This is a genomic window from Microbacterium sp. NPDC057944, assembly GCF_042887445.1.
Taxonomy (GTDB): Bacteria; Actinomycetota; Actinomycetes; order Actinomycetales; family Microbacteriaceae; genus Microbacterium; species Microbacterium natoriense.
Genome location: NZ_JBHVPJ010000002.1, coordinates 1,540,180 through 1,594,959 on the forward strand (window position 1 = coordinate 1,540,180; position 54,780 = coordinate 1,594,959).

General features: G+C 69.8%; 57 protein-coding genes and 3 tRNA genes (2 of these 60 cut by a window edge). 22 read left to right on the forward strand and 38 right to left on the reverse strand.

Annotated features, from left to right (window positions below; genetic code table 11):
- On the reverse strand, nt 1-1,021 hold the 5' portion of the coding sequence (locus tag ACFVRO_RS16655; protein ID WP_386954303.1) for an APC family permease. The gene continues 518 nt to the left of window position 1, outside the view; 1,021 of the gene's 1,539 nt are visible here — the first part of the coding sequence; its start codon is at nt 1,019-1,021; the stop codon falls past the left edge of the window.
- 98 nt (nt 1,022-1,119) lie between these two features.
- Nucleotides 1,120-1,485, reverse strand: a complete 366-nt coding sequence (locus ACFVRO_RS16660) for a winged helix-turn-helix transcriptional regulator (protein ID WP_386954306.1) — start codon at nt 1,483-1,485, stop codon at nt 1,120-1,122.
- Between the two features lie 94 nt (nt 1,486-1,579).
- Here ACFVRO_RS16660 and ACFVRO_RS16665 point away from each other — a divergent pair, with 94 nt between their 5' ends.
- Both ACFVRO_RS16665 and ACFVRO_RS16670 read left to right on the forward strand, forming a co-directional pair.
- Complete coding sequence (locus tag ACFVRO_RS16665; RefSeq protein WP_386954308.1) at nt 1,580-2,425, forward strand: SDR family oxidoreductase; 846 nt, start codon at nt 1,580-1,582, stop codon at nt 2,423-2,425.
- A gap of 255 nt (nt 2,426-2,680) precedes the next feature.
- On the forward strand, nt 2,681-4,216 hold the full coding sequence (locus tag ACFVRO_RS16670; RefSeq protein WP_386954310.1) for an APC family permease: 1,536 nt from the start codon (nt 2,681-2,683) through the stop codon (nt 4,214-4,216).
- A gap of 15 nt (nt 4,217-4,231) precedes the next feature.
- Here ACFVRO_RS16670 and ACFVRO_RS16675 read toward each other — a convergent pair whose 3' ends face one another.
- From ACFVRO_RS16675 to ACFVRO_RS16730, 12 genes are all read right to left on the reverse strand, one after another.
- A complete protein-coding gene (locus ACFVRO_RS16675) occupies nt 4,232-4,573 on the reverse strand; it encodes a hypothetical protein (RefSeq protein ID WP_386954313.1) in 342 nt (113 codons plus the stop codon).
- The gene (locus ACFVRO_RS16680; protein ID WP_386954314.1) at nt 4,570-5,196 is read right to left on the reverse strand and encodes an Asp23/Gls24 family envelope stress response protein; all 627 of its coding nucleotides are present in this window, start codon (nt 5,194-5,196) and stop codon (nt 4,570-4,572) included. The genes ACFVRO_RS16675 and ACFVRO_RS16680 overlap by 4 nt, the downstream gene beginning before the upstream one ends.
- Nucleotides 5,193-5,759 carry a sigma-70 family RNA polymerase sigma factor gene (locus ACFVRO_RS16685; protein WP_341940059.1) on the reverse strand — a complete coding sequence of 189 codons (567 nt, stop codon included), beginning with the start codon at nt 5,757-5,759 and terminating at the stop codon, nt 5,193-5,195. Before ACFVRO_RS16685 ends, ACFVRO_RS16680 begins: the two co-directional genes overlap by 4 nt.
- A 111-nt stretch (nt 5,760-5,870) precedes the next feature.
- Complete coding sequence (locus tag ACFVRO_RS16690) at nt 5,871-6,137, reverse strand: GlsB/YeaQ/YmgE family stress response membrane protein (protein WP_105672665.1); 267 nt, start codon at nt 6,135-6,137, stop codon at nt 5,871-5,873.
- A 54-nt stretch (nt 6,138-6,191) separates the two neighbouring features.
- Nucleotides 6,192-6,365: a CsbD family protein gene (locus tag ACFVRO_RS16695; protein ID WP_386954316.1), complete on the reverse strand. Its 174-nt coding sequence runs from the start codon at nt 6,363-6,365 to the stop codon at nt 6,192-6,194.
- Between the two features lie 61 nt (nt 6,366-6,426).
- A complete protein-coding gene (locus tag ACFVRO_RS16700; protein WP_386954318.1) occupies nt 6,427-6,648 on the reverse strand; it encodes a hypothetical protein in 222 nt (73 codons plus the stop codon).
- A gap of 27 nt (nt 6,649-6,675) precedes the next feature.
- Entirely contained in the window at nt 6,676-7,290 is a 615-nt protein-coding gene (locus tag ACFVRO_RS16705; RefSeq protein ID WP_386954321.1) for a hypothetical protein, read from the reverse strand.
- A complete protein-coding gene (locus tag ACFVRO_RS16710; RefSeq protein WP_386954324.1) occupies nt 7,287-7,853 on the reverse strand; it encodes a hypothetical protein in 567 nt (188 codons plus the stop codon). Before ACFVRO_RS16710 ends, ACFVRO_RS16705 begins: the two co-directional genes overlap by 4 nt.
- Nucleotides 7,850-8,197, reverse strand: coding sequence for a hypothetical protein (locus tag ACFVRO_RS16715; RefSeq protein ID WP_386954326.1), 348 nt, complete (start codon nt 8,195-8,197; stop codon nt 7,850-7,852). Before ACFVRO_RS16715 ends, ACFVRO_RS16710 begins: the two co-directional genes overlap by 4 nt.
- Nucleotides 8,194-8,385 (reverse strand): DUF2273 domain-containing protein, encoded by a 192-nt coding sequence (locus ACFVRO_RS16720; protein ID WP_105672659.1) that lies wholly within the window; start codon nt 8,383-8,385, stop codon nt 8,194-8,196. Before ACFVRO_RS16720 ends, ACFVRO_RS16715 begins: the two co-directional genes overlap by 4 nt.
- The gene (locus ACFVRO_RS16725) at nt 8,382-8,828 is read right to left on the reverse strand and encodes an Asp23/Gls24 family envelope stress response protein (RefSeq protein ID WP_386954328.1); all 447 of its coding nucleotides are present in this window, start codon (nt 8,826-8,828) and stop codon (nt 8,382-8,384) included. Before ACFVRO_RS16725 ends, ACFVRO_RS16720 begins: the two co-directional genes overlap by 4 nt.
- Nucleotides 8,829-9,042: 214 nt before the next feature.
- On the reverse strand, nt 9,043-9,813 hold the full coding sequence (locus tag ACFVRO_RS16730; RefSeq protein ID WP_386954329.1) for a helix-turn-helix domain-containing protein: 771 nt from the start codon (nt 9,811-9,813) through the stop codon (nt 9,043-9,045).
- A gap of 155 nt (nt 9,814-9,968) precedes the next feature.
- Here ACFVRO_RS16730 and ACFVRO_RS16735 point away from each other — a divergent pair, with 155 nt between their 5' ends.
- The 6 genes from ACFVRO_RS16735 (at nt 9,969) to ACFVRO_RS16760 (ending at nt 16,646) form a co-directional block, all read left to right on the forward strand.
- A complete protein-coding gene (locus ACFVRO_RS16735; protein ID WP_386954332.1) occupies nt 9,969-10,979 on the forward strand; it encodes an ABC transporter substrate-binding protein in 1,011 nt (336 codons plus the stop codon).
- Nucleotides 10,980-10,982: 3 nt separating this feature from the next.
- Nucleotides 10,983-12,734 (forward strand): SIP domain-containing protein, encoded by a 1,752-nt coding sequence (locus ACFVRO_RS16740; protein WP_386954335.1) that lies wholly within the window; start codon nt 10,983-10,985, stop codon nt 12,732-12,734.
- Nucleotides 12,731-13,774, forward strand: coding sequence for an iron chelate uptake ABC transporter family permease subunit (locus ACFVRO_RS16745; protein ID WP_344012020.1), 1,044 nt, complete (start codon nt 12,731-12,733; stop codon nt 13,772-13,774). The genes ACFVRO_RS16740 and ACFVRO_RS16745 overlap by 4 nt, the downstream gene beginning before the upstream one ends.
- Nucleotides 13,771-14,796, forward strand: coding sequence for a FecCD family ABC transporter permease (locus tag ACFVRO_RS16750; protein WP_386954338.1), 1,026 nt, complete (start codon nt 13,771-13,773; stop codon nt 14,794-14,796). The genes ACFVRO_RS16745 and ACFVRO_RS16750 overlap by 4 nt, the downstream gene beginning before the upstream one ends.
- Nucleotides 14,793-15,617, forward strand: a complete 825-nt coding sequence (locus tag ACFVRO_RS16755) for an ABC transporter ATP-binding protein (RefSeq protein ID WP_386954340.1) — start codon at nt 14,793-14,795, stop codon at nt 15,615-15,617. The genes ACFVRO_RS16750 and ACFVRO_RS16755 overlap by 4 nt, the downstream gene beginning before the upstream one ends.
- A gap of 162 nt (nt 15,618-15,779) precedes the next feature.
- Nucleotides 15,780-16,646, forward strand: coding sequence for a M23 family metallopeptidase (locus ACFVRO_RS16760; protein ID WP_386954343.1), 867 nt, complete (start codon nt 15,780-15,782; stop codon nt 16,644-16,646).
- A 195-nt stretch (nt 16,647-16,841) separates the two neighbouring features.
- On the opposite strand, the gene ACFVRO_RS16765 is transcribed toward ACFVRO_RS16760, so the two are convergent.
- The 9 genes from ACFVRO_RS16765 to ACFVRO_RS16805 all read right to left on the reverse strand — a co-directional run bounded on the left by ACFVRO_RS16765 (nt 16,842) and on the right by ACFVRO_RS16805 (nt 23,204).
- A tRNA-Met gene (locus tag ACFVRO_RS16765) sits at nt 16,842-16,915 on the reverse strand.
- A 34-nt stretch (nt 16,916-16,949) separates the two neighbouring features.
- Nucleotides 16,950-17,021, reverse strand: a tRNA-Thr gene (locus tag ACFVRO_RS16770).
- Nucleotides 17,022-17,089: 68 nt separating this feature from the next.
- Nucleotides 17,090-18,109: a M23 family metallopeptidase gene (locus ACFVRO_RS16775; RefSeq protein ID WP_386954346.1), complete on the reverse strand. Its 1,020-nt coding sequence runs from the start codon at nt 18,107-18,109 to the stop codon at nt 17,090-17,092.
- Between the two features lie 287 nt (nt 18,110-18,396).
- Complete coding sequence (locus ACFVRO_RS16780) at nt 18,397-19,188, reverse strand: inositol monophosphatase family protein (RefSeq protein ID WP_386954348.1); 792 nt, start codon at nt 19,186-19,188, stop codon at nt 18,397-18,399.
- Complete coding sequence (locus tag ACFVRO_RS16785; protein ID WP_386954351.1) at nt 19,185-20,189, reverse strand: hypothetical protein; 1,005 nt, start codon at nt 20,187-20,189, stop codon at nt 19,185-19,187. The genes ACFVRO_RS16780 and ACFVRO_RS16785 overlap by 4 nt, the downstream gene beginning before the upstream one ends.
- A gap of 104 nt (nt 20,190-20,293) precedes the next feature.
- Entirely contained in the window at nt 20,294-21,091 is a 798-nt protein-coding gene (locus ACFVRO_RS16790) for an enoyl-CoA hydratase/isomerase family protein (RefSeq protein ID WP_223586990.1), read from the reverse strand.
- Between the two features lie 46 nt (nt 21,092-21,137).
- Nucleotides 21,138-21,629, reverse strand: a complete 492-nt coding sequence (locus ACFVRO_RS16795) for an FBP domain-containing protein (protein ID WP_386954353.1) — start codon at nt 21,627-21,629, stop codon at nt 21,138-21,140.
- A gap of 22 nt (nt 21,630-21,651) precedes the next feature.
- Nucleotides 21,652-22,077 carry a hypothetical protein gene (locus tag ACFVRO_RS16800; protein ID WP_386954355.1) on the reverse strand — a complete coding sequence of 142 codons (426 nt, stop codon included), beginning with the start codon at nt 22,075-22,077 and terminating at the stop codon, nt 21,652-21,654.
- Between the two features lie 59 nt (nt 22,078-22,136).
- Nucleotides 22,137-23,204: a LacI family DNA-binding transcriptional regulator gene (locus ACFVRO_RS16805; protein WP_386954358.1), complete on the reverse strand. Its 1,068-nt coding sequence runs from the start codon at nt 23,202-23,204 to the stop codon at nt 22,137-22,139.
- Between the two features lie 160 nt (nt 23,205-23,364).
- Between ACFVRO_RS16805 and ACFVRO_RS16810 the strand changes: the two genes are divergently transcribed.
- From ACFVRO_RS16810 to ACFVRO_RS16830, 5 genes are all read left to right on the forward strand, one after another.
- The gene (locus tag ACFVRO_RS16810; RefSeq protein WP_386954360.1) at nt 23,365-24,654 is read left to right on the forward strand and encodes an extracellular solute-binding protein; all 1,290 of its coding nucleotides are present in this window, start codon (nt 23,365-23,367) and stop codon (nt 24,652-24,654) included.
- A 73-nt stretch (nt 24,655-24,727) separates the two neighbouring features.
- Nucleotides 24,728-25,696 (forward strand): carbohydrate ABC transporter permease, encoded by a 969-nt coding sequence (locus ACFVRO_RS16815; RefSeq protein ID WP_386954362.1) that lies wholly within the window; start codon nt 24,728-24,730, stop codon nt 25,694-25,696.
- A 155-nt stretch (nt 25,697-25,851) separates the two neighbouring features.
- Nucleotides 25,852-26,643 (forward strand): carbohydrate ABC transporter permease, encoded by a 792-nt coding sequence (locus ACFVRO_RS16820; RefSeq protein WP_386954503.1) that lies wholly within the window; start codon nt 25,852-25,854, stop codon nt 26,641-26,643.
- The gene (locus ACFVRO_RS16825) at nt 26,640-28,100 is read left to right on the forward strand and encodes a glycoside hydrolase family 32 protein (RefSeq protein WP_386954364.1); all 1,461 of its coding nucleotides are present in this window, start codon (nt 26,640-26,642) and stop codon (nt 28,098-28,100) included. The genes ACFVRO_RS16820 and ACFVRO_RS16825 overlap by 4 nt, the downstream gene beginning before the upstream one ends.
- Entirely contained in the window at nt 28,097-28,996 is a 900-nt protein-coding gene (locus tag ACFVRO_RS16830; protein WP_386954365.1) for a carbohydrate kinase, read from the forward strand. The genes ACFVRO_RS16825 and ACFVRO_RS16830 overlap by 4 nt, the downstream gene beginning before the upstream one ends.
- Here ACFVRO_RS16830 and ACFVRO_RS16835 read toward each other — a convergent pair.
- The 4 genes from ACFVRO_RS16835 to ACFVRO_RS16850 form a co-directional block, all read right to left on the reverse strand.
- Complete coding sequence (locus ACFVRO_RS16835; protein WP_105672650.1) at nt 28,986-29,423, reverse strand: hypothetical protein; 438 nt, start codon at nt 29,421-29,423, stop codon at nt 28,986-28,988. The two genes, ACFVRO_RS16830 and ACFVRO_RS16835, sit on opposite strands and share 11 nt — an antisense overlap.
- 40 nt (nt 29,424-29,463) lie before the next feature.
- The gene (locus ACFVRO_RS16840) at nt 29,464-30,288 is read right to left on the reverse strand and encodes a nucleotidyl transferase AbiEii/AbiGii toxin family protein (RefSeq protein ID WP_386954368.1); all 825 of its coding nucleotides are present in this window, start codon (nt 30,286-30,288) and stop codon (nt 29,464-29,466) included.
- Nucleotides 30,285-30,923, reverse strand: a complete 639-nt coding sequence (locus ACFVRO_RS16845) for a hypothetical protein (protein ID WP_386954370.1) — start codon at nt 30,921-30,923, stop codon at nt 30,285-30,287. The genes ACFVRO_RS16840 and ACFVRO_RS16845 overlap by 4 nt, the downstream gene beginning before the upstream one ends.
- 102 nt (nt 30,924-31,025) lie before the next feature.
- Nucleotides 31,026-31,478: a hypothetical protein gene (locus ACFVRO_RS16850; RefSeq protein WP_341940071.1), complete on the reverse strand. Its 453-nt coding sequence runs from the start codon at nt 31,476-31,478 to the stop codon at nt 31,026-31,028.
- Between the two features lie 134 nt (nt 31,479-31,612).
- On the opposite strand from ACFVRO_RS16850, the gene ACFVRO_RS16855 reads away from it, so the two are divergent.
- Nucleotides 31,613-32,215: an HD domain-containing protein gene (locus ACFVRO_RS16855; protein WP_386954372.1), complete on the forward strand. Its 603-nt coding sequence runs from the start codon at nt 31,613-31,615 to the stop codon at nt 32,213-32,215.
- 135 nt (nt 32,216-32,350) lie between these two features.
- Entirely contained in the window at nt 32,351-32,614 is a 264-nt protein-coding gene (locus tag ACFVRO_RS16860; protein WP_386954374.1) for a hypothetical protein, read from the forward strand.
- A gap of 27 nt (nt 32,615-32,641) precedes the next feature.
- Here the strand turns inward: ACFVRO_RS16860 and ACFVRO_RS16865 are convergent, their stop codons facing one another.
- From ACFVRO_RS16865 to amiA, 7 genes are all read right to left on the reverse strand, one after another.
- A complete protein-coding gene (locus ACFVRO_RS16865; RefSeq protein ID WP_386954377.1) occupies nt 32,642-34,273 on the reverse strand; it encodes an ATP-binding cassette domain-containing protein in 1,632 nt (543 codons plus the stop codon).
- Nucleotides 34,270-35,907 (reverse strand): ATP-binding cassette domain-containing protein, encoded by a 1,638-nt coding sequence (locus ACFVRO_RS16870; protein ID WP_386954379.1) that lies wholly within the window; start codon nt 35,905-35,907, stop codon nt 34,270-34,272. The genes ACFVRO_RS16865 and ACFVRO_RS16870 overlap by 4 nt, the downstream gene beginning before the upstream one ends.
- Nucleotides 35,904-36,917, reverse strand: coding sequence for a hypothetical protein (locus ACFVRO_RS16875; protein ID WP_386954382.1), 1,014 nt, complete (start codon nt 36,915-36,917; stop codon nt 35,904-35,906). The genes ACFVRO_RS16870 and ACFVRO_RS16875 overlap by 4 nt, the downstream gene beginning before the upstream one ends.
- Before the next feature lie 16 nt (nt 36,918-36,933).
- On the reverse strand, nt 36,934-38,334 hold the full coding sequence (locus ACFVRO_RS16880; RefSeq protein WP_386954384.1) for a YcaO-like family protein: 1,401 nt from the start codon (nt 38,332-38,334) through the stop codon (nt 36,934-36,936).
- Nucleotides 38,331-39,308: a CocE/NonD family hydrolase gene (locus ACFVRO_RS16885; RefSeq protein WP_386954387.1), complete on the reverse strand. Its 978-nt coding sequence runs from the start codon at nt 39,306-39,308 to the stop codon at nt 38,331-38,333. The genes ACFVRO_RS16880 and ACFVRO_RS16885 overlap by 4 nt, the downstream gene beginning before the upstream one ends.
- A complete protein-coding gene (locus tag ACFVRO_RS16890) occupies nt 39,305-40,105 on the reverse strand; it encodes a hypothetical protein (protein WP_386954390.1) in 801 nt (266 codons plus the stop codon). Before ACFVRO_RS16890 ends, ACFVRO_RS16885 begins: the two co-directional genes overlap by 4 nt.
- A gap of 85 nt (nt 40,106-40,190) precedes the next feature.
- Entirely contained in the window at nt 40,191-40,289 is a 99-nt protein-coding gene (amiA, locus tag ACFVRO_RS16895) for a streptamidine family RiPP (RefSeq protein ID WP_254408313.1), read from the reverse strand.
- Nucleotides 40,290-40,405: 116 nt separating this feature from the next.
- Here amiA and ACFVRO_RS16900 point away from each other — a divergent pair, with 116 nt between their 5' ends.
- From ACFVRO_RS16900 to ACFVRO_RS16920, 5 genes are read left to right on the forward strand one after another with little or no spacing between them, the layout of a single operon-like run.
- Entirely contained in the window at nt 40,406-41,611 is a 1,206-nt protein-coding gene (locus ACFVRO_RS16900; RefSeq protein WP_386954392.1) for a hypothetical protein, read from the forward strand.
- Entirely contained in the window at nt 41,608-43,317 is a 1,710-nt protein-coding gene (locus ACFVRO_RS16905) for a prolyl oligopeptidase family serine peptidase (RefSeq protein WP_386954394.1), read from the forward strand. Before ACFVRO_RS16900 ends, ACFVRO_RS16905 begins: the two co-directional genes overlap by 4 nt.
- The gene (locus tag ACFVRO_RS16910) at nt 43,314-44,444 is read left to right on the forward strand and encodes a FecCD family ABC transporter permease (protein ID WP_386954397.1); all 1,131 of its coding nucleotides are present in this window, start codon (nt 43,314-43,316) and stop codon (nt 44,442-44,444) included. The genes ACFVRO_RS16905 and ACFVRO_RS16910 overlap by 4 nt, the downstream gene beginning before the upstream one ends.
- Nucleotides 44,441-45,220, forward strand: coding sequence for an ABC transporter ATP-binding protein (locus ACFVRO_RS16915; protein ID WP_386954399.1), 780 nt, complete (start codon nt 44,441-44,443; stop codon nt 45,218-45,220). The genes ACFVRO_RS16910 and ACFVRO_RS16915 overlap by 4 nt, the downstream gene beginning before the upstream one ends.
- A 37-nt stretch (nt 45,221-45,257) precedes the next feature.
- Nucleotides 45,258-46,286 carry an ABC transporter substrate-binding protein gene (locus tag ACFVRO_RS16920; RefSeq protein ID WP_386954402.1) on the forward strand — a complete coding sequence of 343 codons (1,029 nt, stop codon included), beginning with the start codon at nt 45,258-45,260 and terminating at the stop codon, nt 46,284-46,286.
- Nucleotides 46,287-46,365: 79 nt separating this feature from the next.
- Here the strand turns inward: ACFVRO_RS16920 and ACFVRO_RS16925 are convergent, their stop codons facing one another.
- A complete protein-coding gene (locus ACFVRO_RS16925) occupies nt 46,366-47,976 on the reverse strand; it encodes a hypothetical protein (protein WP_386954405.1) in 1,611 nt (536 codons plus the stop codon).
- 348 nt (nt 47,977-48,324) lie between these two features.
- Between ACFVRO_RS16925 and ACFVRO_RS16930 the strand changes: the two genes are divergently transcribed.
- Nucleotides 48,325-49,125 (forward strand): M23 family metallopeptidase, encoded by an 801-nt coding sequence (locus ACFVRO_RS16930; RefSeq protein WP_386954408.1) that lies wholly within the window; start codon nt 48,325-48,327, stop codon nt 49,123-49,125.
- Between the two features lie 283 nt (nt 49,126-49,408).
- Here ACFVRO_RS16930 and ACFVRO_RS16935 read toward each other — a convergent pair.
- Nucleotides 49,409-49,493 (reverse strand) — tRNA-Tyr (locus tag ACFVRO_RS16935).
- Between the two features lie 119 nt (nt 49,494-49,612).
- Entirely contained in the window at nt 49,613-50,530 is a 918-nt protein-coding gene (locus ACFVRO_RS16940) for a PfkB family carbohydrate kinase (RefSeq protein WP_386954411.1), read from the reverse strand.
- A gap of 83 nt (nt 50,531-50,613) precedes the next feature.
- On the opposite strand from ACFVRO_RS16940, the gene ACFVRO_RS16945 reads away from it, so the two are divergent.
- Nucleotides 50,614-51,210 (forward strand): hypothetical protein, encoded by a 597-nt coding sequence (locus ACFVRO_RS16945; RefSeq protein ID WP_386954413.1) that lies wholly within the window; start codon nt 50,614-50,616, stop codon nt 51,208-51,210.
- Nucleotides 51,211-51,414: 204 nt separating this feature from the next.
- Here ACFVRO_RS16945 and rpoC read toward each other — a convergent pair whose 3' ends face one another.
- A protein-coding gene (gene rpoC / locus ACFVRO_RS16950; protein WP_105672636.1) for a DNA-directed RNA polymerase subunit beta' crosses the window boundary here: on the reverse strand, nt 51,415-54,780 show its 3' portion. It continues 510 nt past the right edge of the window; only the last 3,366 of its 3,876 coding nucleotides appear in the window; its start codon lies off the right edge, out of view — the gene reads right to left on this strand; its stop codon occupies nt 51,415-51,417.

The following is a 54,780-nucleotide window of genomic DNA, read 5'->3' on the forward strand; positions in this document are numbered from 1 at the left end:
TCGCCGGCAGCGCACGGTACACGCCCATCGCGAGGGTGCCGCGGGCGGTCGGGAGGATCGTCGTCTGCGTGGACGAGATGGCCGAGATGATGACCGCGACGACCAGCACCCAGCCGAACGGGCCCAGCAGGCCGTCCTTGATGCCGAGGAAGAAGTCGTCGGCGTTCGCCTCGTTGCCCAGGCCCGTGCCCGTCTCGCCGAGTCCCGCGTACATCATGGCGGCGATCGTCACGGCGACGTAGGTGAAGAGCAGGATGACGCAGGTGAGCACAGCGGCGCGACCGGGGATCCGCTTGGGGTCCTTGGTCTCCTCGTTCAGAGCGAGGCAGGTGTCCCACCCCCAGTAGATGAACAGCGCGAGCAGGATCGCCTCGGTGAAGCCCGACCACGAGGTGAAGGCGAACGGGTTCATCCACTCCCACGAGAAGTCGATGGCGTCGGGGGCGTTGCCGCTGACGATCTGCCAGAAGACGGCGACGATGAAGACGACGAGAGCGAGGTACTGGATGCCGAGCAGGACGTTCTGGATGCGCTCGCCGATCTCGACCCCGCGCCAGCTGACCCAGGTCATCGCGGCGATGAAGAGCACCGCGACGACGATCACGCGCCAGTCGTTGTTCTCCAGGTCGACGCCGATCAATGACCAGAAGTAGACCGACGCGATCTGCGCGAGGTTGGCGAGCACCACCATGCCGGCCACGGCGACGCCCCAGCCCCCCATCCAGCCCACCCACGGGCCGAAGGCCTTGGTGCCCCACGTGAAGGTGGTGCCGCAGTCGGGCACGGCGTTGTTGAGCTCGCGGTACGCGAAGGCGATGAGCAGCATCGGCACGAAGGCGAGCACGAAGGCGATGGGCGCCTGCGCGCCGACGGCGATGACCACCCAGCCGAGCGAGGCGACCAGCGAGTACACGGGTGCCGTGGATGCCAGGCCGATGACGGTCGATCCCCAGAGCCCCAGTGTCCCCGCTGCCAGTCCCTTGCCGTCGGGTCGTTCCAGATGGATTGGCGTCGTTGACATGTTCAGATAGTAGGGCACCTACTGTTTTCGGGTCAACCACCTACAGATACCAATGGAATCCGTCTTCACGGTGGTGCCAAACAACAGAATCCGAAGGTTCAGTCCCGTCCGAGCATCCCATCGGAGTGCTCAGCCACCCAGGCGACCAGAGGGAGCATCCTCTCCATCAGGTCACGCCCCAGCGGAGTGAGGCTGTACTCGACGTGCGGAGGGACCGCCGGCAGGGACTCCCGGTGCACGATGCCGTCCTCGGCGAGGGTGCGCAGAGTGGAGGCCAGCATCTTCTCGCTGATGCCGCCGACCTCTCGACGCAGCTCACCCCAGCGACGCGTCCCGTCGGAGAGGCAGGAGAGCACCAGCACGCCCCACTTGCTCATGACGTGGTCGAGGACGACCCGCGTGCTGCAACCGGGGTCGAAGAGCATGGGAGACGATCCCTTTATCTGCGCAAAACTCCCCGTCATGTAGGTACCTTACTTCAAAGTGGGTACCCACACTCTGGAATGTAAGGCCTTCCCGAGCGGGTTGTGGCTGGTGTCACCTACGAAAGGACACCCCATGACCATCCTCGTCACCGGAGCCACCGGGAACCTCGGCCGCCTGATCATCGAGAGCCTGATCGAGCGCGGTGCGTCCGCCGATCAGATCGTCGCCGGAGCGCGCGACGTCGCGAAGGCCGCCGACCTCGGCGTGCGCGCCGTGCACCTCGACTACACCGACCCCGCCTCCGTCTCCGCCGCCCTCGACGGCGTCGACTCGGTGGTCCTGGTCTCGAGCTCCGAAGTGGGTCAGCGCTTCGCGCAGCACAAGGCCGTGATCGACGCCGCCGCCGCTGCGGGGGTGACGAAGTTCGTCTACACGAGCGCCCCGAAGGCCACCACGACCGATCTGATCCTGGCGCCCGAGCACAAGGCCACGGAGGAGGCGATCGCCGCGTCCGGTCTTCCGTCGGTGATCCTGCGCAACAACTGGTACACCGAGAACTACGTGCGCGACCTCGCCACCGCGGCGGAGAGCGGCGTGCTCGCCGCCGGCGTCGGCGACGGCCGGGTGGCATCGGCCAGCCGCAAGGACTTCGCGGATGCCGCGGCCGTCGTCCTCCTCGAGGACGGCCACCTCGGCCAGGTCTACGAGCTCGGCGGCGACGTCGCGTGGAACTACGACGAGCTGGCCGCGGCGTTCGCCGAGATCACCGGCCGCGATGTCTCGTACGTGCGTCTCGGCGCCGACGAGCAGGTCGCCGCACTCCGCGCCGCCGGTCTCGACGAGGGCACCGCAGGGTTCGTGGCCGCGCTCGACGCCGGCATCCGCGACGGCGCCCTCGCCGACACCGACGGCACGCTCGCGCGCCTCATCGGCCGTCCGACGACGCCGCTCGTCGACGGACTGCGCGCCGCGGCCTGACGCCGCGAGCACGGGTGGGCGGTGCGGTCGCGATCTCCCTCGCGATGAGCGCACCGCCCGCCCGCAGGCGATCGTCGTCGGCCTGCGGCGATCCACGGAGAGCTCTGCCGAGGGGACGGGTGCGATGAGAAAGTTGCCGTCATCCGAGCGGAAGTGTGCTAAATATCTACAACAGGATCTTTAACTCGCACCCTGCCCATCGGAATCGATCCGCGAGATCGAGCCACTCGTTCAATGATGATCGGAAGGCCGCAGATGAACACCCGACCCACGACCTCGTCGGCTCTCGCTGACGGCGAGCACCTCAAAGTCCTCGGATACGACGACACCTTCGACCGGTCGATGAGCCTCTGGGCCAACTTCGCCCTCGGATTCACCTACCTGTCCCCGCTCGTGGGCGTGTACTCGCTCTTCGCCCTCGCATTGAGCGTCGGTGGCCCGCCCTCGGTGTGGTGGATCTTCATCGTCGGCGCTGGCCAGCTCCTGGTGTCCCTCGTCTTCGGCGAGGTCGTCTCGCAGTATCCGATCCACGGCGGCATCTACCCCTGGGCGCGTCGACTGTGGGGACGCCGGTACGCCTGGATGGCCGCGTGGGTCTACATCTGGGCGATGATCGTCACCGTGACGGCGGTCGCCGAGTTCGGCTCCGGGTTCACCGCGAGCCTGTTCGGCCTGGAGCCGACCCCCACGACGACGCTGCTGCTCACGCTCGCGCTGCTGCTTCTCGCTCTGCTCATCAACTTCTCCGGAACCAAGTGGCTGGGACGCGTCGCCCGCATCGGGCTCGCCGCCGAACTCGCCGGCGTCATCGGAGTGGGCCTGTACCTCCTGCTGTTCCAGCGCAAGCAGGAGTTCAGCGTCTTCTTCGACACGATGGGAGTCGAAGGCGACGGCAGCTACGCGACCGCGTTCTTCGGAGCCGCGCTCGCCGGGCTGTTCCTGTTCTACGGGTTCGAAGCCTGCGGCGACGTCGCGGAGGAGGTGTCCCAGCCCGCCCGTCGCATCCCGCGGGCGATGGTGCTGACGATCCTCGTCGGGGGCGTCTCCGCCCTGTTCTCGTTCGTCGGCTATGTGCTCGCGGCTCCCGATCTGCAGGCCATCGTCGCCGGCGAGAACGCCGATCCGATCCCCGGCATCCTCGAATCCGCACTCGGAACCGTCGGTGCCAAGATCTTCCTCGTCATCGCCGTCACCGCCTTCATCTCCTGCGTGCTCAGCCTCCAGGCCGCCGCCAGCCGTCTCCTGTTCTCGTTCGCACGCGACGGGATGCTGCCCGGCCATCGCTGGCTGTCGAAGATCTCGCCCCGGAACAAGGTGCCCACCAACGCGCTGATCGTCGCCTGCACGATTCCGGCGATCATCGCGGTGCTCGTGTGGATCAATCCGGACCTGCTGGTGGCCGTCACCGCGTTCGCCGTGCTCGGCATCTACGTCGCGTTCCAGATGGTCGTGCTCGGCGCCCTGCGCCAGCGTCTGCGCGGATGGCGACCGGCCGGTCCCTTCTCGCTCGGCGCCTGGGGAATCGTCGTCAATGCCCTCGCCCTCGCCTACGGCGTGTTCGCGATGGTGCTCCTCGCGCTCCCCGGCTCCTCCGGCGATGTCATCACCGACTGGATCGTCCTGATCGGGCTCGGCGTCGTCGTGGTCACGGGAATCGCGTACCTCCTCATCGCTCGCCCCGACGGGAAGTCCAACGCCCCCGAGGGCGACGCGATCACCGTCGCCGAGGAGATCCGACGCCGTACCGGCGCGATCCCCCTCCCTCAGACCTCTCAGCGCAGGCCGCGCTGACGGCGGGAGCCGCGGCTACTCGTGCACGTGCACGACGGTGAGCCGGATGCCCGACGCCTCCAGCCCCTCCGCCTCGAGCATCGCCGCGACCGACCCGTGCACCGCGCGTACGGTGTCTGCGGCGCTCGCGGCGACCTCGACCGCGATCGAGACCTCGACGCCCACCCGGTCTCCGTCTCGGTCCACGACGACGAGCGGCTCGTCTCCGTCGCGCAACCCCAGGGCCTCCGCCGCGCGGCCGACGAGGTTGGACGCGAGGGATCCGGAGCGGTACACGCTCTGCACGCCCGGAACCCGACGCACGGCGGCCTCGATCTCGCCCGCGAGGGAGATGCGCTGCTCCTGCTCCTGCGTCATCGACCTGCCCCCTCTTCCCAGGATGCGACGTCTTGGATGTCGCGCACCGTGATGTCGATCCCCACCACGTTGAGCTCGGTGTGCCGTCGCAGCCGGTCTGCGACCTCGGCGCGCAGCCTCTCGACGAGGTTCGGGATGGGTTCCCCGTAGGGAACGCTGGCGTCGATGTCGATGCGGATCGGGGCACCGGGCTGCTCGGCGTCGCCGTCGAGCCGGCACCGGCCGACGAGCACGCCCGGGACGCTGCCCTCCGCCGCGCGCACGAGTCCGCGGACCGCGCCCTCGGTGATTCCGAGGTCGGCGCCGCCGACCTCGGACGCGATCGGGACGCGTCGTCCGGAGCGGGCGTCCAGGACGATCCCGCTGAGGATGCGGTCCACCCAGCTGTCATCCACCTCCTGCTCCTCCGCCGCGTCGGCGGCGATGAGCTGTCCGGTCAAGGAGCGCAGGCGAACCAGCGCATCGAGGGCGAGCTGGCATCCCGCGGATCCGTCGATGGACGGGTTCGCCGGAGTCCGATCGGCATCGAGGTAGTCGGTGAGCTCGTCGATCGTGTGACCGTCGAGATCCGCCGGTTCCAGCCCGAGTCGACGCAGTTCAGGCGCGTCGTGTTCGTCGCTCATCGCCACTCCTCCATCCGTACGATGATGTACTTCCGGGCGCGGGCCAGCAGGCCGCGCGCCGTGGTGACGGGAATGTCGAGCTCCTCGGCGATCTCGTCATAGGAATATCCGCCGATCTCGCGGAGCACCCAGCACTCGCGCTGTCCGTCGGGCAGTTCGCGCAGTGCGGCGGCGAGCGCCTCGACCTCCGCGCGTGTCTCGGCGATGCGCGGAGGCGATGCGTGCGACGGCGCCGGGTGCTCGACGTCGTCGATGTCGAGCACCGGCCGCTGGGCGCGCAGGCGGTCGACCGCCTTGCGGCTGACGATCCGCATGAGCCAGCTCTTCACCTTCGCGGGCTCGTCCAGCTCAGGGAGCCGCTGCCACGCCGTCACGAACGCGTCCTGCACGATGTCGTCCACGTCGGCGGAGGCGTTCAGCATCCGCTGGGTGTACGCCCTCATCATCGGCGTGTACCTGCGCACGAGAACGGCGAACGCCGCGACGTCTCCGTCCATCGCACGTCCGGCGACGATGCCGTCGTCGGCGCGCTCAAGGGCGCTGCCCGAACGCCTGTCGTCCATTCCCCGCCCTTCCCCCACCTGACCGTCGGCCGGTACGGGCCGGTGTCGCCACCGCCCCGGACCCAGCATCTCCCTGCGACGGGCATGCCTCGCCGAACTCTGTCCGCTTCCTCACGCCTTCGCGCGGCGTCCGACGAGCAATCCGTAGATCAGCAACACGATGAGCGAGCCGCCGATCGCGAGCACCCACGTGGAGAGCGAGAAGAACGAGTCGAGGCTCACGTTGAAGAGGAGCCCGCCCAGCCAGCCGCCGAGCATCGCGCCGACGATGCCGAGCAGGAGCGTGACGAACCAGCCGCCCGCCTGCTTTCCGGGCATGAGGAGTTTCGCGATCGCTCCGGCGATCAGTCCGAGGAGGAGGAATCCGAAGAAGCCCATGGTGTGTCCTTTCGATGAGATGGAGGCGGGGCCGTGTGGGCCCCGCCCGGTCCGCTACTTCTTGAACGCGTCCTTCACGCCCTCCGCGGCGTCCCTGATCTCGCCTTTGGCCTGCTCGGCCTTGCCCTCGGCGACGAGCTTGTCGTCGTTCATGACGTGCCCGACGGTCTCCTTGGCCTTGCCCGCGACCTTCTCGGCTGCGGCCTTGATCTTGTCCTGAGCGCTCATGGCGTCTCCCTTCCGTGAACGGCCCCGGATCTCGGGGCCGAGTCCTTGTCTGCCCTGCGCCTCAGCGCACGGCCTTCTGCAGCTTCCGCTGCGCGTCCTGGATCGACCGGCGCGCCTTCTTGGCCATCCGGGCGCGTGACTTCCGCGCGTCGGGGTTCGTCCACAGCCGCTCCAGCTGATGCCGGATGTCCTCGTAGTCCTTGCCCCGTGCCTTCGCCGTCTCCGCGCCCACGACGTAGGCCGCGATGGCGATGATCGCCACGATGATGATGTTCTTGCGCATGTCGTCCCTTCCTCGTCGTCGTCGTACTCAGCGCACGCGTGTGCGCCGCTTCAGCCCGTCGCGCCAGCTCCGATCGGACAGGTGCAGCAGGATCGGCCCGCGGGTGCCCAGCAGCGCGTCCCAGTCATCGACCGCGGACTCGGCGGCGGTCACGACCCTCCGGAGAGAGGCGCCACGCTGGACCGTCACCGCGAGCTCGATCGTCCGCGCCCGCCGGACGAGGTACGCGTTGGTGCGCGCGGCGAGGACGTCGGGCCGTTCACCCAGAGTCCCGGCGAGCACCGCCTCCGCGACGTTGCGATCGACGACGGTGCTCCCGTCGGCGGCCTCGGCGCGCAGGATGTTCCTCGTCCTGCCTCCGCCCCGTGTGAAGACGAAGACGATCAGCAGGATCGTCAGCAGCAGCGCGAAGCCCAGCGCGACCGGCAGCATCCCCGGAACGGACCCCGCCCCTGGTACGTCGACGCTCCACGAGCCGAACCGCGCCGAGAGGTCGTCGACGATCGCCGACGCTCGCTCCTGCCACGGGCTCAGCCAGGGAGCCCCGATGCCGACCGCGAGCGCAGCCGCTCCCGCGACGAGGAGGATCAGCCCGAACACGAGCAGCAGCGCACGGTTGAGCGCCCTGTTGGTGGAGGTCATGCGACCACTCCCCTCTCCGAGATATAGACCTTCGGCATCACGGCGAATCCCAGGTCGGACACGGTGTCGACCGCCGTCTGCGCGACAGCGGATTCGTCGATGCGGATGCCGCTGGTCGGCGTCACCCGCACCGTCACGCGACGACGGGCGAGCGTGACCGAGACCTGTCTGCGGTCGATGCCGCACCGGGCCGCGACGGCATCCGCCACCGCGTCCGCGAGCACCCCGTCGTCGACGAGGAGGGCGACCCGCTCTGTCGTGCGCGCCCTGCGCGCCCGACGCCCCGGAAGGACGGCGAGCAGCAGCAGGATCAGCGCGACGACGACGGCCACCGCTCCCGAGACGATGAGCGACACCCGGCCCGCATCGGGCGATGTCAGCTCTGCGATGCGAGCGGATGCCGCATCGCCGAACCGCGGATCGAGCAGACTCCAGACGCCTCCGACGAGCAGGGCGAGCAGCAGCACGACCGCGACGGATGCTGCAACCACCGCGGCGACGGACCGCGAAGAGTGCGTCTCCCGGCGCAGCACGCGCCGATACGCTGCCTGTTCGGTGGTCATGCGACCCTCGTCTCTGCGATCTTCCTGACACCCGAGTAGCGGATGTCGACGGTTCCCACGGTTCGCCCGGCCAGCTCCTGCATCCCGCTGATGAGTCCGTGGCGGAGTGCGGCCCCGCTGTCGACGACGGAGTCGCGCCGTGACCCCTGCAGGGCGACGGGAACCGTCACCGACACCCGGAGAGAACCCCGGTCGTCGGCCAGCGCGACCGAGACGTCGCGACGCGGAACGCGTGCGAGGTCTCGCGCCAGGCCGACGGCCAGGTGCTCGAGGGCACGGGCGCTGACTGTCGTCCGCCCCGGAGCGCCCCCCGGCGCCGGTGCGGTGCGATCGTCGATCATCATGATGATGAACGCCGTCCCCTGAACGCATCGGCGAGCGCTCGTACATCGAGCCGCCCGTCAACGATCCGGCCGATGATCGCGCCGACGAGCATCGCCACGGCCACCAGGACGAACGCCCAGAACCCGAGGACGACCCAGGTCAGCGCGAGCGCTGCCCCTGCGGCGGCGCCGATCACCGAAGTGCTCACTGGACTCGCGCCTCCTGCGGCTGCTCGGCGCCGTCGTCGTCGGAGGGGATGTGGACGTCGTTGACGGTGACGTTGACCTCGGCGACCTCCATGCCCACAAGCTCGACCATGGCGTGCACGATCGCCGCGCGGACGTCATCGGCCACCTTCTGCAGCGAGACGGGGTACTCGGCGACGATCGTGACGTCGACCGCGACCTGCGTCTCCCCGACCTCGACGCTGATGCCCTGCGCGAGATCCGTCGTGTTCAGCGCGTCGCGGATGGCCCCAACCATGCGCGCGGCGCCTCCGCCGAGCGCGTACACGCCGCTGACATCGCGTGCGGCGATGCCCGCGATCTTCGCGACCACGCCGTCCTCGATCGTCGTCTTCCCGGACGCCGACGCCTGCGGCGCCGAAACGACCTGAGCCTTGGGCTGGGTGCCACCAGTCACATTCGCCATCATGAGCTCCTTCTCCGTGTGTCCGCGGCCGTTCCCGGCTGCGGGTCGCAATCGTGCGACACCACTAGGACGGATGCCGGAGTCGAAACGTCACAGATTCGTCGGAAAAAGATCTTCGCGGGGACATGACGGCAGGGCCCGACCGGCATCCGATCGCCGCGATGCCGACGGAGTCCGGGGCGTGAGGCGACCGCATCCACCTCGCCGAGGACGCTCAGGCGCTGCGCGTGTCGCGCCCTTCGGCCTGCCCGAACGTCGATGCGCCGATGATCTCGGCGAGGTCGTCGGGCCTGACCTCGCGAGAGAGCGCCTTGGCGAGCCCCGATCGCGTGCCGTATCCGGTCGCCCGCGCGGCTCTGGTCATCGACTCCCCGCCGCGGAGGCGCGAGATGGCCATGTTCAACCGGGCACGCGACCGCCACCGCTGGAAGGAGAGGCCCGTCTCGTCCTGGAAAACGCGCTGGACGTGCCGCGCGCTCACGCCGTATCGCTCAGCCAGCCCGGCCAGCGTCTCCCCCGGGCGCACAGCGTCCCTGGCGATCCGTGCGATGACCGGATGAGACGGCGGCGCCAGGACGAAGTACGACGTGCCCAGCGCGGCGAGCGCCCGGTCGAGGGCTGCGCGGAACGGGGCGACCTGAGCGCTCGACTGCGGCGCGACTCCGAGGACCATCGTCATGATCGCGGTGATCTCGGGGACCACGCCCAGGCGGAGCATCCGGGCAGGAGGCGCGCTCTCCGGGGAGAGGAACGGGCCGAGCACCAGGCTCCCCTGTTCGTACCGCGCCGAGTGCGGCACCTCGGCGGCGAGCCAGACCGATTCGTGAGCGTGAAGGGTCATCGCGATGTCGTCGACGACGACATGGGCGACACCCGTGGCGACGTGGATGAGGTGCGGGACGTCGTGCGCATGAGTGCCGTGGCCGAGGAACCGGACCGCGTTCTCCGGGACGAGGTGCTGAAGACGGAGAGCCGAATCATCCATGCATCCCTCTCCTCGTCGCTCTCGATCACCGTTCGTGTCGTCTTGGTCGCGTCCCCATGTCGCCTGGGGATCATTTGCTGTCGCGATCCAGCTTAGCCTTGCCTTACCTACCCTTCTGCGGCGCTCATCGCGCCGCCCCGACTTCTGAGGTGTGCATGCGTTCGCGTCTTCTCTCGTCTTCGATCCTGGCCGCCGTGGTGGCCGCCGGGCTCGCCCTGTCCGGCTGCGCCGCACCCGCCTCACCCGAGAGCTCGCCGTCGGCGAGCGCCGAGGCGACGACCCGCGTCGTGGCGACGGATCAGGGCGACGTGACCATTCCTGCGGCCCCGAAGAAGGTCGTGCTCCTCAACTACGCACTGGCGGGGTACCTGTACGACCTCGACGTGCCTGTCGCCGCCATGACCCCCGAGGCGACCAACTCCGACCCGGTGTTCTCGGACTTCTGGGCGGACGACGCGGAGAAGGCGGGAACCGAGTTCCTGCCCTGGAGCGCGGAAGGGTTCGACCTCCAGGCGATCCTCGCTCTGGAGCCGGATCTGATCATCGCCGGCGGGCTGGGCTTCCCGCTGATGCAGGCGACCAAGGCGTACGACCAGCTCACCGCGATCGCGCCGACCGTCATCGTCTCCGGCTCGCTGACCGAATGGCAGCAGCAGTTCTCCTTCCTCGCGAAGGACGTCTTCGACCAGCCCGACGTGTACGACGAGGCGCTCGCCGCCTACGACGAGAAGGTCAGCGCGGTCAAGGGCGAGATCTCCGTGCCCTCGGGCGAGTCTGTCTTCCTGAGCTTCACGGCCGACCAGCGCCCGTTCGTGCTCATCGAGGACCGCGGACTGCCCAAGATGTTCTCCGATCTCGGCTTCCGTCCCGCTCCGCTGTTCGCGAGCGGCCAGTTCCAGCCGTACACCGCCGGCGGCGACTCCTTCGAGATCTCGACCGAGCAGGCCGGACAGCTCCTCACACAGGACTCGCTGTTCGTGTTCGGGTTCAACGCCGAGACGATCGACCTGGCGACGCTGCGTGCGAACCCCGTCTACTCCGCGCTCCCCGCCTTCCAGGAGGAGCAGGCGTACCAGTTCCCGTACTGGTCGCAGCGCGCCGACTACGACGAGTCGATGGCGCTCCTGGACCTCGTGCAGAAGCAGTTCGCGAAGAAGGGCCAGTAGCCCGTGAGTCACCGCCGGTTCACCCCGCACCCTCTCGTCCTGCGCCGCGTGACGGTCCTCCGCGCCGTCGACGTCACCCCGAGGATGAGGCGGGTAACCCTGGGCGGTGACGAGCTGGGGGCGTTCACGCGGGACGGCTTCTCGCTCCCCGCCTTCGCCAGCCCCGTGTTCGACGACCACGTCAAGGTGATGTTCGCCTCCGAGGGGCCGATCGAGGCCGTTCTTCCCGTGCAGCTCGCGCACGGAATCGACTGGCCTCCGTCGGAGACGCGACTCGGTCGCGACTACACCCCGCGCCGGGTGGCCGAAGGGGAGCTCGACCTGGACTTCGTCCTTCACGCCGATGGTGGGGAGCAGAGCGGTCCTGCGGAGGAGTGGGCTCGGCGCGCGACGGAGGGCGATGAGCTCTGGATCGTCGGACCCAAGTCATCCACGATCCTCCCGGCCGAGGCGGACCGGATCGTCCTCATCGGCGATGAGACGGCCCTCCCCGCGATCGGGCGCTTCTTCGAGGAGCGGCCGATCGCGGGGCCCGTGCACGCCGTCATCACCATCGCCGATCCGTCGGCCCGGCAGGATCTGTCCTCCCGCCCGGAAGACGACGTCCGCTGGATCGTCGCCGCCCCGGGCGACGGCGCCGCTCTCGAAGACGCCGTCCGCACGCTCGATCCCGCCGTGTTCAGCGGCACGCCCTACGTGTGGGCGGCGGCCGAATCTCGCGCCCTGCTCCCGGTGCGGCGTCTGCTCACCGCGCACGGGGTTCCGCGCTCGCACACCGATGTCACCGGCTACTGGCATGCCCGCTCGGTCGAGGAGACGACGGCCCCGGACGATGCGCGCGCGGCCGCCGTCCCGCCTCCTCTTCCGTCTCCGGTCGGGTGGTTCGCCGTGCGTGCCGCGCTCCAGACGGGGGTCTTCGACTCGATCGACGACGCCGGTTCGACTGCGGCCGACCTCGAACAACGCCTCGGGTTCGGTGCGGGCACCGCCGCGCCGCTCCTCTCCGTCCTCGCCGACCACGGGCTCCTCCTGCGTGACGACGACCGGTTCCGGATCACCGAAGCGGGCGCGGAGCTCGTGGCGGACGAGCACGAACGCGAACGCTTCGACGGCCTCGAAGCCGATCAGGTCCTCGCCCTCGCCGATCTCGCCCCGGCGCTGCGCACCGGGAGCACCGCGTGGGAGCACCGGAACGGACGGACGTTCGCCACCGACGCCGAGAGCGACGGCGAGGTCGGCGCGGAGCTCGCCGAGCACGCCGAGGGCCTCGCCTATCTGATGCCGGCCCTCCTCGCGGTGCAGCCGTGGGACGAGGGGGCGCTCCTCTCCCCGCAGGGCCCCGGCGCCGATGTCGTCCGCGACGCGCTCGTGCCGGGGAGCGTGGCGGGGCGGTGGACGATCACTGACGTCGCCGGCCCCTCCGTCGTGGCCATCCACGCCCACGCCCTCGCGCACCGCACCGACGCCGAGGCACATCGCTACCTCGCCGCCCTCGCGGAGACCGCGGAGGCCGTGCTCCTCCTCGAGGCGACGAACGTCGACGCGCTCAATCCCTCCGTCTCGGAGGACGAGCTCGTCCGCGTCGGCGTGACCGGAACGGGTCTCCGCTCGGCGGATCGCCTCGGCGAGATCGCCGCGTCCGCGGGCTGGGAGCGCACAGACGTCCAGGAGCTCGGCTGGGGCGTGTCCTGCCTCACCCTCCGACCGCGCACGATGGCGGTCCTCCCCGAGTCGGGTGAGCACGCCGCACCGTGATCTCCCGCTCCTCCGCGCCCGTCTCCGGGGCGACGTCCGCATCGCGAGCGGTCCGCAACGCCGTCGGCTTGACCGCCGCGCTCGTCATCCTCGTGCTCGCCTGTCTGGCGAGTGTCGCGGTCGGCTCGGCGCTGCTCTCTCCCGACACGGTCCTGCGAGCGCTCACCGCGCCGGACGGCTCGATCTCTCAGATCACGATCACCGACGTCCGGGTCCCCCGGACGCTGCTGGGCATCGGCGTCGGGATCGCTCTCGGTCTCGCCGGCGCGCTCATGCAGGCGCTCACCCGCAACCCTCTCGCCGACCCCGGCCTGCTGGGAGTGAACGCCGGGGCGGCCTTCGCGGTCTCCCTCGGCGTCGCCACGATGGGCGTCGTGCGCATGGCGGACTACGTGTGGTGGGCGTTCGGCGGCGCGGCGATCGCCGCCGTGCTCGTCTACGCGATCGCGGCACGGGGGCGCACCGGACCCACACCCGTGCGCTTGACGCTCGTGGGGACCGCGCTCAGCGCTGTCTTCCTCGGGGCGTCGACCCTGCTCACCCTGATCGATCCTCGGACGTTCGACCGCATGCGCTTCTGGGGGGTCGGATCCCTCGCCGACCGCCCAGCGGGGACGCTCGACGTGCTCCTGCCGTTCCTCGTGGTCGGCGCCGTGCTGGCCATGTTCTCCGGTCGAGCGCTCAACGCCCTCGCTCTCGGCGACGAGGTCGCCCGCTCGGTGGGCGTGCGGGTGGGGATCACACGCACCGTCGGATTCGTCGCGATCGTGCTGCTCTGCGGCGCAGCGACCGCGGCGGCGGGCCCGATCGCGTTCATCGGCCTCATGATCCCCCACGCGGTGCGCCGTCTCACCGGACCCGACCAGCGCTGGATCCTCGCCTATGCTCTCGTCCTCGCCCCCGCGCTCGTCCTGCTCGCCGACACCGTCGGACGCCTGGTGGTCTGGCCCGCCGAGCTTCCGCTCGGGATCATGACCGCCCTCATCGGGGGTCCTGTCCTCATCGCCCTCGTCCGCTCGTCCCGGAAGGCCGTCTGGTGACCCCGACCGCTCTCGTGTTTCGGGCAGGGCGGATGACCCTGCGGATCCGGCGCCGGTCGCTCGTCGTCGGCACGGTGCTGCTCGTCACCGCCGCCGCGACCGTCGTCCTCGCCCTAACCATCGGCGCCGGCGGCATCCCCCTCCCCTCGCTCCTGCACGCCCTCGCGCCCGATGCCGCACCTGCCGAACGCCTCGTGTTCGAGTGGCGAGGAGCCCGAGCCGTCGCCGCCGTGCTCTTCGGCGGCGCGCTCGCGATCGGCGGCGCCGTCTTCCAGACCCTCACCCGGAACCCGCTGGGCAGCCCCGATGTGATCGGGCTGGGCGCCGGATCGTACGCGGGGGTGATCGCTGTGGTCATGGTCGGCGGGTCGGGATTCCTGTCCACCGCGCTCGGCGCCTTCGCCGGAGGTCTCGTCGCCGCCGCCCTCGTCTACGGCCTCGCGTACCGAAAGGGGACCCACGGGTTCCGCCTCGTCGTGGTCGGGATCGCGGTCGGCGCGATCCTCCGCGCCCTGACCTCCTGGTTCACGGTGAAGGCCGACCTCGACGCCGCCCTCCGCGCGGCGATCTGGGATGCCGGCTCTCTGTACGGCATGACCTGGCCGAACCTGGCCGCCGCGGCGGCGGCGCTGCTCATCGTGACCCTGGCGGTTCCGCTCGCCGCTCGGCGTCTCCCGCTCCTCGACCTGGGCGACGACGCCGCCACCGCGCTCGGGCTCCGTGTGGAGCCGACCAAGGCGTTCCTGGTCGTGCTCGGCGTCGCGGCGACGGCGATCGTGACGGCGGTCGCGGGACCGATCTCGTTCATCGCTCTCGCCGCACCCCAGATCGCGCGCCGACTCACGAGCGGAGGGACGAGTCTGACCGCGTCCGCTCTCGTCGGAGCGGCGCTGCTCGGCGGCGCCGACCTGGTGGCGCAGCACCTGATCCCCGGCGTGACGCTCCCGGTCGGCGGGGTCACGGTGGTGATCGGCGGCACGTATCTGATCTGGCTCCTGATCCGCGAAGGACGAAAGACATGACCCCGACAGACACCCCGCCCGCCGCGCTCGTGGCCGAGGCTCTCACCGCGGGGTACGGCCGCACCCCGATCCTGCGCGACCTGGACGTGCGGATCCCGGCCGGATCGTTCACCGCGATCATCGGGCCGAACGCCTGCGGCAAGTCGACCCTGCTCCGGGCTCTGTCCCGACTCCTCCCCGCGCGCTCCGGACGCGTCCTCCTGGACGGGACCGACCTCCACGACCTCAGCGCCCGCGCCCTCGCGAGGCGCCTCTCCCTCCTTCCGCAGTCGCCGCTGACGCCCGAGGGGATCACCGTCGCCGACCTCGTCGGACGCGGTCGCTACGCCCACCAGGGCGTGCTGAGCCAGTGGTCACGCGACGATCAACGGGCGATCGACGCGGCCCTCGCCGCGGCCGGAGTCGCCGACCTCGCCGATCGTCCCGTGGACGAGCTCTCGGGCGGGCAGCGTCAGCGTGCGTGGATCGCGCTCACGCTCGCGCAGGAGACCGAGGTGCTGCTCCTGGACGAACCGACGACGTTCCTCGACATCGCCCACCAGATCGATGTGCTGGAGCTCGCCCTCGGCCTGCAACGCGAAGGTCGAACCGTCGTCGCAGTGCTCCACGAGATCGCGATGGCAGCGCGCTATGCGACGCACCTCATCGCGATGCGAGACGGACGCATCGTCGCCGAGGGCGCCCCGCACGCCGTGGTCACGGAAGAACTGCTCCGCGACGTGTTCGACCTCGAGGCGCGGGTCATCCCCGACCCCGACACAGGCGCCCCGGTCGTCCTCCCCCGGGCGGTCAGACGCCCAGAGCATCCGCCCCGTAGCTAAGACCAGGGTCTGACGGCTCACACTGCAGCCATCTCAGCTCAGATGCGAACTGGCCCGAATCCGAACGTGAGGAACCTTTTCAAGCTACCGGTTCGCGTGGCGAGCGTCTGTAGGTAGAAGAGGGGACAGCGCAACAGGCGAGTTCTTCAATACGGTGTGTGCATGAGTCCACCTCAAGAACCGCATCCCCTAGGCGCGAGCTTCGTGCAACGCCCCGTCTCGCGACGAACGCTACTCGCAGCCACTGGCATCGCCGCAGGCGTCGCGCTCGTCGGGCACGGCGTCCTGACCGGCGAATCCGCTTCCGCAACAGTCCCGGCCGCGAACGGGTACATCTATCCCACCGACCCCTTCAAGGCATCAACCGAAGCCGCGGGACAGTTCAACGCGCCGCGAGAGGGAACCCGGCGTCATATGGGTCTAGACACTTGGGGCTATCGCGGCATGCCCATCCTGGCAATCGCCGGTGGATATGTAACCGGAGGCGACTGGGAATCCACACCTGGCGATCCGCATGGATGGGGGCACTATGTTGTCGTGGACCACGGCAACGGCGTCGTCAGTCGCTACGCCCACTTCGAGGGCGCTCCTGCCGTTTCGCGGAACACGACTGTCACTCAGGGACAGACGCTCGGCTACATGGGCAATAGCCAACGAGGGCCACGCAACTCTGCGATGGGCGTGCACCTGCACTTCGAAGTCCTCGTGAACGGTGCCTTCGTCAGTCCCCTCGCCTTCCTGGCAGGAAACTCCTCCCCACCCGTCACCAACCCGAACCCTGAGCCCGGCTACGACCCGATTGGAATCGCTGACATGACCTTCCTCTGCATCACCCCCATCAACGGCGTGAACGCCGACGCCGGCATCTACCGCTGGATCATTGACCCCGCCGCAGGTGTCAAGCGCAACATAGACGGTGCAGAGTACGACTACCTGAAGGCCGTTGGCTACCGCGAGGTGGCCGGACTGCAGCCGCCTGTGACGGCGTCCCGCTACCAGCAGATCCATCCGGTTGCCACGACGCCCTAGCATCGCTGGAACGAAGTAAGACCCCACCCGGGCCCGAAGGCTAGGTGGGGTCTTATCGTTCCCGTGAGAGTCGGTAGAGGTCGCGGAGGAGCATCACGCGGTGCTCGGCATCCGAATCTGCGGAGTTTCTTCGGAGCGGGTGAACCCAGAATGCAAAAAGCCCCGGACGTATCCGGGGCTGATCTGGTGTTTCTGTAGCAGGAGCGGGGCTTGAACCCGCGACCTCACGATTATGAGTCGTGCGCTCTGACCAGCTGAGCTACCCTGCCGCACTGCATCCGCATCGCAGATACGAACACCGTGAGCCCCGAGTCAGGATTGAACTGACGACCCCTTCCTTACCATGGAAGTGCTCTGCCACTGAGCTATCGGGGCGTGCTGCCCCTCGCGGGGCAACCACACGAGAATACCATCACAGTGGCGTTCTCATGAAATCGAGGCGGTCAGTCCAGCGTGTACCGGCCCGCGTTCGCCTTGAGCCAGGGAAGCGGGTCGATCGTCTTGCCGTTGACGATGATCTCGAAGTGCAGATGGGCGCCGAAGGAGTGGCCGGTGTTGCCTGTCAGCCCCACGATGTCGCCGACCTTGACGGTCTGTCCGGCCTTGACCTTCAGCGAGCCGTACTGCATGTGCGAGTAGTGGCTCGTGATGACCTGACCGTCGATGACGTGGTCGATGTAGACGGTCACGCCGTAGCCGCCGCCCTGCTCCGTCGCGATGCGCACGGTGCCGTCGGCGATCGCCTGGATCGGAGCGCCCTCGCCCGGCACGAAGTCGATGCCCTCGTGCATGCGGCCCCAGCGGGGTCCGTAGCCCGAGCTCATGCCGACGCCGACGAGGAACGGCCACTGGATGGCCGCCTCGGGGTCGTTGGTGAAGACGGTGTCGGAGAACTTGATGCCCTGCTCGGACGCGAGGTCGACGAGAGAGACGGTCGAGAAGTCCTCGGCGCTGGCGAGCGTCTCGTTCTGCACGTCCGACGAGGTCACGAAGGCCTGGATCGGGGTGTCGGACTTCTCCGCGCCCGCGGAGGCCGCGACGAGTGAGGTCGAGGCGACGCCGTTCGAGCCGACGGCGGCCACCGCCTCAGCCGGCAGCGTCATCGAGACGGCGAGCAGTCCTGCAAGGCTCATCACGCCGACGGTCGCACCGACGGCCAGGAACTTGCGGGCGCTCGGACGGCGACGGGCCACGTGCTCGACGGTCGGAGCGTCCGCGACAGCAGGCTCCTCGTCGACCGGAGCGGATGCCGCGGCGTCTGCGGCATCGCCGGAGACGGAGCGGAACGTGCGGGCAGCCTGCACGAACGGGTCGGCGGAGGTCTGCTCCCCCGCCGTCGGCGTCTCGAGGACGGGCTCGGCAGCGGATTCTGCTGCGACAGGCTCGGCGGGTGCGGCTGCGATGTCGGGAGTCTTGTCGGCGGTGAGAGCGGCGACCATGGCGACCGCTTCGGCGACGGTCACGCTCCGGCGAACGGTGCGGCGCGTCATCGGCGCCGATGACACCGGTGCGCTGCCTTCGGAGACAGCTGCCGTCGCTCCTGCCGCGGGGGCCTCGGAGGCCGCAGTGCGGATGCGGCTGGAGCGGCGCGTGGGCGCAGGGGCAGCCTGGGGATTCTCGAAGGGCAAAACGATTCTCTCGGGTCAGACGTCAAGCAGGGGGGATGCTTGCACCCTCATCGCCTCGGGAACGACGAAGGTAACGATCGGATAAACAGTACCCTGAGCCGCCTGAGAAAGCCATGAGTTCGTCATGAATCCTCCAGAAGCTCCAGGAGCCGGGCGTGCACATCGATGCCGCCCGCGACGATCATCGGACGCGCCGAATCCACGTCGAGACGTGTGACCGCACCGCCGGCCTCCTCGACGATCAGGGCCCCGGCAGCGAAGTCCCAGGGCTTGAGACCCCGTTCGAAGTAGCCGTCGAGACGCCCCGCGGCGACGTACGAGAGATCGAGGGCCGCCGACCCCGCACGGCGGAGGTCGCGCGCCATGGTCATCACGCGGCGCACCGTGGCCAGGTCGCCGTCGTGCGTCGAGGGGTCATAGCCGAACCCGGTCGCCAGCAGCGCCCCCGCGGGGGTCTCCGTCGTGACGGACAGGCGCCGCTCCCCCAGCCGTGCGCCGCCGCCCCGACTCGCGGTGAACAGCTCTCCGACCACGGGCGCGAAGACGGCCGCGGCGAGAGCATCCCAGTCCTGCGGGTCGGCGCTTCCGCGCACGGCGGCGATGCTCACGCAGTACGCGGGGATGCCGTAGGCGTAGTTCACGGTGCCGTCGATCGGGTCGACGACCCAGGTGATGCCGGTCACGCCGGGATCGGCATCCGACTCCTCCCCGAGGAAGCCGTCGCCGGGGCGGGCCTCGCGGAGTCGCGTGCGGATGAGCTCCTCGACCTCGCGATCCGCGTCGGTGACGATGTCGGCCAGGCTGCTCTTGGTGGCTGCGAGATGCACACCTTCGTCTCGGCGACGACGTGCGAGCTCACCGGCTTCGCGAGCGATCTCCGCGGCGAGATCGACGAGTTCGAGGTCGGCGCTCACTGCGGCGGCAGCGGCGGCGCGGGCGGGAACGCCGAGGCGTTGGGAGCCGGCGGCGACTCCGGAGCGGCCGGAGCCGGAGGAGCGGCCTGCACCGGAGGAGCCGTGGGCGCGGGAGGACCCGCGGGCGCCGGAGGACCCGCAGGGACCTGCGGCGCCGCCTGCGGAGCCGAGAAGTCCGGGATGGCGGGAAGCTGCGGAGCCGCGTACTGCGCGGCCGGAGCGGCGAGCTGCGGCTGCTGTGCGGAGGGGTGACCGGTGTAGTAGGCGTTCCAGTCGGGGGTGCCGTCGGGCAGCACGGGCAGCGGCGTGGCCCCGTCGGCATAGGTGGGCCAGGCCGGAGCCACCGGTGCGTACGCGTGTGCGACGACGGGCTTCTTCGGCGCGAACAGCGCGTTCAGCAACGGGATCAGCGTGGTGCCGACCGCGGTGAGGATCGTCAGCGCCACGAGGATGCGACCGTACAGGTCGCCGAACTCGAAGTTGTGCGTGAACGTGAGGAAGAAGACGAGCATCCCCACGAGGCCGACCAGGAACACGATCGTCGCGATGTAGATCACGCGGGTGAACGACGTGACGTAGCGGTTGGCGGCCGGAGTGAACAGTCGCACGTGCAGCAGCGCGAGCTGCAGGATGCCGACGACGAGCAGCAGTTGGAAGAAGCGCTCCCCGCCGCTGAACACCTGGCCGTCCTCAGGGAGCCAGATCTTGAACGCGCCCACGATGAGGGCCACGATCCACGTGACCATGCTCGCGAGAGCGAGCCAGTCAGGGCGGTTCGGCGCCAGTCCCGCCTCCAGGATCGCGATGCCCGCGAAGCCCGCGAGCAGCAGGATCGTGAGGAACGCGCGCCCGATCAGGCCGTCCTGATCGCCGATCAGCACCCAGACCACGCACACCAGTGCGGCGGCGATGAGCGCGCCGATGGCGATCCAGATCGATCCCCTGATCAGAAGGGACATGTTCTTCTTCGGTTCGGCCTGCACGGACTCCGGCTGCGACATGACGGTCCTCTCGACGAGCGGCGGGTGTGTTCATCCTCGCATGCGGGGTCGCGGATGCCGCGAGCATCCGTGGCCCTGTGGAAACTTCAGGTCACCGATGCGCGTCAGACGGCCTTCTTCGTCGACGCCGCCGCGAAGGCCGCGATGCGCGCCTGAGCGTCGGGCGTCTCCATCGCCGCGCCGATCGAGCGCGCCTCCTCGCTCAGCTGCTCGACGAACGTGCGCTCGGGCTGAGAGCGGACGAGGCGCTTCGCCTGGCCGTAGGCCGCGGCGGCGCCGGCGAGCCAGAACCGCGCGACCTCCTCCGCCCTGGCGCGAACCAGGTCGGCCTCGGCGGCGGCATCCGCTCCCTCGACGGCCTCGGCGACGAGACCCCACTCGACGGCCTCCTGCGACGTGAGGAGGCGATCCTGCAGCACCAGCTGCAGTGCACGCCGCTGGCCGATCGCGCGAGCGAGCTGCGCGGAGACCGAGAGGTCGGGGGTCAGCCCGATGTTGGCGTAGAGGCTGCCCAGCTTGGAGCGCGCGCCGACGACCGCGTAGTCGGAGCAGAGCAGGATGCCGAGCCCTCCACCAGCCGTGGTGCCGTGCGCTGCGGCGACGACGGGAACGGCCGATCCGGTGAGCGACCGGATGCCCGCGTTGATGACCTCGGCGAGCGCGGTGATGTCGTCGCCGGACCCCATCGTCATCGACATCTCGATCACGTCGCCGCCCGCGCAGAAGGCGGGACCGGCCGCATCCAGGAGGATCGCTCTGACGTCATCACGGCTCGTGACCTCTGCCGTCGCGTCCCGCCAGGCGTAGGCGAGTTCGGCGTTGAAGGCGTTCAGCCGCGACGGACGGTTCAGCGTGAGCCGAGCCAGACCCTCATCGACGGACAACAGGATGGCATCGCTCATGGCGTCTCCTTCGAGCACAGGACGGATGCCTCCAGGGTAATCGCGATCAGGACCGCTCCCACACCCGCGCGACGAAGGCCTCCATGCGGCGGCGGGTGCCGTCGAGGCGATAGTCGACCTGCCCCGGTGCCCGCACCTCGTTCGGCGCGAGCGGATGAGCCAGCCGGACGCTCTCGTGACAGGAGAGATCGGCGCAGATGTAGGTGCCGACCGAATCGCCCCGCTCGCCCTCGTCGCCCACACGCCGGGCGGAGAACATCGCGACCTGGTTGCCCGGCTGCATCGTGTGGCAGATGTTGCACATCCCGGAGCGTGCGCGCCCCGGCTCGGAGACGCGCAGCACGACGCCCCTGATCTGACCTTCGTGCTGGATCAGCACGTACCCGCGCTTGCCAGCGCTCGGGTCGCGCCAGGCGAAGAAGTCGAGGTAGTCCCAGTCGACGAGCACGAAATCGTGCGGCATCTCCATGACCCGCAGCTCGTCGGCATCCGCATTGACGAACGAGGAGCGGACTTCTGCCTCGGTGAGCGCTCGCATCGCACCAGTCTAGGCAGAGCGATCAGAGCCGGATGCCGTCGATCTCCGACTGCCGGAGAGCGCGCAGCAGCTCTCGCGGAGGGTGCTCGGAATCGGGCAGCGCGGAGATCTGCATGATCGCCGCGACACCGGCGACGGTCGGCCGGACGCGGCCGTCCTCTCGGCGCGCCAGACTCTGGGAGATCAGCGTCTCGAGCCTGCGGGCCTTCCGCGTGGAGGGGAAGGGACCGCCGATCGGCTCGTTCTCGAGGAACTCCTTCTCGGTGAGCGGCTCTGCGGTCGCCAGTTCGTGCTCGACCAGAGCGGAGAGCGTGAGACGCAGCGCATCGGAGAGCTCGGCCCCGCGCAGCTCACCGCGCAGGAGCTCGTCGTCGATGCTCACATCGAGGGCGGCACGGCGACGCAGCGGCGCCGCCCCGCTCTGCTGGAGCGGGGTGGTTTCGGGCACGCCGGGTAGGCGCCGGTCGTCGGCGTTCATACTTGCAAGACGCGCGAGAACGCGTTCCATTACGCGGAATCGGTCGGAGAGTCGTCGGACGGCACCGGATCCGCGCGCAGATCACGCACCGATTCGCGCGTGATGAGCGGCATGGGAACCAGCTCATGGGCGAGTTCGTGGTCGCCGATGAGCATCTCGACGCCGAGGCGCGCCATCTCCTCATAGGGGAGGCGCGCCGTGGTGAGTCCGGGACGCTGGTAGCTCGCGAGCTCCTCGTCGTCGAAGGAGATGACCGAGAGGTCGTGCGGGATGCGCAGTCCCCGCTCGGCGGCGGCCTGGTACACGCCGAACGCGACGTTGTCGTTGCCCGCGAGGATCGCCGTGATCTCAGGATGGCGATCGAGCAGCAGATGCGTCTGCTCGTAGCCGATCGTGGGGTGCCACCCGTCGACGTCGACGTGGACGGGGTGGATGCCCGCGCCGCGGAACACCTCATCCAGACCGGCGAACCGGTCGCCGATGGTGACGGTGAGTCGAGGATCCGCCACGACGTGAGGGAGATCGCCGATCACGCCGATGCGCGTGTGCCCCGCATCGACGAGGGCGCCGGCGACAGCGCGACCGGCGGCGCGCTCGTCGGGGAGGATGCTGGGGTGATCGAGGGGCGTCCTGCCGTTGACGATCACGACGGGGACGTCGTGCGACAGCCTCGGGATGTCGACCATCCGCGCGCCCATGAGGCCGACGATCACACCGTCCACGCGACGGTCGAGCATCGCATCGAGCGCTTCCGACGCGCCCTCGAAGCCGCCGCCGGTCTCGGCCATTAGGACAGTGTGCCCGTGCTGCTTGGCCGCATCGAGGACGCCGCGGATCATGCCGGACGCGTAGCGGGTGATGGTGACCTGGTCGGAGAGGAAGCCGATCGTGCGGGTCTTGCCGAGCCGAAGACTCTGCGCTGCGGGATTGGGTCGGTAGCCGAGCTCGGATGCCGCTTTGCGGACCTTCTCCGCAGCCTCGGCGGAGAGCCGAGAGCCCGGCCGGTCGTTGAGGATCATGCTGACGGCGGCCTTCGACATGCCGGACCGCTCTGCGACGTCGGCGAGCGTCGGACGCCGCTTCTCCGCACGTGCCATGCGCACCCCTCTCCCCGGACGTGCCTCCATGTTACGAGATCTTTGCTGAATTAATTCAGCAGATCTCTTGTCGACACGCCGGGCTGGTGCTAACGTCCCTCTTGCTGAATCAATTCAGCACTCCGAACCCTCTGCATCACAGCTTCGAAGGAGAACGTCAATGAAGACCCGAGCACAGAGAGCCGTCATCGCCGCGACCACGGTCGCCGCCCTCGCCGCCCTGGCCGGATGCGCATCCGGCGGCGCCGCCGGCACCGACGGTCAGTCCGGTGAGATGACGCTCTGGACGCACAATGCCGGCAACAAGCCGGAACTGGACGCCGTCCAGAAGGTCGTCGATGCCTACAACGCCAGCCAGGACAAGGTGACCATCACCGTCAAGGCCTTCCCCCAGGACGCCTACAACGACTCGATCGTGGCCGCCGCGGCATCAGGCAAGCTCCCCTGCATCGTCGACATCGACGGGCCGAACGTCCCCAACTGGGCCTGGGCGAAGTACCTCACGCCGCTCGACGACGTCGACGTCAGCGCGAACCTCCCCAGCACCGTCGGGACGTGGAACGACAAGGTCTACTCGGTCGGGACCTACGACGTCGCCCTTGCGATGCTCGCCCGCAAGTCGGTCCTGGAGAAGTACGGCATCCGCATCGCCACGCAGGAGAAGCCGTGGACCGAGGAGGAGTTCGCCGACATCCTGAAGACCCTCAAGGATGCTGGCGAGTGGGACCACCCGCTCGACCTGCAGACGGCATCCACCGGCGAATGGCTGCCCTATGCGTACTCGCCCTTCCTGCAGTCCTTCGGCGGCGACCTCATCGATCGCAGCGATTACCAGAGCGCCGACGGTGCGCTCAACGGCGATGACGCCCTCGCCTTCGCCCAGTGGTTCCAGGGTCTGATCGACGACGGCTACGTCGCGAAGAAGAGCGGGGCCGATTCGACCCTCGACTTCCAGAACGGCGAGTCCGCGATCGTCTACACGGGCAGCTGGTCGTACACCCGCACGCAGGAGCTCCTCGGTGACGATCTCGTCGTGATGCCGTCGGTCGACCTCGGCGACGGCCCCAAGATCGGCGGCGGCTCCTGGCAGTGGGGCGTCACCACCGGTTGCGCAGACCCTCAGGCCGCACAGGACTACCTGAACTTCGCCCTCGAACCCGAGAACGTCGCCCTGGTCGCGAAGGCCATCGGCACGATCCCGGCGACGGATGCCGGAGCGGCGCTGGTCCCCGGCTACGAGGAGGGCGGAGCACTCGACGTCTTCCGTCAGTACTCGAAGGAGTATGCGGTGCTGCGTCCGGAGACCCCCGCCTACCCGTTCATCTCGACGGAGTTCGCGAAGGCCATGGCCGACATCATCGCCGGCGGAGACGCGAAGTCGATCCTCGACAAGGCGACGAAGAACATCGACAACAACATCACGTCCAACGGCGGCTACACGCAGAAGTAGCAGCTCAAGGCGGGGCCGTCGTCGCGGCCCCGCCCCGCCGCATCCGCACCTGCCCCACTCAACGGAGAGCATCATGTCATCAGGACAGTCACCGCTCGTCGCACCTCTCGAAGGCGTCGCGCTCGACGAGTTCGCCCATCGTCCGTCCGCACGACGGCGCACCGCCCGCGGCCTCCGCGTCGAACGTCGCGTCGGCCTCGCGATGGTGGCTCCGGCGGTTCTGCTGCTGTTGCTGTTCATCGTCGTGCCCGCGGCCCTCGCCTTCGGACTGGCGTTCACGAACGCACGGCTCATCTCCCCCTACCCTGCGACCTTCGCCGGGATCGACAACTTCGCCCGCCTGTTCACGGATGCGAGCTTCTGGCGCGCCCTCCTCAACATCGCCTACTTCGCGATCGTCGTGGTCCCGCTCCAGGGCGGTCTCGCACTCGTGCTGGCCCTGCTGATCAACTCGAAGGTCCGCGGCACCACGTTCTTCCGCACGGTCTACTTCCTGCCCGTCGTGACCTCGATGGTCGTCGTGTCCCTGCTCTGGCTGTTCATGTACAGGCAGGACGGTCTGATCAACATCGTGATCGAGCGGGTCACCTTCGGCCTCGTGCAGGGCCCGGACTGGCTCGCCGACCCCGCCACGTCGATGCCCGCGATCATCCTGATGTCCGTGTGGCAGGGCGTGGGATTCCACATGATCATCTGGTTGTCCGGTCTGCAGACGATCTCCGCCGACCTCTACGAGGCGGCCGATCTCGACGGAACGAGCCGATGGCAGCGATTCTGGTACATCACGTGGCCCGGTCTGCGGAACACCCGCAACCTCATCCTCGTCACGATCACGATCCAGGCGCTCGCATTGTTCACGCAGATCAGCGTGATGACCCAGGGCGGCCCGCTCGACTCCACCACCACCGTCGTCTATCAGGCCGTCGAATCCGGCTACAGCCAGCAGGAGACCGGGTACGCCTCGGCGATCTCGCTCGTCTTCTTCGTGCTGGTCCTCATCGTCTCCGGCATCCAGCGCTACCTCACCCGAGAGAAGGACTGATCATGGTCGATCTCAGCACCCGGGCGGCCGTCACCGCGACTTCGGGCCCCCGCGCCCGCCGCAGAGCAGCCCTCCGCACCCACGACCGCATCGGTGTCGGCGGATGGATCGCGCGCATCGCACTCGCGATCGTGTTCGCCTTCCCGCTGCTGTTCATGTTCGTGTCGTCCCTCAAGCCCGACAACCAGATCTTCGGCGATCTGTCCTCCCTCGCCGCGTTCCTCCCCATCGGCAACATCTCGCTCGACAACTATGCGGCCGTGTTCGACCGTGTGCCGGCAGCCCGATTCCTCATCAACTCGATCGGCGTCTCAGCTGTGACCGTCATCCTGGGCATCTTCGTGAACAGCCTCGCCGCTTTCGCGCTCTCCCGCATGCGTGTGCCCGCGAAGGGCCTCATCCTCACGCTCATCATCGCCACACTCATCATCCCGTTCGAGACACTCGCCCTGCCGCTGCTGTGGTGGGTGAACCAGCTCCCGAACTTCAGCGTCGGCCCCGAGGGCTTCAGCTATCTGAAGGGCTGGCTCGACACCTACCAGGTGCAGATCATCCCCTTCGTGGCGAACGCCTTCTCGGTCTACCTCTTCTATCAGTACTTCGACTCGATCCCGAAAGAACTCGACGAGGCCGCCCGCGTGGACGGCGCCGGGTGGTTCCGGATCTACCGCACCGTCATCCTGCCCCTGTCCGGCCCGGCCATCGCGACCGTCGCCATCCTCACGTTCCTGCCGGCCTGGAACAGCTACCTGTGGCCGCTCATGTCGGTGCAGAGCGAGGAACTGCGTCCGGTGATGATCGGCGTCCAGTACTTCTTCCAGCTCAACGTCTCGTGGGGCGAGGTGATGGCGTACTGCTCGCTGATCACTCTCCCCGTCGTCGCCCTGTTCATCGCCTTCCAGCGCTCGTTCGTGAACTCCATCGCCTCTACAGGGGTCAAGGGATGAGCCCGACCACCGAGGAGAACGACATCACGACAACAGCCGCCGCCGTCCGGCGACCCCGCCTGCACTTCACGCCGGAGCGCAACTGGATGAACGATCCGAACGGACTCGTGTTCCACAACGGGCTCTACCACCTCTACTTCCAGCACAACCCGCACGGCAACGACCACGCGCACATGAGCTGGGGGCATGCGACGAGCCCCGATCTCCTCGAATGGACGGAGCAGCCCGTCGCCATCCCGCACGGGGACGACGGCGACATCTTCTCCGGATCGATCGTGGTGGATGCCGGGAACACGAGCGGCTTCGGCACTCTCGAGAATCCGCCGCTCGTCGCCGTCTACACCCTCGCCGACCTCACGGCGGGGCGGCAGTCGCAGGCGATCGCGTACAGCCTCGACGGCGGATTCACCTGGACCGCGTACGAGGGCAACCCCGTCTACGATCGCGGGACCAGCGACTTCCGCGACCCGAAGGTGTTCCGTTACGAAGGCGCGGCGGGCTCGTACTGGGTGATGGTCGCCGTCGAGGCCCGTGACAGGCAGGTGCTGCTCGCTCGCTCGGACGATCTTCGCGAGTGGACGCCCCTCTCGGTGTTCGGCCCGTCCGGCGCGGTCGACGGCGTCTGGGAGTGCCCCGATCTGTTCCCGCTCGCCGTGGACGGCGATCCGGAGGACGTGCGCTGGGTGCTGCTGGTGAGCCTCAACCCCGGCGGCATCGCGGGCGGGTCGGGGACGCAGTGCTTCATCGGATCGTTCGACGGGGTCGAGTTCCGTGCAGACGCTCCGTTGGCGCCGCTTCCGGCGAGCGGCCTCGCGCAGAGCGTCTGGCTCGACCGCGGTCGCGACTGCTACGCCGGGGTCACGTTCTCCGGTCTGCCGCCGCATGACAGGGTGCTGATCGCCTGGATGAGCAACTGGGACTACGCCGCACAGGTGCCCTCCTCCCCCTGGCGCGGGTCGATGACGCTGCCTCGGCGGCTCGACCTCGTCACCGCTGACGGCCACCCGGTGCTGCGACAGACGCCGATCGTCGCGGCTGGCGTGCCCGCGACGGGCGATGAGCTGCCGACGGCGTGCCGCATCACCGTGCAGGTGAGGGTCGGAGACGAGGGCGGCTTCCGCCTGCGGCTGCGGACGGATGCCGCGGGAGAGGGCGGTGTGGTCGTCACGGCGGATGCCGTGGAACGCCGGCTCGTCGTCGACCGCACGGCGGCGGGGAGCTTCCATCCCCTGTTCCCCAGTGTCGAGAGCACCCCGCTGCGCATCGATGGCGGAGTCATCGGGCTCGACATCTGGCTCGATACGTCGTCGATCGAGGTCTTCGCAGACGGCGGCCGCACGACCGTGACGGATCTGTTCCTCTTCGAGGAGGACGCGCGCAGGCTCATCCTCGAGACCTGGGGCGACGGGGCCGTCGTCGAGCGACTGAGCGTCGAGCGCATCGGAGCAGACGCATGAGCGGTGCCGTCGTCATCGGCGAGGCGCTCGTCGATGTCCTGTCGGGCGGCGAGGCCCACCCCGGCGGCTCGCCGCTCAACGTCGCTGTCGGGCTCTCGCGCCTCGGCGTCCCGACCACCCTTTTCACCCGCATCGGCCACGATGCGGACGGGGAGCGGATTCGCCGGCACCTGGAGGCTTCGGGAGTGCGTCTCGGCGCCGGCTCCCAGGTCGGACCGCACTCGTCCACGGCCACGGTCACGGTGGCGGCCGACGGACGCGCGGAGTACCGGTTCGACCTCGTCGTGGAACTGCCCGTCGCCGACATCGGCGACGTCGACCTCGTGCACGCCGGTTCCTTCAGCGCTCTCCTGCATCCGGGCGCGGAGTCGGTGCGCGCCGCGTTCGCGGCATCCGTCGATTGCCTGCGCAGCTTTGATCCGAACGTCCGCCCCGACGTCATGGGGGAACCCGGGAGGGCACTGCCGCTGATCGAGGAGTTCGTCCGCCGGTCGCACATCGTGAAACTGAGCGATGAGGATGCCGAGTGGCTGTATCCCGATCTCCCCCTGGTCCAGGTGTTGGAGCGCCTCTCCGCCCAGGGCGCGGCGCTCTCGGTCGTGACGCGCGGGGCACAGGGATGCCTGGCGCTGTCGGGTGGAGCGCTCGTCTCGCGCGACGCGCTCCCTGTCGTCCCGGTGGACACCATCGGGGCGGGCGACTCCTTCATGTCCGGGCTGCTCGACGGGGTGCTCGGCTCCCCTTCCCTGGTGGCGGCGCTCCGCACGGGGAGAACACCGGGCCTCGACGAGGTCGAGCGAGTTCTCGACCGGGCGCTCTCCAGCGCGGCGATCACGGTGTCACGTCAGGGAGCAGATCCACCCTGGGCGGAGGAGCTGCGCGCCGCTACTGCGTGAGGACGCGGGGCTCGGAGTCGTCGAAGCCGCTCTTGAGCACGACCGTGGTCCACGGCACCGGCGCGTCCGCGAAGATCGGCTCGAGGATCTCCCACATCCTCTCGGCGTCTCCCCCGGTGAAGTAGAGCGCGTACTCGCCGTCTCCGACGTCGTTGCCGTCGATCGCGCCGGCCTCGGCGGCGGCGAGCGCCTCATCGGCGGCGAGCTCCGTGGCGAGCATCTTGTCCATGAGGTCGAGGTCGAACCGCTCGTCGCGGCTCTCGAACTTCACGACGACCCAGCCTTCACCCGCCGCCTCGGACTCCACAGCCGGTGCGCCGGCATCCGGCTCCTCTGCCACCGGCGACGCGTTCGTCGAGCAGCCGGTCGTGAGCAGCAGCAGGACACCCGCGGCGAGCGCCGCCGACCAGAACCGTGAGGCAGACATGCGCCCGATGCTAGCGGGTCGATCCCTGACCGCGGGGCTGCTATCGCCAGGCTGCGCGCACGACCTCGGCTGCCTCCTCGGCGTCCACCTCGGGGATGCACTGGTGATCGAGTGCCGTCGACCACTGCATCGCGTCCGGCAGCGCAGCGAAAGAGACACGGGCGCTGCTCGTGAACGGGCCGAACCTGGCGAAGAGGCGTTTCGCCTCATCATCGATGAAACCCCGGCGAGCGAGTGCCCACAGATCGTAGAGATCACGCGGCGCAGCGCGGTCGACCCAGGAAGCGAGCTTCGACGCCGCGAATGCGGGCGCGGTGAGCACCCGCATTCGGGCGGGAGGAGCGTCGGAGTACCGCTGCTCGAGATCGAGGATCTCCGTCGGCCATGCCGGATAGCCCTCGGAGGCGAGGAGCTGGACCTGTACGTTCAGCTCTCCTACCCGCATGACGCTGGGCTGAGAGTGGCGCGTGTGCACGATGTCCGGGATGAACTCGGGCGTACGGAAAGCACGTCTGAGACCGGTGCCGAGCGCGCGCTGGATCTCTTCGGCCGCATCCCGCCTCGGCACGAGAGCGATCAGGTCGATGTCCTCCGAGAGCCGGAGCCCCGGCAGGTGCGTCCGGGAGAGCGCCGTGCCTCCGAAGAACACGAGGTGCGTGTCATCGATTCCACTCAAGGCCGCGAGCGCGTGCGATATGACATGGTCGCGTCTGACCTGATCCTCGTCTACTCCGAACCTCGATTGAATGTCGAGCAGTTCGTCCTCATCGAGGACACCGGGAATCGGCGCCGGTGTCGCACGTCCGCCGACCGCCCCCGAGTCCGATCCGTCGTGCACCTCGCGGGCGCGCTCACGACGGCTCATGATGCTTCCATGTCTGCGATGGTCTTCTGCACGGCGAGCGGCACTCGCCGCGCGCGGCCGGCGATCCCGCGCAGCTCGTCAGCGTCGACACGCACCCGCAGATTGACCGCCGCCTCGCGAGCGATCTCAGGGGCACCGCCCTGCATCGGTCGCGCCAGCACGTCGTACAGGGTCTGCGCGGGAGTGGTGATGAGCGCCTCGCCGAGGGGCGTGCGCTCCAGCACCAGATCGAGGGCGTCGAGATCCCGGGGAATGAGATGCACGGTCCCTCCCGTGGTGAGGGTGACGGGCGGCCGTCCGGCCACAGGTACCGCGATGGTCGTCGTACCGATGGCCCGAGGTATCGCCCCCCAGAATCGCGCGGCCCCCAGCCCCATGAGAGCCACACGTCGCTGACCGAATCGCGCCGTCGCCAGAGCCAGCCCCGCCGCTTCCAGGGGCGGCTTCCAACGACGTCCGTCGGCTCCGTCCGGTGGGGCCGTGTAGACCCCCTGGGCGATCTTGAGGACGACGCCCTCGTCTTCCAGCCGGGCCAGATCCCGGGGGGCGTTCGTGGAGGTCTGCGCGACGTCCTTCCATCGAACCGTTCGCATCGGGGCGCGCTCCACCACGCGCGCAAGCGTGATCGGCTTCATCAGAACCTCCTAGCTAAGACCCACAGTACAGAAAGTGTACTTTCAGTCTCAACTATCCAGTCCTACACACGGCGATCCGCTCAGGCGATCGCCAGCGCCGAGTCAGCGACGCTGACGGGCGAGCTCGGCCTGACGGAGGACGCGCAGCAGCTCGCGCGGCAGACGCGGCCCCTCCAGCGACGACGGCCGCAGCACCGCGGAGATGCCGGCGACCGTGGCATGCAGGCCGCGGCCCTCACGACGGACGAGGTTCATGCCAGCGAGAGCATCGAGCCGGCGACGGTAGCGCCCCGCTCCGAACAGGCGGCGCGTGCGCACGGTGGCGAGCAGCTCAGCCTCGGTGAGCGGCTCCTCCTGCTTGAGCTCGTGCTCGACGACCAGCACCAGCGCCGAGCGCAGCGGCTCCTCGAGAGTGGCCCCGCGCAGGTCTCCGCGCACGATCTCCTCGTCGATGCTCAGGTCGAGCATCGCCCGTCGCTGCAGACGAGTCCCGACCGCGGTGAAGGCGGCATCCGACTCAGGATCACGGAACAGGCGCGGCTCGATGATGCTCATACCGATGAGATGCAGACAGGGGCCGTTTCATTACGCGAATCCGACCGATCTCATGCCGGACCCGGCATGTAGGCGGGGAGCGCCGACCGCGCGGCTACACTGGGCGCACTCGATCGCGACCCCACCGGAGAATCATGCGCCTCACCGACTTCACGCCACCGGACACCGCGGCCGCACGAGGCGCGCTGGCTCTGCTCGACGACTTCCACACGCCGGCGATCGCGAACCATGTGGTGCGATCGTGGCTCTGGGCCGAGGCCTTCGCGATCGTCGAGGGCCGCACCGACGTCGATCACGAGCTGCTCTACACCGCTGCGATCCTCCACGACATCGGCCTGGTGCCCGCCTACGACAACCACGCTCTCGGCTACGAAGAGGCCGGCGGCTTCGTCGGCGAAGCCCTCACCGCGGGGGCCGGGTGGTCGCCCGACCGGCGCCGGCGAGTGAACGAGGTCATCGTCCGCCACAACTGGCCCGAAGTCGACCCTGACGAGGATGTCGAGGGCTACCTGCTGGAGATCGCGACCGGCCTCGACATCTCGGGTCGACGCGACGAGGAGATACCCCTCGACTTCCGCCGCGAGGTGCTCAAAGCCTACCCGCGGCTCACGCTCGCCGAGGAGTTCGGCACGTGCGTGCTCGACCAATCGGCGCGGAAGCCCCGCAGCGCCGCGCGGCGCCTCGTCGACGGCGGCCTCATCCGCAAGCTGGCGGAGAATCCGCTCGAGAGCGTGTGAGCGGAAGGCAGCGCGTCCGCCGACTCCGACCGGCCGTTGCGGGATCCTCCTGGGCATGCGAGCCTGGTGGCACTGGTGTGGACAGGGTCGTCGAGTGGAGTGAATGTGAGCGTTCCGGAACAGCGAGTCGAGCGCATGATCGAGCCGAGGCAGGTGACGGCCCGCCTGTCGCCCGCCGCTTTCGCCGCCGGGCTGGTGCTCTTCGCCGGTGTCGCGACCGCAGCGGGGCTCCCCGACATCACCATCCGCTACGTGAGCTTCGCGGCGATGATCGCCGCGATCGTCTCCGGCGTGGTCGCGGTGCGATACGGCCCGGCGTGGGTTCGGGCGGTCAGCGCCGTCGTCGCCGTGATCGCCCTCATGCTCGGGTCCACGTTCTTCGGACTGACCTACTCCTGACGTCCGGCGCTGCAGCGCGGACGGTGATCAGCCGACTCTGACGACGCGAGCGAAGGCCCCCAGGGTCTCCCTTCGGTGCGATGCGGCGATGACCGTGCCGGGGAACGCTCCGAGCACGTCGGAGATGATGCGCTCCGACTCGGCGTCCAGGCTCGCCGTGATCTCATCGACGATGAGGATGCGGGGCTCCCGGCACAGCGCCCGCGCCAGCGCCAGTCGCGCCCGCTGCCCTCCGGAGAGGCGCACTCCGTGCTCTCCGAGTTCGTCGTCGAGGGCGATCCAGTCGTCGGCGCCGACCCTCGTGAGGGCGTCCTGCAGCTCGTCATCGCTGCGGACGCCGTCGCCGCGCAGCAGGTTCTCGCGCACGGTGCCGTGGAAGAGCCTGGCGTCCTGCTCCACGACGGCGACGACGCGTCGGAGGTCGGCGTCGCGGACGCGGCCCAGCGGATACGCCGCCCCCGAGTCGTCGGTGAGCGCGACCGCACCGGCATCCGGATCCCACAGGCGAGCCGCGAGGGCGATGACCGTGCTCTTGCCCGCGCCCGACGGGCCCGCCAGCCCGACGTGCTCGCCCGGTGCGACGTCGAGAGACCAGTCGTGCACCACCTCGGACCGATCGTCGTAGGAGAACGAGACCCTGCCGAACCGCACTCCCAGCGGTCCGTCCGGCAGGGGGATCGGATCGTCGACCGGCGCGACGACCGGCGGACGACGGAGTCCGGCGCCCACGCGGTCGGCGCTCGCGATCAGCGGATGCAGCTCCGACACGGTGCGCGCGGCATCCGCGACCCCGGCGACCCCCGCGACGGCCAGTGCGACGAGCGCGGGGAGCAGCCCCGCGTGGGCGTCGTCCGTGCTGCGCTGCACCAGAGCCACCGCGATCACACCGATCACGACGACGGCCAGGATCAGCTCGCGCGTCCCGTCGACGAGGTGCGAGATGGCCTCCCGGCGACGGCTGATGCGCGCCGACCGCCGCGTTCCCGCGACCGCCTCCCGCACGACACGGTCCTGCAGACCGTAGGCGAGGATCTCGCGCAGCGCGCCGAGCGCGTCCACCAACCGCTCGGACTGCGTCTCCCGTTCCCGCTGCTCCTGAGCCCCGACGCGACGCGCGGGACCCGCTCCCGCCCAGGCCGCGAGCGCGACGGCGAGGGCTCCGCCGAGCATCACGAGCCCCACAGCCGGCATCACCGCGACGGCGCACACCAGCGCCCCGACGAACAGGGTGAGCGCCGCGCCGATCTGCGCGACCGTGTGCGCATAGAAGAACTCCAGCTTCTCGATGTCGGTCAGCGCCACGGATGCCGCGCGACCTGAGTGCTCCCTGCGGCGGCCGGGCACACTGCGCGAGTAGGCGTCGAACAGCGCCATCCGGAGTCGAGCGAGGACCCGATATGCGAGAGCGTGCGAGACATCCATCTCCCGCCAGGTGAGGACCGTGCGCACGAGCACGAGAGCGCCGAGAGCGATCCACCACGCCGCAGGCGGCCAGGATCCGTGCACCACCGCCCCGCCGACGCCCAGGGCGGTGAGCACGCCGATCGACGCGAGGGCGCAGAGACTCGCCGTGGCGATCGCGTAGCTGCTGACGATCCTCCGCCATTCCGGCCGCAGGGGCGGGAGCAGGCGGGCGAGCACGACGACGGCGGAGGTCATGACGTCTCCCTCACGAGCATCCCGTCGCGCAGGACGCGCACGTCGGCGACCCGCGCGAGGGCCTCGGGGCGGTGGCTGATCATGAGCACGATCCTCTCTGCGGCGACACGTTCCAGCGTCTCCGCGACGGTCAGGGCGCTGCGGTCGTCGAGGGCGCTGGTCGGCTCGTCGACGAGGAGCACGGGGCGGCGCGCGAGCAACGCCCTCGCGAGGGCGAGCCGCTGTCTCTGCCCGCCGGAGAGGCTCGTCCCCGCCTCCGCCACCATCGCGTCGAACCCCTCGGGGATCGCTCTGATCTCGTCGAGCACGCCGGCGGCGGCGCAGGCCCGTTCGAGCGCATCCTGCCCCGCACCGAACAGATCGACGTTCTCCCTGATGGTTCCCGCGAACAGGACGGGTCGCTGCGAGACCACGGCGACGTCGGAGGCGCGGAGCGGACGTCCGTCGAGCTCCACCGTGCCCGATGACGCCGGGAGGAACCCGAGCACCACGTCGAACAGCGTGGACTTGCCCGCACCGGAGGGCCCGGCGATCGCGTGCACCTCACCCCGCTCGGCACGGAGGTCGACGCCCCGGAGGACGTCGGCGGCGGCGCCGGGGTAGCGATACGAGAGCCCCGTGATGCGCAGCACCTCCCCCGCGGGCGCCGCGGGGTGGGCCGCGACGGGCGACGGCTCGACGTCGGCGCGTCGGAACGCCCCCAGCGCGACCAGCCCCGGCACCGCCGTGAGCCCGAGGAACCCCGCATGCCAGTGCCGCGAGAGCTCGCGCACCGGGCGGAACGCCTCCGAGGAGAGCAGGAGCAGCGCGTAGACCTCGACGGCAGGGGGCTGCCCCGTCATCACGGAGACGACGGCGAGGCCGGCCGCGACGACCACCCCGGCCTGCACGGCGAGATCGGTGATGGCCGTCTCCGCGAGAGACGACCGCATGACCCGCTCGGTGGCGAGGCGCAGGGCTTCGGATCTCGCATCCAGTCGGGAGCGCGTCGCGGGCACGTCGCCCAGCGCACGCAGCGTCGACATTCCGCGGAGCGATTCGAGCAGGTCTCCGCTGAGCGCTTCGTAGCTGTCCCAGTGCGCGAATCCGCGCCGCGCGAGCATCCTCTTCCAGAGCAGCGGACCGAGCACGGCGAGCAGGATGCCGAGCGACACGCACAGCGCGGCCAGGGGCGACAGCATCCCGACCAGTGCGACGGCGATCACGCTGCCGACGGCGAGCTGCACCACGGCGGGGATGTACTTCGACACGTAGGCGTCGGTCCCGTCGATCCCGTCGCCGATGGTGAGCTGGGTGGACCCGTCCCGGAGCGCCGCGTCGTGCAGGCGCGACGGCACGAGCACCGCCCTGACGGCGGCATCCCGCAGATCCTCCCTGACCCGCGCGCCGAGTCGCGCGGCGACGTCGCCCTGAGCGAGCGTGAGCAGCACCCGGGTCGCGCCGATCGCGACGATCGCGCCGATGCCGGCCAGCGCCCCTGCCACGTCCGCGCGCACGAACGCCGCGAACGCCCACGCGAGGGAGAGCGCCTGCAGGAGGTGTGAGGCGAACACCAGGAGCAGGAGCACGACGCTTCCGCCGAGCAGCCACGGATGCCGTCGCGCTTCGCGCCACAGCGGGGGGACGATCATCATCGTGGACCTCCAGGGGTGTCGAGGAGGGCGACGGCGTGGAGGATCCAGCGGTCGCCGGTCGAGGGGAAGCCGGAGACGGGGCGGGCGCCCGCGTCTCCGGAGAGCGCGGCCTCGTAGCAGAGGCGTGCGGCGGAGAGGTGAGACTCCCAGAGCGCGGCGGCGACAGCATCCGGAGCGCCATCCACCGGCACCGACCAGGAGGAGATCGCCGATGCGCCGCGCACCCACGCCTGCCCAGAGGCGCGCGCGATGCGCTCAGCGTCGGGCCGAGGCGCCGGTCCGATGCGTGCGGAGAACTCCTCGACCGATGGTGAACGGCGGCCGGCGAGCGCCGCCCGGCGGGCGGGGAGCGACGCCGGGTCATCGGCGATCTCGACGGCGGCGAGAGGGATCTCCGGTGCCAGCCCGAGCGCGAGCCAGGCCCCCGCGTCGGCCGCCCGCGGAGCCCCCAGAATCTCACGCAGGCGGGCGGACGGGCCGAGCTCGACCCGTCCGGTCTGCGAGCCCAGCAGGAACTGCACGGCAGCGAGTGCATAGGCGGCATCCGCGATCCACAGGGGCCAGGCCCGGTGACGATAGCGCCCGAACGATCGGCCCGGCTGCACGGTGAACACCAGCCTCGCGCCCGCGGTGCCCCGCTCCGACGCGGGCCACCCGGAGGCACGCTCCGCCTCGGCATCCCGCCGGAGGACGACGCCGCGCTCGTGGTCGAACGCGCGCCTCGCACCCGTCTCGTCGATCACGTGCGTCTGCACCGGATAGCAGGCCCCCGCCGAGGGAACGGGGCGGCGGGGTATGCGGGTCGGCGTGCCGTCCGCTGCCCGATGGAGGGGCCCGGGGCGCCACAGGTCGTCGAGGAGATCCCGCACGCCCCGTGACGGCTCGTCGACGACGGCGCCCGCGGCGGCCCAGTCGTTCACCCTCGGTCCGGGCGGAAGCGGACCCGCCGGCGCGCACGACGACATCGCCTCGGCGAGCGGACCGAGGATGCCGAGGCGCGCCTGGCTCATGACACTCACCGCGGCCTCACATGTGCGGGGCCGGGAGGAGCGTGAAGTCCTCCGGTCCCCCGGTCCAGGTCGTGCGCCAGCCGCGCTCCTCCGCGGCAGCCCTGAACCGCGGCATCCCGAGATAGGAGAACGCGGCGGGCGCGTTGGGCACGAGCCCCGTGACGATCGAGCGCACCACCCGCAGGTGCGTTCGCCGTACGTCGGAGGTGGTGAGGTCGCGCGTGAGCACCCGATGCCCCCGCTCGCGCAGTCGCCGATAGACCTCGTCCATCGTCACCGCAGACATCGCGCTCAGCGGGCGCACTCCCTGCACGGGCGCCTGGAACCGGCGCGCCTCGCCGTGCACGGAGGGGTCGAGCCACACCTGCACGTGCGCGCCGAGATCGATCACGTTCTCGTACTGCGGGCCCGCCGCGGTCGTGTAGTCCGCGTCGGGGCGATGGTCGAGCGTGAGGCCCTTCGCCATCAGCCCCTCGGTGACGGCGCGGAACACCCACCCGTCGGCCGCAGTGCAGCCCTGCGTGTAGATCCACGTGTGCACGGCCTCCAGCACCGCCTTGCGTGCGGCGCGCTCCGGCTCGAGGGCAGCGGAGAACCCGGCCGCGTACAGGCCGCGCTCCTCGTCGTGCACGAGCGCACCGATCGCGGGGGCGAACTCCGACGGCATCGCGACGAGCCACACGCGCAGGCTGCTGCCCCGCAGGTCGTCGAGCAGACCGGGGACGGTGGCGGGGTCGATGCCGAACGCGGGGCCGTCGAGATGCCACCAGACCTCCAGCGCATCGCGCTCCACGACCTCGAGCACTCCCCTGTCGCGCGCGTCGTCGACCCCATCGCCGGTGGCGATCCCGGCGTAGTTCAGGTGGTGCGTCCGGGGCAGCGTGCGGAACCGGGACTGCCGCCAGTTCAGGTGCACGAGGGCGTCCGGCACCCAGACGGATCCGCCGCCGAGCTCGTCGCACCTCGCCCACAGCGTCGGAGTCTCGGGGAGCAGCCGCTGATACGGGAACCCCGGCCGTTCGAGCTGCCAGTCGGCGAACCGGGGCAGCGCGGACTCGTCGAGGACCGCCTCCCCCTGCGCTCGCAGCTCCTGCGCCGTGGTGACGCGCAGCTCGCCGGGTGGAAGGACATCCGGCAGCCAGTTGCCGCAGTACCGCTCGACGCCCTCGCCGATGGCGGCGATGCGCGCCTGAGCGCGGTCTCCGAAGGACGTGCCGAGTGAGACGCGGTCGGCCGGCCACTCGCCGAGGATGCGCGCGTCGGCGACGGATGCCGTGAGCGCGAGGTACCGGTCCGGTGCACCGGACGGATGCGGGACCTCCCGCAGGGAGCGGATGATCCCGGTCTCCTGGTCGACCAGGGCCTCGGCCGTCAGGGTGGGTCGCCCGGGGGTGCGGTGCAGGGTGTCGCTGGTCATGCTGTCCTCTCGTGTCGCCAACGACCGGCGTCGGCGTCGAAGGCGGATCGGGTGCGGCGGGCTCGATGCCCGTCGGGTGCGGCGGGAGCGGGAGACGCCGAGGGCAGGCCGTTCTCGGCCAGCCAGTCGTCGAGCACACCGCCGATCCCCCCGGCGCTGCGCAGCCGGGATCGCACGTCGTCGTCGGCGATGTCGTCGGCCAGCCGATGCCCCCACGGGCCGTCGACCACACGGATGCGGGCGCTCCAGGCGTCGGCGAGTCGACCGGCGTCGGCGAAGAAGAAGTCGTGGTCGCCGCGGACGAGGAGCAGGGGCGACTCGATCGCACCGTAGGCGCGATCGAGGTCGATCGGAGGGGCGGACCAGAGGCGCCGCCATCCCGACAGGACGTCGTGCGTCCACCCCCATTCCTCGGCGGCGCGATGCACGCCCACCTCTCTCGCCCTGTTCACGCGCGCGGCGAGCTCCTCGTCGGCGAGCGGCGGCAGAGACCGGGCCCCACGCCCGTGCTGGTGCCACCAGCCGATGCGGTGGAGGAGCTGCGGCTCGCCGCGTTCATCCCATGCGGTCTCGGCGAGGCCGAGGGCGGGGACGAGGAGCACCAGCGCGTCGACATCGACGACCCTGGCTGCTTCGAGCGCGGCGTGCGCGGCGTAGGAACCGCCGGACAGCACGACGGGGAGCCCCGGCTCGTCGCTTCTGATCGCCTCGACGACGGCTCGGCCGTCGCCGCGTTCGGCGAGATAGGGGTGCCAGTCCCCCTCGGAGGAGTGGCGGCCGCGGACGTCGTGGATGACGCAGCGGTAGCCCCGCCGCGTCCAGGCCTTCGCGGTGGCGCCGTGCCGCCAGGCGCCGTACGGCGTGCGGATGAGCACCGTTCCCCTCGGCTCCTCCGGCTCCCAGACCCATCCGCGCAGGAGCACGCCGTCGGGGGCGACCACGTCGTGCCTGCGGGCATCGCGCGGCGGCGTCATCGGATCACGCGCTCAGGGGCCGCGGGATACGCGAGCACCGTGTGCTCTGTGACGGCGCCGAGCGCGGGCACCAGCTTCCACAGGGTCGTGCGCAGCAGGTCGAGCGAGGGGTCGTCCTGCGCCCACGCGGCCGCGATCTGCAGCAGTCGCCCCAGCACGAGCACCCGCGTGGCCTCATCGACGGGTGCACTCGCCGGCGGCGCCGCCCGATGCCAGGCCTCGGTCGCGGTCGGCGCGCTGCTCGCCGCCGCGCGTCTCGTGGCGACCTGCACGGAGGTGGGGTCGTCGCCGTCGAGGGCGAGAGGTTCGATGAGGACGCATTCGCCGTCGCGGTGCGCGCGGAGCCAGGCCACGCCGCGCCGCGGCAGCAGGTCATGACGCGGCCACCGCCGGCGGCCCCGCGCGTCGTCGGCGTACGCGATCACGAGGGCCGCGTCCTGCGGGGGATCCTCATCGGCGTCGAGACGGGTGACCGCCGCTCCCCACGCGGCGAGGGCGCCGCCGAGGTCGTCCAGGATCGGGTCGGAGCCGAGGAGGCAGACGGCACGACGCGCGGTCGGCCAGCGACGGCGCTCATCCTCGTCCTCCCGCGTCCGCACCTCTCCGGTCAGTCGATGGAGGTAGTCCGCGGCGTCTCCGTCGGGTGCGCTCTCGATGGCGGCGACCAGTCCGTCGGGCGGTGCATCGAGAAGCGTGAGGCGCCCGGTGCGCAGCCTGACCCGGTGTCGGCCGTCGGCGCCCGAGACGAGGTGCGCCCCGGTGCCGGGGAGCGGATGGATGCGGGATTCGACGGTCATGGATCCTCTCGAGGGTGGGCCCGGCCGGGCGAGGACGCCCGGCCGGGGTTGAGTGCGCTCGGAAGCGCGGCGGAAGGATCCGCGGTCAGTCGAAGGGGTTCTCGACCAGCGCGTTCGAGTGCGTCGCCGACAGGTGCGCCAGCTGCTCGGACTCTTCGATCTCAGCGAGGATCTGCTTTTCCATTTCGTGCTCCTTCTGTGAGGTGGTCCGCTCCGCGATCTGCGGGGCGGGGTTCACGAGGTGTGAACACTGACGACCCTAAATGATAATGATTCTCAATATCTACTAGGCTGACCCCCATGTCCTCTTCGCTCCCCCTCCTCGCCGCTGATCACCGGGCCGGAATCGTCTACGAGATCCAGAACAGCTCTCGGCGTGTCGTCGTCGCCGACGCCTGGCTCGCCGAACATGCGGGTTTCCTCCGCCTCCCCGCCGGCGCATCAGGAAGGTGGGCCTTCGCGGACGATCGCGGAGGCGCCCTCGTCGTCGGAGGCGCCGGGGAGGTCCGCCGCATCCCAATCGCCATCCCCGCCGAGCACCTCGCCTGCGACGCATCGGGTCAGCACGTCGTTGTCACGACGGGCCTGGGGATGAACGAGGCAGCCTGGAGCGACCTCGTGTCGGTCGTCGACCTCGCGGCCGGATCCTCTGCGCGATTCCGCGTCCGCACCGGAGAGCCGGGCGTCGTCATCGCGCCGGACCAGGCATCGGGCGACTCGATGATCGTGCTCCGCCACCGCGAGCCCGGCGCCGTCGAGGCGCTGCCGCTGGCCTCGGCGCTCGACGTGGGGCCGCACGCGCCGGTGCTCCGTGGTGCGATCCTCGACGACCTCGCACCCGACGGTCACGGCGATGTCGTCGACCCCGTGTCCGGCGTCGTCGGCGTCGCGACCGGCCGCGGCCTCGAACGCTTCATCGTGGACCGCGGGGCGCCCCGGGCGATCGGCATCATCCCCTGGCCCGTCGAAGGTCGCGCGTTCTACCTGCGCCTCGCCGGCGACACGGGGCGCGTCACGGGCATCGTGCGCGGTGGGCCGTCGTCGCCAGGAGCGTGGCCCGAGTGGACCAACACCTTCGTCGAGATCGACCTCGCATCCGGAGCATCCACGACGGGCGCCCTCCCGCCGGGGCTCGCGTTCCGGTTCGCCCTCGCCTCGGGTGTCGCCGCCGTCGCCGTCATCCACCCCGACGGCGACACACTGGTCGTGATCGATCGGGAACAGGCGCGCATCTCCCGGATCGTCCCGCTTCCCCCGATGACGCACCCGCCACAGGCCGGACGGATGCCGTGGGACGGCGTCGACGGACAGGCGGCGCAGCGCCGATCGATCGCGATCGATCCGCTGACCGGCGCCATCGCGGTCACCAGCGGCGGCGACGGCGTGATCCTCCTGATCGACGATCACGAGATCACCACGATCGCGGTCCCCACCCCCCTCGACGAGGGCGGTCACCTCCTGTGGGCGGGCGGCGACGACCGCGTGAACGATCTGGTCGGCCGATGAGCGCACACCGTGCGGTGCTCGACGCCGCCCTGTCCCGCGCCGAGCACCACGGGCGGCCGGGGCTCCCCATCGGAGGCTTCGTGCTAGGCCGCCGAGACGGCAGCCCTCGACGCGGCATCCATCGGCTCGACGGCACCCCGGTGATCGAACCCGACGGCCACGTGCATCGGATCCACCCCTCGCCCGACGGCCGCCTCATCGCCGTCGAGTGGGCTCCCTCCGCCGACGAGAACGCCGTCCTCGGCATCGTGGACGCGTCCTCGGGCACGATGCATCCGCACCCCGGCATCCGTCTCCGCTACGACACCGTGCTGTGGGCGCCGGACTCGCGCTCCCTCGACGTCGTCGCGAGCCGGGACGACGCTCTCGTCACCCTCGACGTCGAGACCGGGGCGGTGCAGTCGACCCCCCTCGCCCCCGGGACGCGCGTGCGGCTGTTCCCCGGCGGCACGAGCGGCCTGCTCGCCCGCAGCCTCGCCGGGGGCGCGACGCTCAGCGACCGCGCGACGGAGACGACTCTGGGCCGTTGGCCGGCGCTGCGGCGCGCATCGCCGCTCGCCGACGCGGTGCTGGTCCATCACGACGGAGGGCTCGACGCCGTGGGTCTCGACGGGTCCGCGCTCTGGCGCTGGAGCGATCCGCTGGTGCAGATCATCGACGCCACGGTGCACGGCGACCGGGTCGTCGTGCTCGCGGTCGCTCGGGGGCGCAGCGTGCTCATCGACCTCCACGACGGCGTCGAGGTCGGTCGTACGGAGGCCGCATCGTCAGACGCCGACGCCCTCACCGCCACGGAGATCGGCGTCGACGACGGCGTGCTGCGCCTCTCGGTCGAGGGCCCGCTCACCCCGCCGCGGATCGTGGAGCGGACGCCGCAGGGCCGCACGAGCCTCCCCGCTGTCACCGCCCTGCCCGGGACCACCACCCGGTACGACCTCCCTGCCGACGACGGCGAGACCCTGTCGGTCCACGTCACCGTTCCGGTTGGCGCGGAGGGCCCGCTGCCGCTGCTCCTCACCTGCTACGGCGGCTTCGGCATCCCGCATCTCCCGGTCTACGAGCCCACCGTCTCCGCCTGGATCGCGCACGGGGGAGCGTATGCGACGGCGCAGCTCCGGGGCGGTGGCGAGCGCGGAGGTGCCTGGCGCGACGCGGGCCACGGCGCCCGCAAGACGCGAACGGTCGCCGACCTCGCCGACATCGCGCGCGGTCTCATCCGCAGCGGTGTCACCCGCCCCGATCTGCTCGTCCTCGTCGGAGCCTCGCTGGGCGGTGTCGTCGCGGCCGCGTGTGCGCTGCGGCATCCCGACCTGTGCGCAGGAGTCGCGACCACCGCTGCTCCGCTCGATCTGCTCGCCCTCGACGAGCATCCGCTCGGGTCGCGCTGGCGAGCGGAGTTCGGCGACGACGGCACCGCGGAGGCCCGCGAGCGGCTCCGTGCGCTCTCGCCCCTCGCCCGAGCCGAGGCGCTGCAGATCGGCGCGACGGTTCCGGCGTACCTAGGGATCGTGCTCGGACAGGACACGAGAGTCCTCGCCCGCGACACGCATCGGATGACCGCAGCGCTGCGACGCGCGGGCGGATCCGCCCGGACCTGGACGGCGGCGGATGCCGGGCACGGGGCGAACGAGCAGACCGTGCTGCACGAGCTGGGCCTCGCCGTGCTCGAGTTCGCCGCCGACGTCACGACAGGAGACGCACGATGACCGCATCCCCCGGCACCACGATGGAGAGCGCCGGTCGGCGCACCCCGCCCTCCCGCCCTGAGCCGAGACGGCGTCGTCGCGGTCGGACCCTCCCCGTCGGTGCGACGGTGACGACGACCGCCCTGCTCTCCCTGCTCGTCCTCGTCCTCTCCGCGGCCGTCGGCCCCGTCTCCGTCGCCCCCGTCGACGCAGCGAAGATCGTGGTCGGCCATCTCCTCCCCGGCATGCCGTGGATGACCGACGGCACGCTCACGCCGCTGCAGGATCAGGCGGTGTGGCAGTTCCGGCTGCCGCGCTCGCTCCTCGCCGGGCTCTCGGGCGCTGGGCTCGCCCTCGCCGGGGCGATGATGCAGGCGGTGGTGCGCAACCCGCTCGCCGAGCCGTACATCCTCGGCGTCTCCTCCGGGGCGAGCGTCGGCGCCGTGCTGGTGATCGTCTCCGGCGGCGCCACCTTCCTCGGCCTCACGATGAGCGGAGCGGCGTTCGTGGGCGCGGTCGTCGCGTGCGTGCTCGTCGCCGCCCTCGCCCGTATCCGCGGAGAGCTGTCGCCGACGAGGATGATCCTCGCGGGCGTCGCGCTCGGCTCGCTGCTGAGCGCCGTGACGAGCTACCTCACGCTGACCACCGACGCCCAGAACGTCGTCAGCGTCATGTTCTTCCTCCTCGGCAGCGTCTCCGCCGCCGACATGTCGTCGCTGGCGATCCCCGCCGCCGCCCTCGCGGTCGCCGCCATCGCGGCGTTCGGACTGTCGCGGTCGATGAACGCTCTTCTCGCGGGCGACGAGTCGGCCCTGGCCGTCGGCGTGCGCACCACACGGGTGCGCGGACTGCTGCTGATCTTCGCGTCGCTCCTGACCGGCGCGATCGTCGCGGTGAGCGGGGGCATCGGCTTCGTCGGTCTCGTCGTGCCGCACATGGCCCGCCTCCTGGTCGGCTCCGACCATCGACGGATGCTCCCGGTCACGATCCTCGGCGGCGCGCTGTTCCTCATGGTGGCCGACCTGCTCGCCCGCACGGTGGCGGCGCCGACGGAGATCCCCCTCGGCATCCTCACCGCGTTCGTCGGGGCGCCCTTCTTCCTCTGGCTGATGCGGAGCGGCGGCGAGCGGGCGGGGTTCGACCGATGACCGTCCTCTTCGACGACGTCAGCGTGGTGCGCGGCGGTCGCACAGTGCTCCACGGGATCGACCTCGAGGTCGGCACCGGACGCATCGTGGGGCTCCTCGGCCCGAACGGCAGCGGCAAGTCGACCCTCCTGCGCACCCTGTTCAGCGGGCGGCGTCCGCACCGCGGGCGGGTGCAGATCGACGGCGCCGACGTCTCGCTCATGGCCCCGCGCGCGCTCGCCCGCACCGTGTCGGTCATGCTGCAGGATTCGCCCTCCGAGTTCGATCTGACCGTGCGGGAGACCGTCCTCGTCGGGCGCTCGCCGCACCGGCCGCCGTTCAGCCGCGACACTCCTGACGACCTGCGCATCGTCGACGACGCCCTCCGTACGGCCGACGTGCACGAGCTCGGCGACCGCCTGGTGCGCCGGCTCTCCGGGGGCCAGCGCCAGCGGGTCATGCTCGCGCGCGCGCTCGCCCAGAGCGGAGAGATCCTCGTGCTGGACGAGCCGACCAACCACCTCGACATCGCGCACCAGCTCGACCTCATGCGCGTCGTGAGCGGGCTCGGCACCACGGTCATCGCGGCGCTCCACGACCTCAACATCGCCGCGGCGTTCTGCGATGACGTCGCGGTGCTCGACGAGGGAAGGATCGTGGCCTTCGGCCCTCCGGATGCCGTGCTCACCCCCGCCCTGGTCGACGAGGTGTTCCACGTCACCGCGCGCATCGCCGTCGAGGTCGACACCGGCGCCAGGGCGATGACCTTCCACCCCCGCGGGCCCAGCGACCGCTGAACCCGCATCCGACCCCTCAGAAGGAGAAGAAGAGAGAATGACACCCCGAACCCGAAGCATCCGCCTGCTCGCCGCCGTCGCGGTGGGAGCAGGATCCCTCGCACTCGCCGCCTGCGGCACCGGCGTCACGTCGGGAGCCGCGCCGACCACGTCGACGGATGCCGTCACGATCGAGAACTGCGGCCGCACGGTCGAGATCCCGTCGACGCCCACCGCGGTCGTCGGACTGCACCCGTCGCAGACGGAGCTGCTGCTGCGGCTCGGCCTCGCCGATCGCCTCGTCGGCCAGGCCCAGGCCACGGCGCAGGAGCTGCCCGACGACGTCGCCGGCCTGGCGGCCGATGTGCCCGTCATCGGCGGAGACACCCCGCCGAGCCGCGAGGAGCTCCTCGCCGTCCAGCCCGACTTCGTGTACTCGCCGACCACGTACGAGTTCACCGCCGAACAGGGCTTCGCCAGCATCGAGCAGCTGACCCAGGCCGGCGTCGCCGCCTACACGGCCACCGGAGGATGCTTCGATCGCCGCATGGAGGGCACGGTCGACGACCTCTTCACCGACCTGAAGAACCTCGGCACGATCTTCCACGTGGAGGGTGAGGCCGACGACCTCATCGCCTCGTCCCGGGCCGAGCTCGCCGCGGTGGATGCCGCGATCGACGGCCGCGACCGGCCCCGCGTGGCGCAGGTCTTCGTCGAGGGCACCACCCTGACGGCCATCGGCGCCGGCATCGAGTACGACATCCTGCACCGTGCAGGGGCCGACAACGTGTTCACCCCCGACGACCCCGCGTTCGCGGACTTCTTCGCCGCCGAGATCACGCCGGAGTCGCTCGCCGCCGAGGCCCCCGACGCCCTCGTCTTCGCGGTGTCGGACCCCGCGCACGAATCGGCTGTCCGCGCCTACTTCACGGCGACCTTCCCCGACATGCCAGCGGTGCGCGACGGACGACTCATCGCCGTGTCGGCCACGGACATGTTCCCCGGCACGCTCGGCAACGTCTCCGCGGTCAGGCAGATCGCCGAGGGCCTCTACCCCGACGCGACCTTCGAGACGCCAGCGTCGTAACGACTCAACCGAGACGCACCAGACCCCGCACCCGTCCTCTCGGACAGGTGCGGGGTCTGCACTGCGACAGCGCCAGACACTACATCGTGGACCAGCTTCCGAAGGTGCCCCCGGGACCGCTCTGACAGGTGCCGACGACGGATCCGTTGCTGGCGGCGTACACGCAGTTCACGCCGCCCGAGGTTCGGATGCCGACGGGCACCGTGGAGAGAAGCGCACCGGTGCCGATCTGGGACCAGGCCGCAGCAGTCGTCGGGGGGCTGAGCACGCTCGTCCCCCAGATGAGACGGTCGCCCGCGATGGTGTAGATCGAGTGGTATCCGCCACCGACGATCGCGAACGGCGTCGCGCCCCCCAGGCTCGCAGAGCCCGATCCGAGATTCAGCCACGCGTGGAAGGAACCGCCCGGAGCGTCCTGGGTCACGCTGGACACTGTCGAGCCGGCGGCCGCGTAGACGGTCACGCGACCCTGATCGTTCACCGCGATCGGCTCGGAGTTGATCTGCGCGCCTCCTGTGCCGGTGACGCTCCAGGCCGTGAATGCCCCGCCGGCCGCAGGCTGCTCGGACGCGTGGACGAACCCGTCAGCGGAGGTGGCGAAGAGCATAAGGCGGTCATCGGCCAGATGCACCAGCGCGGGACGTCCGACGAGCGCGGTCGTCGTGGAGCCGATGGGGACCCAGGAGCTGAAGGCGCCTCCCGGCCCGCCCTGCGCGGTTCCCGCCACATACCCCGCGTCTGTCATGGCGTACACGCCGATCGCGCCGTTGTTGAACTGAACGGCAACCGGATCACTGGCGATTCCCGCTCCGCTCGTACCGATGGACGTCCACGGAGTGAACGACCCACCGGGCGCGGTCTGGTTCGTGCCGACGACGTACCCTGCCGATGTTCGCGCGTAGATCGCGATGACTCCACTGGCCAGTTGGACGACGGCCGGCCGACCCATGAGGGATCCGATCGACCCGCCCAGGGTCTGCCACGCGGAGAAGGAGCTGCCGGCGCTCGCCTGGCTTGTTCCCCAGAGGTTTCCATCCGAACGAATCGCGTACAGCGAGATCCTGTCGCTGCCGTCGATGATCGACGAAGGCGCATCGTTCGCGGTCGCGGGAGACCCAGGGATGGTCACTCCGGTTCCTCTGTACTCGAAGTGGTTGTGGTTGCAGGAATCGCTGAACTGCACCCAGTTCGTCGGAACGGACACAGGAGTCGACCGGCAGTTGCTCTGCCCGAGCCCCGCGGGCCCAGGGAGCGCCGTCGTCATCGACTGGATCAGAGCCCTGTCCTGTGAGGTGCTGCCCGTCGCCCCCACACCGTTCACGCGGTCGATGTCCACCGCATGACCCCCGCCGTTGCGCCAGTGATAGCTGCCAGTGCCTGAAGCCGTGAGTTCGCCGGTGCAGTATCGGTTGAGGGATGACACTCGGATGTTGAACCCCCGGTCGACGACGACGGTCTTCAACGCCTGCAGGATCGCCGTGTCGATGTAGCAGTCCCTGCCGGTTGACGGATGCTGTCGCATCACCCCGTTCGCATACGCCTGGACCTGAGCGCCGGTCTCGGCTGTGCCGCTGAATCGTCCGCTGGCGATCAGTTGCTGGGCAAGCGCCTGGGCTCCCGCCTGTGCGGAGGTGGCCGACGCGCTCGACGTCGGTAGAAGCACCCCCAGAGCGACGGCCAGCGCCGCCACGATACTGAGGAGTCTGCGGAAACGGTCGCGCCGAGAAGGGTCAGGACGCCCATCGAGTGGATTCATATGCACACCGTATTGACGAACAGCGGCTGTCCGCTGTCCCCTCTTCGGCCTACAGACAGCTCTGGTTTCGATGACTATGGTGAGGCGTTTGAGGCTCGCTGACCTGATGCGAAAACGTGTCTGGATTCGGACGAGAACCCTCCAAGCTATCGATCACCGTCGGCCGTGTCTGTAGGTAGAAGAGGGGACAGCGAGCAGCCGGGTCTTGTCGATACGGTGTGGCGCATGAGCCCACCTCAACTGGAACCACCTCCTGGATCGTCGTTCTTCTCCGCGGCCCCTATGTCTCGGAGAACCCTGCTCGCCGCCACCGGAATCGCAGCCGGAGTCGCGCTGGTCGGAACAGGCGTGCTCCACGGCGAATCAGCAAGCGCCGCGGTGCCGGCCGCCAACGGATACATCTATCCCACCGATCCGTTCCGCATGTCGACCGAAGCGGGCGGCCAGTACCTGGCGCCACGCGAAGGCACCCGTCGGCACATGGGCATCGACACATGGGGATACCGCGGCATGCCGATTCTCGCGATCGCCGGCGGTCGCGTCTCGGGCGGCGACTGGCAGTCGACGGGGAGCGACGGCCACGGCTGGGGCCACTACGTTCAGATCGACCACGGCAACGGGGTGACGAGCAGATACGCCCACTTCAATGGCGCGCCCACGGTGAACATGGGCGCAAGCGTCAACCAGGGGCAAGTGATCGGCTACATGGGCAACAGCCAGTACGGACCGACCAGCGGAATGGGCGTGCACCTTCACTTCGAGGTGCTCGTCGGCGGCAGCTTCGTCAACCCGCTCTCCTTCCTCCAGGGCAACTCGATCCCTCCCACCACAGAACCGAACCCATCTCCCGGCATCGACCAGGCCGCAATTCACCGAAGGAACAACAACATGAGCTCGCTCTACTACTCGACGATCAACGGGACCACCGTCTTCGCTCTCGCCGGTGACGGCGTCGGAAATGCCGGATGGCTGGAAACAACCGACCAGAGCTTCGCGAACCAGCTCGCGGCTCAGCACGGCAATGCCGCGTACCTCACCCCTGGTTCGTTCAACCAGTGGAAGAGCTGGTACCTCGGGCAGTAGCCCTGCCCGACGCGATCCCGGATGTGCAGGGTGAATCCGCCGCCGGGGAAGAAGATGACGAAGAGAGCACCCCTCGGTCATGAGGTGGCGAGTGCGGGACTCCGGTGCTCGCTCCGCCCGCTCCGTCCTCGTACGTGAAAGAAGGGCCCCGCTTCGCGAGGCCCTTCTTTTCATATGGTGGCGAGTGAGGGACTCCGGTGCTCGCTGCGCTCGCTCCTCCCCGAATCCCGCTCCGTCCGATACATGACGGAAGGGCCCCGCTTCGCGAGGCCCTTCCGTCATGTGGTGGCGAGTGAGGGATTCGAACCCCCGAATGCAGTGCAGTCTGATTTACAGTCAGATCCCTTTGGCCGCTTGGGTAACTCGCCATTGCGCACCCGTCCAACTTCGACAGCCAACCGGGGGCACGAGTGTCAATCATACCGGTCGGAACGTGGGGAGAGAAATCGAGAATCGAGGCAGGGCCCCGCTCGCCCGAGCCGGCGCTTCAGCTCCCGTACACGCCGCGGTCCGCGTCGGCCAGCGACTCCGGAGTGCGCAGCAGCCCGCCCTCCATGCGGCAGGTCGCGGCGGCCACGTCCATCGCTCTGCGCAGCAGCGCAGCCCAGTCGGATTCTCCCGCCACGAGACCAGCGGCCACTGCGGCGAGGGTGGCATCGCCTGCCCCCACGGTGTCGACGACCCGACCGGGAAGCGTCGAGATCGGGGCGCTGACGACGCCGGCATCCGACTCGATCACCGCGCCCTGAGACCCCGCCGTCGCGAGCACCGCGCGCGTGCCGAGACCTCGCAGCCTCGCACGCAGCGCGTCGAGATCGCCGTCGTACAGCAGGGTTGCGTCATCCGCCCCGACCTTCACGATCGCCGCGTCGGCGGCGACGCGCTCGAATCCGCGCACGAACTCGTCTCGGTCGCTCAGCATGCCCGCTCGGGGATTCGGGTCGACGGCGAGACGCGCGCCCGTGACCGCCTCCACGAACGCGTCGGCCTCCGCCGGCAGGTCGAACGGGAAGCAACTGACCACAACGAGATCGGCCTGGGAGATCGCCTCCCTGGCCTCGTCGGAGTAGCGGATGCTGCGCTGCTGCGCCGCCTCGTTGAAGACGTACTGCGGCTCGCCCTCGTCCGAGCGGGTGACGATCGCCCGGGAGGACCCGTGCGGTGCGGTGCTCGCGATCAGCCGCACGTCGTGGTCGGCGAGGTACTCGCGGATGTGCGCTCCCGGCTCGTCGTCGCCGACCATCGCGATCAGCGTCGTCGGCACCCCCAACCGGCGCAGCCCCACCGCCACGTTCAACGCGGCCCCTCCGACCAGTTCGCGGACGTTGCCGCCATCGCGGATCTCGTCGATCAGCGCATCGCCGATGACGACGACGCGTCCTTCAGCCGCAGAATCAGTGCTCATCCCGCCGACATTACCGCGCCGTCCTCCGACGCACACGCTGTGTCCCGTATCGCTCCGGCGACTCCTGACGGTACGGTGAGCGCATGAACGCTCGAATCGCCGCAGGAGCCGCCGCGCTGCTCCTCATCTCCGTCCTCGCCGGATGCGGCCCCGCGGCGTCCAGCGGCGGCGGAGCGAGCAGCAGCCCGAAGCCGTCCTCCTCCGCAGAGGAGTCCGGAAAGCCGTCGCCCACGGCATCCCCCTCCCCGACCGCGACGACGAAGTCCGTCGCCCTGCCCACCGACTGCCGGGCGATCCTGTCGGCCGACGTGCTCGCCCAGCTCGACGGCGTGCCGCTCAACGACGCGGCGTTCGGCCCGTCCGGCGTCGGATCCAACGGCACCCTCACCTGCATCTGGGCCGACCCGGGCGCCGACACGACGAGCCTGGTCACCACGATCTCCCGCATGAACCGCGGCCCCGCACTCGACCTGCTCAACGGCCTCGTGACCGACGAGGGCTTCAGCTGCTTCACGCCCGACGACGGCACCCGCTGCGAGAAGACCTGGCCCAACACGCAGTACCCGGTCACCGACGGTCGCACGCTGTTCTGGCGCGACGACGTGCTCATCGACACTCGGTACTCGAACCTCGCCCCCAGCGGCTACACGTCCAGCATCATCGCGAAGCTCTTCGGCTGAGTCCCGCTCGCTCCCGCGCGTCACCCGCTCCCGCGCCGGCCGATCTCCCGCGCCGCTCGCTCTCGCGCGGCCGATCTGCCCTGAGGAGTCAGAGAAAGCCGGATCGGGGGCACGAGAAGCGACGATTCTCGACCCCTCACCGCGCTCCGAGCACGAAGAAGGCCCCGGGCGAATCGCCCGGGGCCTTCTCACTCACTCAGCACGTCAGTTATACGTGCCCGGCGTGATGTCGTCCGTCGAGAACGCGTCGAAGTCGACGTAGCCGAAGTCGCCGTCCGCGTACGCGCCGTCGGATGCGAAGATCCGGTTCGGGTAGCGCTCGCTCTTGGCTTCCTCGGTGGCCTCGACCGTGACGTCGCGGTACTTCGAGAGACCGGTTCCGGCGGGGATGAGCTTACCGATGATGACGTTCTCCTTGAGACCGACCAGCGGGTCGCGCTTGCCCTCCATGGCGGCCTGCGTGAGCACGCGGGTCGTCTCCTGGAAGGATGCGGCCGACAGCCACGACTCCGTCGCGAGCGACGCCTTCGTGATACCCATCAGCTCCGGACGGCCCGACGCGGGGCGCTTGCCCTCTGCCACAGCCTCGCGGTTGATCGCCTGGTAGCGCTTGAGGTCGACCATCTCACCCGGCAGCAGGGTCGTGTCGGCGTGATCGACGACGGTGACCTTGCGGAGCATCTGACGGACGATGACCTCGATGTGCTTGTCGTGGATCGGCACACCCTGCGAGCGGTACACACCCTGGACGCCGTTGACGAGGTAACGCTGCACCTCGCGGGCGCCCATGACGCGCATGACCTCCTTGGGGTCGAGCGTGCCCACCAGGATCGGCTGACCGACCGTGACGTGCTGCCCGTCCTCGACGAGGAGGGTCGCGCGGCGCAGGACCGGGTAGACCACTGCCTCGTCGCCGTTGTCGGGCGTGAGGATGACCTTCTTGGCCTTGTCGGTCTCGTCGATCGTGATGCGTCCATCGGCCTCGGCGATCGGCGACGCACCCTTGGGGGTACGAGCCTCGAAGAGCTCCTGGACACGGGGAAGACCCTGGGTGATGTCATCCGCCGATGCCGAACCACCGGTGTGGAACGTACGCATCGTCAGCTGGGTACCGGGCTCACCGATCGACTGGGCCGCGATGATGCCGACGGCCTCGCCGATGTCGACGGTCTTGCCGGTCGCGAGCGAGCGGCCGTAGCACTGCGCGCAGACACCGACAGCGGAGTCGCAGGTCAGGACCGAGCGCACCTTGATGGTCTCGACACCCGCCGCGACCAGCTTGTCGATGAGCACGTCGCCCACATCGTCGCCAGCCGAGGCGAGGACCTCGCCGGCCGCGTTCACGACGTCGGAGGCCAGCGTGCGGGCGAACACCGAGTTCTCGACGTTCGCATCGCGCACCAGCTCACCCTGCGAGTTGGCAGCGGCGATCGGGAGCTCGAGGCCCTTCGACGTGCCACAGTCCTCTTCGCGGATGATGACGTCCTGCGAGACGTCCACCAGACGACGGGTCAGGTAACCCGAGTCGGCGGTACGCAGAGCGGTGTCGGCCAGACCCTTACGGGTACCGTGCGTCGCGATGAAGTACTCCGCCACCGACAGACCCTCGCGGTACGAGGAGATGATCGGACGCGGGATGATCTCACCCTTGGGGTTGTTCACCAGGCCTCGCATACCCGCGATGTTGCGGATCTGCAGCCAGTTACCACGGGCGCCCGAGGACACCATGCGGTTGATGGTGTTGTCCTCAGGGAAGTTCGCCTTCATCGCGGCCTGGACCTCGTCGGTCGCCTCGGTCCAGATCTTGATGAGCTCCTGGCGACGCTCCGAGTCGGTCGTGAGACCCTTCTCGTACTGCGACTGGACCTTCGCGGCCTGCTTCTCGTAGCCCGCGACGATCTCCGCCTTGTTCGGCGGCGTGAGGATGTCACTCAGGGCGACGGTCACACCGGAGCGCGTGGCCCAGTAGAAGCCGGCGTCCTTGATGCGGTCCAGCGACGCAGCCGTCTCGACCTTGGGGTACTCCTCGGCCAGCTTGTTGACGATCTGCGACAGCTTGTTCTTGTCAGCCTGCTCGCGGACGAACGGGTAGCCCTTGGGCAGCGTGTCGTTGAAGATCGCCTGACCCAGCGAGGCGTCGACGAGACCGTGACGCTCGTAGCCCTCGGGAGCGTCGCCCTCGAGGAACGTCAGACCGGGGATGCGGATGCGGACCTTGGCCTGCAGGTCGAGGGTGCCCTCGTCCTTCGCCAGGATCGCCTCGCCCACCGAACCGAATGCACGACCCTCACCGGCTGCGCCCTCCTTGACCGTGGTCAGGTGGTGCAGACCGATGATCATGTCCTGCGAAGGCAGGGTTACCGGGCGGCCGTCGGACGGCTTCAGGATGTTGTTCGACGCGAGCATCAGCACGCGGGCCTCGGCCTGAGCCTCGACCGACAGCGGCAGGTGCACAGCCATCTGGTCACCGTCGAAGTCGGCGTTGAACGCCGCGCAGACGAGCGGGTGCAGCTGGATGGCCTTGCCCTCGACGAGCTGAGGCTCGAACGCCTGGATGCCGAGACGGTGCAGGGTGGGTGCACGGTTGAGCAGCACAGGACGCTCGCGGATGATCTCCTCGAGCACGTCCCAGACCTCGGGACGGGTGCGCTCGACGGCGCGCTTGGCAGCCTTGATGTTCTGCGAGTGACCGAGGTCGATCAGGCGCTTGATCACGAACGGCTTGAAGAGCTCCAGAGCCATCTGCTTGGGCAGACCGCACTGGTGCAGCTTCAGCTGCGGGCCGACGATGATGACCGAACGGCCGGAGTAGTCGACGCGCTTGCCGAGCAGGTTCTGGCGGAAGCGACCCTGCTTGCCCTTCAGCATGTCGCTGAGGGACTTCAGGGCGCGGTTGCCGGTACCCGTGACGGGACGACCACGGCGACCGTTGTCGAACAGTGCGTCGACGGCCTCCTGCAGCATCCGCTTCTCGTTGTTGACGATGATCTCGGGGGCGCCGAGGTCGATCAGACGACGAAGACGGTTGTTGCGGTTGATCACACGACGGTAGAGGTCGTTGAGGTCGGAGGTCGCGAAGCGGCCACCGTCGAGCTGCACCATCGGGCGCAGCTCCGGCGGGATCACCGGGACGACGTCGAGGACCATGGCGGCCGGGCTCATGCCGGTCTCCAGGAACGAGTTGACGACCTTCAGGCGCTTGATCGCGCGGATCTTGCGCTGACCCTTGCCCTCGGAGATCTGCAGGTGCAGGTTCTCAGCCTCGGCCGCGAGGTCGAAGGCCGCCAGGCGGCGCTGGATCGACTCGGCGCCCATGTAGGCCTCGAAGTACTGGCCGAAGCGGTCCTGCAGCTCGTGGAAGACGTCGTCCTCGGGGCGGAGTGCGCCGACCTCGAGCGTGCGGAAGTCCTCCCACACGCGCTCGAGCTTGGCGATCGCCTCGTCGGCACCCTTGCGGATGAGCGACATCTCCTTCTCGGCGGCGTCCTTGACCTTCTTCTTGACGTCGGCCTTGGCGCCCTCCGCCTCGAGAGCGGCGAGCTCCTCCTCCAGCTTCGCAAGGCGCTCCGC

Bases quoted from the DNA above. Each gene is read 5' to 3' on its own strand.
- ACFVRO_RS16660 (WP_386954306.1), bottom strand. From the start codon at position 1,485: ATGACGGGGAGTTTTGCGCAGATAAAGGGATCGTCTCCCATGCTCTTC.
- ACFVRO_RS16665 (WP_386954308.1), top strand. From the start codon at position 1,580: ATGACCATCCTCGTCACCGGAGCCACCGGGAACCTCGGCCGCCTGATC.
- ACFVRO_RS16670 (WP_386954310.1), top strand. From the start codon at position 2,681: ATGAACACCCGACCCACGACCTCGTCGGCTCTCGCTGACGGCGAGCAC.
- ACFVRO_RS16675 (WP_386954313.1), bottom strand. From the start codon at position 4,573: ATGACGCAGGAGCAGGAGCAGCGCATCTCCCTCGCGGGCGAGATCGAG.
- ACFVRO_RS16680 (WP_386954314.1), bottom strand. From the start codon at position 5,196: ATGAGCGACGAACACGACGCGCCTGAACTGCGTCGACTCGGGCTGGAA.
- ACFVRO_RS16685 (WP_341940059.1), bottom strand. From the start codon at position 5,759: ATGGACGACAGGCGTTCGGGCAGCGCCCTTGAGCGCGCCGACGACGGC.
- ACFVRO_RS16690 (WP_105672665.1), bottom strand. From the start codon at position 6,137: ATGGGCTTCTTCGGATTCCTCCTCCTCGGACTGATCGCCGGAGCGATC.
- ACFVRO_RS16695 (WP_386954316.1), bottom strand. From the start codon at position 6,365: ATGAGCGCTCAGGACAAGATCAAGGCCGCAGCCGAGAAGGTCGCGGGC.
- ACFVRO_RS16700 (WP_386954318.1), bottom strand. From the start codon at position 6,648: ATGCGCAAGAACATCATCATCGTGGCGATCATCGCCATCGCGGCCTAC.
- ACFVRO_RS16705 (WP_386954321.1), bottom strand. From the start codon at position 7,290: ATGACCTCCACCAACAGGGCGCTCAACCGTGCGCTGCTGCTCGTGTTC.
- ACFVRO_RS16710 (WP_386954324.1), bottom strand. From the start codon at position 7,853: ATGACCACCGAACAGGCAGCGTATCGGCGCGTGCTGCGCCGGGAGACG.
- ACFVRO_RS16715 (WP_386954326.1), bottom strand. From the start codon at position 8,197: ATGATGATCGACGATCGCACCGCACCGGCGCCGGGGGGCGCTCCGGGG.
- ACFVRO_RS16725 (WP_386954328.1), bottom strand. From the start codon at position 8,828: ATGGCGAATGTGACTGGTGGCACCCAGCCCAAGGCTCAGGTCGTTTCG.
- ACFVRO_RS16730 (WP_386954329.1), bottom strand. From the start codon at position 9,813: ATGGATGATTCGGCTCTCCGTCTTCAGCACCTCGTCCCGGAGAACGCG.
- ACFVRO_RS16735 (WP_386954332.1), top strand. From the start codon at position 9,969: ATGCGTTCGCGTCTTCTCTCGTCTTCGATCCTGGCCGCCGTGGTGGCC.
- ACFVRO_RS16755 (WP_386954340.1), top strand. From the start codon at position 14,793: ATGACCCCGACAGACACCCCGCCCGCCGCGCTCGTGGCCGAGGCTCTC.
- ACFVRO_RS16760 (WP_386954343.1), top strand. From the start codon at position 15,780: ATGAGTCCACCTCAAGAACCGCATCCCCTAGGCGCGAGCTTCGTGCAA.
- ACFVRO_RS16785 (WP_386954351.1), bottom strand. From the start codon at position 20,189: ATGTCGCAGCCGGAGTCCGTGCAGGCCGAACCGAAGAAGAACATGTCC.
- ACFVRO_RS16790 (WP_223586990.1), bottom strand. From the start codon at position 21,091: ATGAGCGATGCCATCCTGTTGTCCGTCGATGAGGGTCTGGCTCGGCTC.
- ACFVRO_RS16795 (WP_386954353.1), bottom strand. From the start codon at position 21,629: ATGCGAGCGCTCACCGAGGCAGAAGTCCGCTCCTCGTTCGTCAATGCG.
- ACFVRO_RS16805 (WP_386954358.1), bottom strand. From the start codon at position 23,204: ATGGCACGTGCGGAGAAGCGGCGTCCGACGCTCGCCGACGTCGCAGAG.
- ACFVRO_RS16810 (WP_386954360.1), top strand. From the start codon at position 23,365: ATGAAGACCCGAGCACAGAGAGCCGTCATCGCCGCGACCACGGTCGCC.
- ACFVRO_RS16815 (WP_386954362.1), top strand. From the start codon at position 24,728: ATGTCATCAGGACAGTCACCGCTCGTCGCACCTCTCGAAGGCGTCGCG.
- ACFVRO_RS16820 (WP_386954503.1), top strand. From the start codon at position 25,852: ATGTTCGTGTCGTCCCTCAAGCCCGACAACCAGATCTTCGGCGATCTG.
- ACFVRO_RS16825 (WP_386954364.1), top strand. From the start codon at position 26,640: ATGAGCCCGACCACCGAGGAGAACGACATCACGACAACAGCCGCCGCC.
- ACFVRO_RS16830 (WP_386954365.1), top strand. From the start codon at position 28,097: ATGAGCGGTGCCGTCGTCATCGGCGAGGCGCTCGTCGATGTCCTGTCG.
- ACFVRO_RS16835 (WP_105672650.1), bottom strand. From the start codon at position 29,423: ATGTCTGCCTCACGGTTCTGGTCGGCGGCGCTCGCCGCGGGTGTCCTG.
- ACFVRO_RS16840 (WP_386954368.1), bottom strand. From the start codon at position 30,288: ATGAGCCGTCGTGAGCGCGCCCGCGAGGTGCACGACGGATCGGACTCG.
- ACFVRO_RS16845 (WP_386954370.1), bottom strand. From the start codon at position 30,923: ATGAAGCCGATCACGCTTGCGCGCGTGGTGGAGCGCGCCCCGATGCGA.
- ACFVRO_RS16850 (WP_341940071.1), bottom strand. From the start codon at position 31,478: ATGAGCATCATCGAGCCGCGCCTGTTCCGTGATCCTGAGTCGGATGCC.
- ACFVRO_RS16855 (WP_386954372.1), top strand. From the start codon at position 31,613: ATGCGCCTCACCGACTTCACGCCACCGGACACCGCGGCCGCACGAGGC.
- ACFVRO_RS16860 (WP_386954374.1), top strand. From the start codon at position 32,351: ATGATCGAGCCGAGGCAGGTGACGGCCCGCCTGTCGCCCGCCGCTTTC.
- ACFVRO_RS16865 (WP_386954377.1), bottom strand. From the start codon at position 34,273: ATGACCTCCGCCGTCGTCGTGCTCGCCCGCCTGCTCCCGCCCCTGCGG.
- ACFVRO_RS16870 (WP_386954379.1), bottom strand. From the start codon at position 35,907: ATGATGATCGTCCCCCCGCTGTGGCGCGAAGCGCGACGGCATCCGTGG.
- ACFVRO_RS16875 (WP_386954382.1), bottom strand. From the start codon at position 36,917: ATGAGCCAGGCGCGCCTCGGCATCCTCGGTCCGCTCGCCGAGGCGATG.
- ACFVRO_RS16880 (WP_386954384.1), bottom strand. From the start codon at position 38,334: ATGACCAGCGACACCCTGCACCGCACCCCCGGGCGACCCACCCTGACG.
- ACFVRO_RS16885 (WP_386954387.1), bottom strand. From the start codon at position 39,308: ATGACGCCGCCGCGCGATGCCCGCAGGCACGACGTGGTCGCCCCCGAC.
- ACFVRO_RS16890 (WP_386954390.1), bottom strand. From the start codon at position 40,105: ATGACCGTCGAATCCCGCATCCATCCGCTCCCCGGCACCGGGGCGCAC.
- amiA (WP_254408313.1), bottom strand. From the start codon at position 40,289: ATGGAAAAGCAGATCCTCGCTGAGATCGAAGAGTCCGAGCAGCTGGCG.
- ACFVRO_RS16900 (WP_386954392.1), top strand. From the start codon at position 40,406: ATGTCCTCTTCGCTCCCCCTCCTCGCCGCTGATCACCGGGCCGGAATC.
- ACFVRO_RS16905 (WP_386954394.1), top strand. From the start codon at position 41,608: ATGAGCGCACACCGTGCGGTGCTCGACGCCGCCCTGTCCCGCGCCGAG.
- ACFVRO_RS16910 (WP_386954397.1), top strand. From the start codon at position 43,314: ATGACCGCATCCCCCGGCACCACGATGGAGAGCGCCGGTCGGCGCACC.
- ACFVRO_RS16915 (WP_386954399.1), top strand. From the start codon at position 44,441: ATGACCGTCCTCTTCGACGACGTCAGCGTGGTGCGCGGCGGTCGCACA.
- ACFVRO_RS16920 (WP_386954402.1), top strand. From the start codon at position 45,258: ATGACACCCCGAACCCGAAGCATCCGCCTGCTCGCCGCCGTCGCGGTG.
- ACFVRO_RS16930 (WP_386954408.1), top strand. From the start codon at position 48,325: ATGTCTCGGAGAACCCTGCTCGCCGCCACCGGAATCGCAGCCGGAGTC.
- ACFVRO_RS16940 (WP_386954411.1), bottom strand. From the start codon at position 50,530: ATGAGCACTGATTCTGCGGCTGAAGGACGCGTCGTCGTCATCGGCGAT.
- ACFVRO_RS16945 (WP_386954413.1), top strand. From the start codon at position 50,614: ATGAACGCTCGAATCGCCGCAGGAGCCGCCGCGCTGCTCCTCATCTCC.